A 56938-nucleotide genomic window follows, 5' to 3' on the forward strand; every position below is an offset into this window, starting at 1 on the left:
ACGGGCGGCCGATGCCGGCACCGAGGTAGTAGTCGCGCTCGTCGTCACCCAGCCGCATCGGATGGGGCGGCTCCTCCATGCCGGGGAGCAGCGGAGCCAGCAGATCCTTCTTCTCGTAGATCAGGCTCTCGCGGGTGTGGTCGGCGAGCTCGTACTCGTTGGTCATGGTCAACGCCCGGGTGGGGCACGCCTCGATGCACAGCCCGCACAGGATGCAGCGCAGGTAGTTGATCTGGTACACGCGGCCGTACCGCTCGCCGGGCGAGAACCGGCCTCCGCCGCCGGGCTCGTCGGAGTTCGAGGCGCCCTCGACGTAGATGGCGTCGGCGGGGCAGGCCCAGGCGCACAGCTCGCAGCCGACGCACTTCTCCAGCCCGTCGGGGTGCCGGTTCAGCTGGTGGCGGCCGTGGAAGCGCGGCGCCACCGGGTGCGGCTGCTCCGGGTACTGCTCGGTGATGGGCTTGCGGAACACGTTGCGGAACGTGACTCCGAAGCCCGCGACCGGGTCGAGGAACTTAGGCACGACTGCTCTCCTCGTCGGGACTGTCGTCGCTGGTCCGGGACGCGGCGGTAGCCGCGGGGACGCGCGTGTGGGTGAACGTCTGGCCCGGCATCGGCGGAACCGGGTGCGGCCCGGACGCGTAGGCGTCGAACTCCGGCTCTGCGGCCGCCTCCGCGGGCTCCTCAGGTTCCTTCTTCTCCGGGATGAGCAGGCTGACCACCAGCATCACCGCGATGGCGATGCCGCCGTAGAGGAAGATCTCGGTGCGCTCGACGCCCTCGTTGAACGCCAGCCGCATGGCGGCCACCAGCACGATCCACACCAGCGACGCCGGCAGCAGCCACTTCCAGCAGAAGTGCATGAACTGGTCGTAGCGCAGCCGCGGCAACGTACCACGCAGCCAGATGAAGAGGAACATCAGCAGGATGATCTTCCCGAGGAACCACAGCAGCGGCCACCAGCCGGTGTTGAACATGCCGTCGTTGATGGCCGAGATGGGCCACGGAGCCATCCAGCCGCCCAGGAACAGGGTCGTGGCGATGGCCGAGACGTTCACCATGTTCATGTACTCGGCCTGGAAGAACATCGCGTACTTGAACGACGAGTACTCGGTTCCCCAGCCGGCCACCAGCTCACCCTCGGCCTCGGGCAGGTCGAACGGCGCCCGGTTGGTCTCGCCCACCATCGAGATCAGGTAGATGATGAACGACGGCAGCAGGATGATGCCGTACCACATCCGTTCCTGCTCCGCCACGATGCCCGACGTGGACATGGTGCCGGCGAACAGGAAGACACCGACGAACGACAGCCCCATGACCAGCTCGTACGAGATGACCTGGGCGGTCGAGCGCAGGCCTCCGAGCAGCGGGTAGGTCGAGCCGCTGGACCAGCCGGCCAGCATCAGGCCGTACACGCCCACCGAGGCGATGGCGAGGGTGAACAGCACCGCCACCGGCAGGTCGGTCAACTGCAGTCGGGTGGTCTCACCGAAGATCGACACCTCCGGGCCCATCGGGATGACCGCCAGGACGAGGAACGCCGGGATCAGCGCCACGATCGGCGCGAGCACGTAGACGACCTTGTCGGCCGCCTTCGGGATGATGTCCTCCTTGAACATCAGCTTCGTGCCGTCGGCGAGGCTCTGCAGCCAGCCCATCGGCCCGGTACGGTTCGGGCCGACCCGGTGCTGCATCCGGGCCACGACCTTGCGCTCGAAGACGATGTTGAACAGCGTAAGCAGGAGCAGCAGCACGAAGATCGCCACACACTTGATGGCGATGATCCACCACGGATCGCCGCCGAAGCCGGCAATCTGGTCGTAGTTCTCCGCGGCAATCGAGATCATGAGTGAGCGCCTCCGCCTGCGAGCGTGACCACGGCGCCGGCGTCGACGCCGAGCGAGGTGTGCACCGTCGAACCGGGTGAGTTCTCCGGCACCCAGACGACACGGTCGGGCATCTCGGTGACCCGCACCGGCAGCGAGATGGAGCCGGCACGGGTGCGCACGGTGAGCCATTCGCCGTCGGCGACACCCACCTCGGCGGCGGTGCCGCCGGAGACGCGGGCCTCCGGACGGTGTGCCGTCTCGGCCAGGTGCGGCTCGCCGTCCTGTCCCCGGCCGTTGTCGAGCATGAGCTTCCAGGTGGCCAGGACCGCCTCGCGCTCACCAGGCCGCGGCGGCCCGGCGGGCGGGGTGTCCGTGGGCTCGGTACGGGTGCCGTCCCAGAAACCCAGCTCGGCGATCTCGGCCCGGACGGCGTCGACGTCGCGCAGTCCGAGGCGGATGTCCAGTTTACCGGCGACGGCGTCGAGGACGGCCGCGTCGGGCAGGGACGCCGTCTCGTCCAGGACCACCGGGAACGGCCGGGCCCGGCCCTCCCAGTTGACGAACGTGCCTGCCTTCTCGACCGGAGGAGCCACCGGCAGCACGATGTCGGCCAGCTGCGTGACCTCGCTGTGGCGGACCTCGAGGCTGACGACGAAGCCGGCGGCCTCCAGTGCGCGGCGAGCCGCGGCCGGGTCCGGCAGGTCGGCCAGTTCGACACCGCCGACGACGACGGCGCCGAGCGCGCCGCTGGTGAGGGCGGCGAGGATGCTCGCGGTGTCGCGGCCGGGCAGCGAGGGCAGGCTGTCGACGGACCACGCGGCAGCGACGTCGACGCGGGCCTCGGGGTCCGACACCGGCCGGCCGCCGGGCAGCAGCGTCGGCAGCGCCCCGGCCTCCACCGCGCCGCGCTCACCGGCGCGCCGCGGTACCCAGGCCACCCGGGCACCGGTGACGGTGGCGACCCGGGCGGCCGCGGAGAGCGCGCCCGGGATGCCGGCCAGCCGGGAGCCGACCAGGATGACCGCACCCTTCTGCCGCAGCGCTTCGCCGAGGTAGGCGACCCGGTCGTCGCCGAGGGTGATGGCGTTGAGGATCTCCGGCTCGGTTCCCGGCGCGGCCGGCAGCAGCGTGCCGTTCAGCTTGCTCAGGCCGCGGGTGGCGAACGGCGCGATGGAATGAACCGCGGTGCCGTTCTTGCGGTTGGCCTTGCGCAGCCGCAGGAACAGCGCGCCGGCCTCCTCCTCGGGCTCGAGACCCACCAGCAGCACCGTCGGCGCGGCTTCGACGTCGGTGAACGTGACGCCCAAGCCGGTGCCGGCGAGCGAGCCGAGAAACCCGGCTTCCTCGCTGGAGTGCACCCGCGCGCGGAAGTCGATGTCGTTCGTGTCGAGCACCGTGCGAGCGAACTTCGAGTAGGCGTAGGCGTCCTCGAGGGTCACCCGGCCGCCGGTCAGCACGCCGACACCGGCGGCGTCGCGGGCCCGCGCCAGGCCCTCGGCGGCCAGCGTCAGTGCCTCCGGCCAGGACGCGGTGACCAGCTCGCCGGACTCCTCGTCCCGCACCAGCGGGTGGGTGATGCGGTCGTCGAGCGTGGACCAGCGGAACGCGAAGCGGTCCTTGTCGGTGATCCACTCCTCGTTGACCTCGGGGTCGTCACCGGCCAGTCGGCGCATGACGGTGCCGCGGCGGTAGTCGACGCGGATGGCGCTGCCGCAGGCGTCGTGCTCGGCCACCGACGGCACCGAAACCAGGTCGAACGGCCGCGACCGGAACCGGTACGCCGCGCTGGTCAACGCGCCGACCGGGCAGATCTGGATGGTGTTGCCGGAGAAGTAGCTCTCGAACGGCTCCTTCTCGTAGATGCCGACCTGCTGCAGCGCGCCGCGTTCGAGCAGTTCGATGAACGGGTCGCCGGCGATCTCCTTGGAGAAGCGGGTACAGCGGGCGCAGAGCACGCAGCGCTCGCGGTCCAGCAGCACCTGGGCGGAGATGTTGATCGGCTTCGGGTACGTGCGCTTCTTGCCCTCGTAGCGCGAGTCGCCGCGGCCGTTGCTCATGGCCTGGTTCTGCAGCGGGCACTCGCCGCCCTTGTCGCAGACCGGGCAGTCGAGTGGGTGGTTGATCAGCAGGAACTCCATGATCCCCTGCTGCGCCTTGTCGGCGACCGGCGAGGAGAACTGGGTGTTGATCACCATGCCCGGCATCACGGTGAGCGTGCACGACGCCTGCGGCTTCGGCATGCCGCGGCCGTTGCCCATGTCGGGCACCTCGACCATGCACTGCCGGCAGGCGCCGACCGGTTCCAGCAGCGGGTGGTCGCAGAACCGCGGGATCTGGATGCCGATCAGCTCGGCCGCACGGATGACCAGCGTGCCCTCGGGGACGCTGACCTCGAAGCCGTCGATGGTGACGTCCACCATCTTCGGCTGCGGCTCCACGGCATCGGTCGTGGAGTTGCTGGTCACGGTCATCTGGTGGCACTCACCTTCTGCTCCTGAGCGAACAGCGTCGAGGCGGCCGGGTCGAACGGGCAGCCCCCGTGCTCGAAGTGGGCGATGTACTCGTCACGGAAATGCTGGATGGACGAGACCACCGGGGCGACACCGCCGTCGGCCAACGCACAGAACGAGCGGCCAGCGATGTTATCGCTGAGGTCCAGCAGCTTGTCCAGGTCGGCCTCGGTGCCCTGGCCCTTCTCGAGCCGGTCGAGGATCTGGACCATCCACCAGAAGCCCTCACGGCAGGGCGTGCACTTGCCGCAGGACTCGTGCTTGTAGAACTCGACCCAGCGGGCGGTGGCCCGCACCACGCAGGTGGTGTCGTCGAAGATCTGCAGGGCTCGCGTGCCCAGCATGCTGCCCACGCCGGCCATGCCCTCGAAGTCCATCGGGATGTCGAGGTGCTCGGCAGTGAGCATCGGCGTGGACGAACCACCCGGTGTCCAGAACTTCAGCTCGTGGCCGGCCCGGATCCCGCCGGCCATGTCCAGCAGCTCGCGCAGCGTGATGCCCAGCGGAGCCTCGTACTGGCCCGGCCGGGTGACGTGGCCGGACAGCGAGAAGATGCCGTAGCCCGGCGACTTCTCACTGCCCATGGCGCGGAACCAGTCGGCACCGCCGGCGACGATGGACGGCACCGACGCGATGGTCTCGACGTTGTTGATGACCGTCGGCGACGCGTACAGCCCGGCGACCGCCGGGAACGGCGGCTTGAGGCGCGGCTGGCCGCGCCGGCCCTCCAGGGAGTCCAGCAGCGCCGTCTCCTCGCCGCAGATATAGGCACCCGCACCGGCGTGCACGACGATGTCGAGGTCGAACCCGGAACCCAGGATGTTCCTGCCCAGGTAGCCGGCCTCGTAGGCCTCGGCGACGGCGTTCATGACCCGGCGGAACACGTGCAGCACCTCACCGCGCACGTAGATGAACGCGTGCTTGGCACCGATGGCGAACGACGTGATGATGACGCCCTCGACCAGCACGTGCGGGTCGGCCATCATCAGCGGGATGTCCTTGCAGGTGCCCGGCTCGGACTCGTCGGCGTTCACGACCAGGTAGGTGGGCTTCGGAGAATCCTTCGGGATGAAGCTCCACTTCATGCCGGTCGGGAAGCCCGCACCGCCGCGGCCGCGCAGGCCGGAGTCCTTGACCATCTCCACGATGTCACCCGGGGTGCGCTGCAGCGCCCGGCGCAGCGGCTTGTAGCCACCGGCGTTCTCGTAGTTGCGCAGGGTGAAGGAGTCGGCCTGGTCCCAGCGGGCGGTCAGGACGGGGGTGAGGGTGACCGGGGCACGCTTCTCAGCCGAGGCTCCGGACTGGCCTGTGGTGGCTTCCGTCATTTGCCGCTGCCTCCGATCTCGCGCTGGCCGCCCTCGGGAGCGGTCCAGCCGTGCTCGTGCGCCAGCTCCAGACCCGTCAGCGACGCCGGCCCGGCGGCGACGCCGTCGGTGGCCAGGCCGTCGGGGAAGCCGGCGAGCACCCGCTCGGCCTGCTTCCACGAGCAGATGCGCGGGCCACGGGTCGACTCCACGACCTCACCGGCACGCAGCCTGTCGACCAGCTCACGCGCGGACTGCGGGGTCTGGTTGTCGACGAACTCCCAGTTGACCATCACGACCGGCGCGTAGTCGCAGGCCGCGTTGCACTCGACGCGCTCCAGTGACACCTGGCCGTCGTCGGTGGTCTCGTCGTGCCCGACGCCGAGGTGCTCGGACACCTCGTCCCAGATGGCGTCGCCGCCCATGACCGCACACAGCGTGTTGGTGCACACGCCCACGTGGTACTCGCCGACCGGGCGGCGCTTGTACATCGTGTAGAAGGTGGCGACCGCGGCGACCTCGGCTTCAGTGATGCCGAGGACCTCGGCACACAGCTCGATGCCCGCCGGCGTCACGTAGCCCTCGTACGACTGCACCAGGTGCAGCATCGGCAGCAGCGCCGAGCGGGCCTCCGGGTAGCGCGCGACGATCTCGAGCATCTCCGCCCGGGCCTTGTCGTCGAGCTTCGTCTCCACGTTGGTCATCTCTGCTGGTCGCACTCCAGTCCTCGTTCGCTGCGCGGACGGCCCTCTTTCGTCGGGCCGGCCACTGCGCTCACTCGTCCTTTCGCCGCTCATCTGTCACATCCACCCATCACCGGGTCGATGCTCGCGACGGCGACGATGACATCGGCGACCATCGACCCCTCGCACATGGCGGGCACGGCCTGCAGGTTGTTGAACGACGGGTCGCGGAAGTGCGTGCGCCACGGCCGGGTGCCTCCGTCGGACACGACGTGGGCACCGAGCTCGCCGCGCGGCGACTCGATGGGCATGTACACCTCGCCGGCCGGGACCCGGAAGCCCTCGGTGACCAGCTTGAAGTGGTGGATCAGCGCCTCCATCGACTCGCCCATGATGTGCCGGATGTGGTCGAGGGAGTTGCCCATGCCGTCGCTGCCGATGGCCAGCTGAGCCGGCCACGCGATCTTCTTGTCGCCGACCATCACCGGTCCCGGTTCCAGCCGGTCCAGGCACTGCTCGACGATCTTCAGCGACTCCTTCATCTCCTCGACCCGGATGCGGAAGCGGCCGTAGGAGTCGCAGGTGTCCCACGTGGGCACCTCGAACTCGTAGTTCTCGTAGCCGCAGTAGGGCTGCGACTTGCGCAGGTCCCACGGCAGGCCGGTGGAACGCAGCACCGGGCCGCTGATGCCCAGCGCCATGCAGCCGGCCAGGTCGAGGTACCCGTTGCCGACAGTGCGGCCCTTGAAGATCGGGTTCTCGTTGCAGAACGCCTCGTACTCGCCGATGTGGTCCCACATCCAGCGCAGGTACTCGCGCACGCTCTCGACGGCGCCCGGTGGAAGGTCCTGCGCGACGCCTCCGGGACGGATGTAGGCGGAGTTCATGCGCAGGCCGCTGATCAGCTCGAACAGGTCCAGCGTGCGCTCGCGCTCACGGAAGCCGTTGGTCATGACCGTCAGCGCGCCCATCTCCATACCACCGGTGGCGATGCACACCAGGTGCGAGGAGATGCGGTTGAGCTCCATCATCATGACCCGGATGACGTTGGCCCGCTCCGGGATGTCGTCGGTGATGCCGAGCAGCTTCTCGACACCCAGCACGTAGGCGGCCTCGTTGAAGAACGGGGACAGGTAGTCCATGCGGGTCACGAACGTGACCCCCTGGGTCCACGTCCGGTACTCCATGTTCTTCTCGATGCCGGTGTGCAGGTAGCCGATGCCGCACCGGGCCTCGGTGACGGTCTCGCCGTCGAGCTCGAGGATCAGCCGGAGCACGCCGTGCGTGGACGGGTGCTGCGGGCCCATGTTGACGACGATGCGTTCCTCGCCGGCCGCCGCGGCGCCGACGACGTCGTCCCAGTCCTGCCCGGTGACGGTGTAGACCGGGCCCTCGGTGGTCTCGCGGACCCCGGCATAAGGATCAGCAGCGTCGTCCGCAGCAGGGGTGAAGGTCACGTCCTGGAAGTTGCTCATCAGTTGTACGCCCTCCGCTCGTCCGGCGGTGCGATGGTCGCGCCCTTGTACTCGACCGGGATCCCGCCGAGCGGGTAGTCCTTGCGCTGCGGGTGACCGGGCCAGTCGTCCGGCATCTCGATACGGGTCAGCGCCGGGTGGCCGTCGAAGATGACCCCGAAGAAGTCGTACGTCTCCCGCTCGTGCCAGTTTGCCGACGGGTACGTGGAGACGACCGAGGGGATGTGCGGGTCGGCGTCGGGGCAGACCACCTCGAGGTTGACCCGCCGGTTGTGGGTGATGGAGAGCAGTTGGTAGACGACGTGCAGCTCGCGGTCGGTCTCCTCCGGGTAGTGCACCCCGTTGAGGCCGACGCACATCTCGAACCGCAGCCCGGGGTCGTCGCGGAACATCCGGGCCACCTCCGCGAGCTTCTCGCGCCGCACGAAGAACGTGAGCTGGCCGCGGTCGGCCACGACCTTCTCGAACGCCTCGTCGTCGCTGCTGTCCACCGCGGCCAGGGCCGCGCTGACGTCGTCGCCGATCTGCTCGAGGTGGTCGGCCCACGGCCGCGGGGTCGACTCACCGCGGATCGGGTTGGTGTCGCGGACCACCAGCCGGCCGTAGCCGGAGGTGTCGCCGGAACCGCCGTAGGCGCCGAACATGCCGCGCCGGGACGGGTGTTCCGGGGGCAGCACCGGGCCTTCCGGCTCAGCGGGCAGCGCCTCGTCGGCCTCTGCCTCGCCGCCCTCACGTTCGGCGTGGTCCTCCGTCGACTGCGTCTCCTCCCCGGCGACGGCGTCGCCGCCAGTGGTGACCTCTTCCTTGGACGGCTGGTCGGGACCGCCGCCGGGCTCGGCCGCCTCGCCCGGCTGGTCGACGGGGCTGGTCTCGGCCCGGGTCCGGGAGGCCTTCTCGACCTCCTCCGGGTTCTGGGCGCCGCCGGTCATGCCCTGAGCGTCGCCGGCGCTGTCGGCCGCGTCGTCGCGCTTCTCGCTGTCACTCACCGCAGCAGGCCCTTCATCTCGTGCGTGGCCGGAGCGGCGAGCGCCTGCTGCTCGGCCTCGGCGTCGGCCGCGACCCGGTGCGCACCGAGCTTGGTGTGCTGGATCTGCTCGTGCAGCTTGAGGATGGCGTCGATGAGCATCTCCGGCCGCGGCGGGCAGCCGGGCAGGTAAACGTCGACGGGGACGACGTGGTCGACGCCCTGCACGATGGCGTAGTTGTTGAACATGCCGCCGGAGCTGGCGCACACGCCCATCGACAGCACCCACTTCGGGTTGGCCATCTGGTCGTAGATCTGGCGCAGCACCGGTGCCATCTTCTGGCTGACCCGGCCGGCCACGATCATCAGGTCGGCCTGCCGCGGCGAGGCACGGAACACCTCCATGCCGAACCGGGCGGAGTCGTGCCGGGGACCGCCGAACGCCATCATCTCGATGGCGCAGCAGGCCAGCCCGAACGTCGCCGGCCAGACCGAGCCCTTGCGCAGGTACCCGATCAGGTTCTCCATCGTGCTCAGCAGCACGCCGGACGGAAGCTTCTCTTCAACACCCATGATTCGCCTCTGCTAGTCCCAGTCCAGCCCGCCGCGCCGCCACTCGTAGATGAACGGCACGGTGATCAGGAAGATGAAGGTGAGCATCGTGAAGAAGCCCCAGACACCGAGGTAGTCGAACCGCACCGCCCACGGGTACAGGAAGATGATCTCGATGTCGAAGATGATGAAAGTCATCGCGGTCAGGTAGTACTTGACCGGGAACCGGCCGCCGCCGACGGGCTGCGGCGTGGGCTGGATGCCGCACTCGTAGGAGTCCAGCCGGGCCCGGTTGAACCGCTTCGGGCCGGCGACCACCGAGAAGGCGACCGAACCGACCGCGAAGACCGCCGCGATCGCGATCAGGCCGAGGACCGGGACGTAGGAGTTCATGCGTCACCCCTTCCTCGCGCTGCGCCGTGCTCGGTCACGCTCGCCTCCCTCGTCGTCGTGCAGGTCATCGTGCGGCTCGGCGTCATGCGGCCGGGGCCAGTCGGGTCAGGGCGTTGATGACGCGGTCGTAGGCGTCACCATCGCGGTGGTCGGTCAGGTTGGCCAGCAGCTTCAGCGTGAACTTCATCAGCCGCGGCCGGGGCAGGCCGTGGTTCCGGGCGATTCTCATGATCCGCGGATCACCGATCAATCTGACGAAGATGCGGCCGAGGGTGAAGTAGCCACCGTGTTCATGCTTCAGCGCGGCAGGATAGCTCTGCAGCGCCCGCTCCCGCCCGGCGGCATCCCGGGACAGCGCATCGGCGATGACGGTGGCAGCCAGGTTGGCGGCCTCCATCGCGTAGTCGATGCCTTCGCCGTTGAAGGGATTGACCATCCCGCCGGCGTCGCCGACCAGGAGCAGGCCCCGACTGTAGTGGGGCTGCCGGTTGAATCCCATCGGCAACGCCGCGCTGCGGATGTCACCGACCTGGTTCTCCTCGGTGAAGCCCCACTCCGGCGGCGTCTGCGCCGCCCAGCGGCGCAGCATGTCCTTGTAGTCGACGCGCCCGAACGCCTTGGAGGTGTTGGTGATGCCGAGGCCGACGTTGCTGGTGCCGTTGCCGGCGCCGAAGATCCAGCCGTAGCCGGGGAGCAGATCCCGGCCACCGTTCGGGTTGTCGGCCCACAGCTCCAGCCACGACTCCATCCAGTCGTCGTCGTGCCGCGGCGTCTTGTAGTAGGTGCGGACGGCGACGGCCATCGGCCGGTCGTCGCGCTTGTGAATGCCCATGGCGGTGGAGATCCGCGACGACGTTCCGTCCGCGGCCACCACCAGCGGCGCGCGGTACGTGACGGCCTCGCCGGCCGCGCGGCCGCGCTCGTCCAGCGGCTTCGCGACGACACCGATGATGTCGCCGGTGCGCTCGTCGAGCACCGGGCCGGTGACGTTGGTGCGCTCGTGCAGGCGGGCCCCGGCGCCGGCGGCATGCCGGGCCAGCAGTTCGTCGAAGTCGGTGCGGGTGCGCACCAGCCCGTAGTCCGGGTAGCTGGCCAGCTCCGGCCACGGCAGGTGCAGGCGCATGCCGCCGCCGATGATGCGCAGGCCCCTGTTGCGGATCCAGCCAGGCGCACTGGTGTCGATGCCCATGCGGACCAGCTGCCGAACCGCCCGGGGGGTCAGGCCGTCGCCACACACCTTGTCGCGCGGGAAGGACGCCTTCTCCAGCAACAGGACGTCGAGACCGGCGCGGGCGAGGTAGTAAGCCGTGGTGGAACCGGCCGGCCCGGCGCCGACGACGATGACGTCGGCCTCGCCGGCGGTCCGGCTCGGGGCGCCCGGTCGCACGCGACCACTGCGCTGGCTCATCGAAGGATCCTCGGTTACGTCGTGCGTCCTGTCCGATTCACGGTGCGCGGCTCGTGAATTCGTTCACGAGCGCACACTCGACCCAAGTGTAGGGGTTGTCCCCTACGGGTTTCGACCGGGGTCACCCGGCCTGACCTGCAGATTTATGCATCACTAGCGTTGCGTAATTCGACAGCTCATCTCTCGCGCGAAACGGCCTGCGCACCGGGTGCCGCTACACCCCGCCAGGTCAGAGCGCCCACCCCGTTCCCATTCGCCGGCGCGGCGTCGGCGGTACTCATCGCGGCGCCGCAGGGTGTCGCGGATGTCCACCTGATCGTCGATGTGTCACCTGATCGGTTGCGTGCCGACGATCAGGTGACGACCGCACCTGGCGGCCGCGGTATTCGTCGCCTGATCGTCGCCAGCATGTGGACACGAAACGATCAAGTGACCTCGGCACGGCAGTTCGGCGCGATCGGTCAGCTGATCGTTCCGCCCGCGGCCCGGTCAGCCGTTCCCGCGGCCTCTCAGTGCAGGTCGAGGACGGTCTCGCCGGCCAGGTCCCAGGTGAGGTAGCTGGTGTCCGCGGTGTCGTCGAGGTACACGTCGAGGATGAAACCGGCGGTCTCCACGAGCTCGCCGTCGACCACGTCGAACGTGCTCCGGTGCCGGAGCACCACGAAGTCCACGTCGGCGCCCGGCGCCTCGGCCGCGGCAGGTGAGCCCTCGATGACGCGCCACAGCGCGTCCGCGGTCAGCGCCGGCAACGGCAGGAAGACGTCCTCGTCCACTTCGGTGTCGCCCAGGGCGCGTACCGGCTCCGGTGTCATCATCCGGCCAGCGACGTAGTCGAACTCGTCGATGGCGCGGACCTCGGTGGCCGCACGCACCTGGAACTCGGCGCTGTCGTTTCGGAGGTACATCTGGTGCAGATGCGTGACACCACCCGCGGCCAGGGTGTCAATCATCTGCTGGAGATTCTCGGCGTCGAACAGCTCTACCTGCTCGGTGGCGATCGGCGGTAGGTCGGCGGGGTCCACCGGCGCCGGCGCCTCCTCCACCACCGGCTGCGCGAGGTCGTCGGCTCCGGATCCGTCGCCGGCGTTCAGGATTCCGGCCAGGACGAAGCCGGCGATCGCCATGAGACCGACCAGCCCGCCGGCGACGACCCCAGACGTGCGCTGCGGCGAGCGCCGCGCACCAGCCGGCCCGGCATGTGCACCGGGCGGCGCGGCGGGTGGCGCCGGGGCGGGCATGTCCTCGACCAGGGCGTCCAGATCGGCGATGCTCGTCGCCTTGTACACCTGCGCGGTGCGCGACTCCATGTCGGTGGCGTCGATCCGGCCCTCGGCGAACGCCTGCGAGACGGCGGTGGCGTAGCGCTCGCGGTCGGCGTCGGACGGCCGCCACTTGCGGTCCGGGCGGCTCACTCGTCGCTCCCGTCGTCGAGCAGGTGCTGGCCGGTGCCGTCCCACACCAGCATCGGGCCGGAGCCGTACGCGTCGCCCTCGACGTACGCCCGGATGACGACGATGCCGTGCACGCTGTCTCGGTCGATGATCACGTGCGAGACGCCTCGCCCGGCGAGGCCGGCCACGTCGTCGGCCTGCTCCGCGATCGACGCCACCACGGCGGGGTCGAACTCCTCGATGGTGAAGAACGAACCGAGGTCGTCGCCGGACACCTCGCCGTACGGCTCACTCTCGCCGAGTCCGCCGCCGTCGTAGGTGTACCTGTCGTACTGCGGCGCGTTCGGCGCGACCTGGGTGTAGGCATCGGCGCGGTCGGCGAAGACGGTGATGCTCTCGTAGGCTGTCGCGCCCTGCTTCTGGAGCCGGCCCATCAGCGATTCCAGCGCGCCGGGGGCGAACATGTTCACCGTCGCGTCATCGGCCGGGACCGCGGCGTCGTCCGAGGCGCTCCGCCCGCTGTCGCCACCCGCCAGCAGCACGGCGGCGCCGAGCAGACCGACAACCAGGACGACGACGCCCACGACGATCAGTGCCGCCGGCGACCGCCCGTTGCGGCCGCTCGGCGCGCCTGGAAGGTCGTCGACGACGGCGTCCAGCTCGCCCATGGACTGCGCGTAGCGGACCGTGAAGAAGCGCCGGGAGAGCTCGGCGTCGTCGATGCGGCCCTCGGCCCGGGCGGCTTCGAGCACCCGGGTGAAGCGCTCCCGGTCGGCGTCGCCGGGTCGCCGGCCCTGGTGTCCCCCCATGGCGTCGGATCGTAGCGAGCCGTCAGGGCCGCACCGCGTGGTGCAGTGCCACGACGCCGCCGCTGAGGTCGCGCCAGCGCACCTGGGACCAGCCGGCGCGGTGCATCCGGGCGGCCAGGCCGCGCTGGTCGGGCCAGTCCCGGATGGACTCGGCGAGGTAGACATAGGCGTCCGGGCTGCTCGACACCCGCCGGGCCACCGCCGGCAGCGCCCGCATCAGGTATTCGACGTAGACGGTGCGGAACGGCGCCCACGTCGGGTGGCTGAACTCGCAGACGACGACGCGGCCCCCGGGCCGGGTGACCCGCAGCATCTCGCCCAGCGCCGTCTCGGTGTCGTGGACGTTGCGCAGCCCGAACGACATGGTGACGGCGTCGAAGGCATCGTCGGCGAACGGAAGCCGGGTTGCGTCGCCGGCCACGAACGGCAGCGCCGGATGGGTGCGCTTACCGGTCCGCAGCATGCCCAGCGAGAAGTCGCACGGGACGACGTGGGCGCCACGGTCGCGGAACGGAGCGCTGGAGGTGCCCGTGCCGGCGGCGAGATCGAGCACCCGTTCGCCCGGCTTCGCGCCGATGGCACGGACCACCTCCCGGCGCCAGGCGCGGTCCTGCCCCAGCGAGAGGACGTCGTTGGTCAGGTCGTAGCGCTCGGCGACGTCGTCGAACATCGCCGCGACCTCGTGCGGCTGCTTGTCCAGGGAGGCGCGGGTCACAACCGACAACTGTAGACCGCGCGGCGACGGGTTGGCGCGTGCGGCCGTACGCTTGGTGTTCGTGACGACACTCCCCGCCGCCGCACCGATGGTCGTGCGCACCATCGAGGTCGGCGATCCCGGGCCGTTGCTGAAGCTGCTGCCTGAAGACGGCGCACCCATGGCCTGGATCCGGCGCGGCGAGGGCGTCGTCGGCTGGGGCGAGGCGGCCCGCTTCGACACCGTCGGGGCCAACCGGTTCGGTGCCGCCGACCGCTGGTGGCGGCGCATGGTCGCCACCGCGGTGGTCCGCGACGAGGTACGGCTTCCCGGCACCGGCCCGGTGGCGTTCGGCTCGTTCGCCTTCGAGGACGTGCCGGGTGAGTCGTCGCTGGTGCTGCCGGAGATGGTCGTCGGGCACCGCGCCGGGCGCTGGTGGGTGACCACCGTGAGCGTGTCGGGCAACCTGCCCGGCCTGCCCGACCTGCCCGCGGTGAGCGCGCCCCGGCGCCCCCACGACATCACCTACTCCGACGGCACACGCAGCGGTGCGGAGTGGGAGACCATCGTCGCCGAGGCGGTGCGGCGCATCACCGCCGGGGACCTGGAGAAGGTCGTGCTGGCCCGCGACCTGATCGCCGAAGGCGCGGATCCGATCGACCGGCGCTGGCCGGTCCAGCGGCTGGCCGAGCGCTACCCGCGCTGCTGGACGTTCAGCGTCGACGGCCTCATCGGCGCCACGCCGGAGTTGCTGGTGCGGCGCGAACGCGGCCTGGTCACGTCGCGCATCCTGGCCGGCACCATCCGCCGGACCGGCGACGACGCCCGCGACCTCGCCCTGGCGGCGTCGCTGGCCCGCTCCAGCAAGGACCTCGAGGAGCACGAATACGCCGTCCGCTCCGTCGCCGAGGCGCTGACGCCGTTCTGTTCCAGCATGAACGTGCCGGAGACGCCGTTCGTGCTGCACCTGCCCAATGTCATGCACCTGGCCACCGACCTGGCCGGCGTCACCGACGACGCCGCCTCGTCGCTGGCACTGGCGGCCGCACTGCACCCGTCGGCCGCCGTCGGCGGCACCCCCACCGACGCCGCCCGGGAACTCATCCGCGAGATCGAAGGGCTGGACCGGGCGCGTTACGCGGGCCCGGTCGGCTGGATGGACGGCGAGGGCGACGGCGAGTGGGGCATCGCCCTGCGCTGCGCGGAGCTCGACCCCCACAACCCCGCCCGGCTGCGGCTGTTCGCCGGCTGCGGCATCGTCGCCGGCTCGGACCCCGCCGCCGAGCTGGCCGAGAGCGCCGCGAAACTCGTCCCCATGCGCGACGCCCTGTCCGTCTGAACCCGGCAGCCGCGGGCGGGAGGTGCTACTTGCGCTACGCTTGGAGCAGGGCGGCCTGGAGGTGCTCATGACGCGAACGATCAGCCACCGCGAACTCCGAAACCTGAGCGGCGAGGTGCTCCGGGAGGTCAAAGCGGGCGAAGTGATCGAGGTGACCAATCGGGGTGAGCCCGTGGCCGTGCTGATGCCGGTGTCTGGATCCGCTTACGAGCGTCTTGTCGCGGCCGGAAAGGTCAGGCTCGCGGAGCAGGGTCGTTCCGTGGACCTCACGCAGCTGCCGCGGCGGCGCAGCAGCGAATCGACCGCGGACATCATCGCCGACCTGCGCGGCGATCGGTGATCATCTACGTCGACACGTCGGCGGCGATGAAGCTGGTCGTGGAGGAAGACGAATCCGCGGCTGCGGCGCGCCACCTCGAAACTCAACGACACGACAACACGCTGGTGTCGTCCCTGCTCCTGCACGTCGAGCTCCATCGGGCCGCATCGCGCCGGCCCGAGCAGGTCCCTCGTGACGTTGTCGCGGACGTGCTGTCCACGATCGACCTGGTCGACATCGAACGCAGCGATCTGCTGACAGCGGCTGCCCTTCCCGGTGGGCTGCGATCAGGCGATGCGATTCATCTCGCTGCCGCGCTCCGCCTCGGAGCCGACCGCGTCGTCGCCTACGACAAGGAACTCCTCTCCGCCGCGTCAGCGGCCGGTTTGTCCGTCACCAGTCCGGTCTGAACCCCCGGCGGGCGGCCACGGACCGGGTCAGGACAGCGCGGCGTCGACGGCGGCTCGGATGCGTGCGTGCAGGTCGCGCAGGGCGGCCCGGTCGACCGGCACTTCGACGACGCTGCGTCCGGCCGGCGGCGAGGCCAGCGCGGCGCGCAGCGAGTCCAGGTCGCTCGCCCGGCGGTGCGGCACGCCGTAGCCGGCACACAACGCCGCCAGGTCGGCGCCGTGCGGGGTGCCGAAGACGCGCTCGAAGCGGGCCGCGTGGGCGGGTTCGCCGTGTTCGAGCAGGGCGAAGATGCCGCCGCCGTCGTCGTTGACGACGACGACCTGCAGGTCGGGCTGTTCCTCCAGCGGGCCGAGGAGGAGGCCGCCGGCGTCGTGCAGGAAGGTGAGGTCGCCGACGAGCGCGCGGGTGGGGCGCCCGGTGGCCAGGGCGACTCCGGTGGCTGTCGAGAGCGTGCCGTCGATGCCGGCGAGCCCCCGGTTGGCCAGCACGGACCCGTCGTCGGCGCCGGCCGGGGACGGCGCGGCGGCGAGGTCGAGGTCGCGGACCGGGTTGGACGAGCCCGTCATCAGGTACTCCCCCGGCTGCCGTGCCGCCCAGACCGCTGCCGCCACGGCCGGGCCGGTGAGCGGACCGGCGGCGGCGACGTCGTCGACGGCCTGTTGGGCGGCCTTGCCGGCCTGCTGCCAGGCGGACAGCCAGTCGCCGTGCCGGCTGGGGCCGCCGGCGTGCACGGACGATACGACGCGGGCGGCGCGGCGGCCGGCGTCGGGCCATTCGGGGCCGCGGCCGGCCACCACCACGATCTCGACGTCGCTTCGTGCCAGCAGCGCGCTGACCGGCCGGGACAGGGTCGGGTGGCCGAACACCACAGCCCGTTCGATGCGGCCGCCGAGGTCCGGGCGCGGCACCAGCAGCCGGTACGGGCCGATGGCGCAGGCACCGGCCCGGGCACCCGACGACGGTTCGGCCAGCATGGGGTGGCCGGCGGCCTCGGCGAACTCGCGGGCCGCGGCTCCGGCGCGATCGCCGGCGACGACGACGGTGCGGGGCCCGTCGTCCAGCAGCACCGGCTCCACGGCGGCCAGCGGGTCGACGCGGACCGCTCCCGTGACCTCGACCGGGGACTCGCTGCCGCTGTCGGCGCCGGAGTCCAGGTCGGGGACGAGCGGCTCGCGGAAGGCGAGGTTCAGGTGCGCCGGCCCGGGGTCGCCGGAGCGGACGCCGTCGGCGGCGGCCAGCGCGCGGGCTACCAGGTTGCGCAGGTCGGCTGCCTCGCCGGGCCGCCCGAACGGCGCCGGGACATCGGCGAAGAACCGCACCGCGGTCCCGAAGATCCGCACCTGGTCGGTGGTCTGGTTGGCGCCGGTGCCGCGGACCTCGTGCGGACGGTCGGCGGTGAGCAGCAGCAGGGGAACCCCGCCGTGCGCGGCTTCGAGGACCGCCGGGTGCAGGCTGGCCACCGCGGTGCCGGACGTGGTGACCACCGCGACCGGGCCGCTCCCCCGGGCCAGTCCGAGCGCTGTGAAGGCGGCTACCCGCTCATCGATGCGCACGTGCAGCCGCAGTTCGCCGCGGCCGGCGGCGTCGGCGAGAGCATGCGCCAGCGGTGCGCTGCGGGAGCCGGGCGCCAGCACCGAATGGCGGACGCCCCGGCGGACCAACTCGGCCACCAGTGCCCGGGCCGCCGCGGTCGAAGGGTTCACGCCGTCGATTCTGCCCTGTGCACCCGGCGGACTCGTCGTCTGGCCGCGGCCGTCACGTGGCCGGCGTCTCCTCGTCGGCCACTCGGCGCAGCCAGGTGAAACCGGTGTTGCTGCCCTGGCACGTCTGCAGGATGACGTCGCAGGAGTCGCCGCAGGTCCAGTCGGACGCCGGGCCGAGCGCGGCGCCGCGGCCCTGGCCGATGACGCGGTCGACCACCTCGTACAGCCCGGCGAACTCGCCCTCCAGCTCGACGTAGGTGTTCACCGGCAGGGAGTTCCACCACGCGTTGCCCAGGTAGTCGTGTGCGACGACGAAGTTGCCGGACGACACCGGCGTGTAGTGGCAGCCGACGCCGTTGGCGAGGTTGTCGATGTCGACGGAGTCGTCGCACTGCTCGACCGGGATGGTGCGGACATCGTCGCCGAGTGCCAGGGCCTCGTCGCTGATCACCGCGCCGAAGCGGCTGCCGCCGGCGTAGCTGAAGCGGAACCGTGCGGTCTCCTCCGCGTCGGCCTGGGCGACCGCGGTGCCCTCGGCGCCGGTGACGGCGTTGGTCAGCGACGCCCAGTCGTCGCCGTCAGCCTGCTGCAACTCCAGCCCGCCCACGATCGGCACACCGCCCTCAGTGGTCCATGCCGCCGTGACGGAGACCTCGCCGTCTTCGCCGGCCTCGGCGGTGGCGGTGATGCGCGAAGGCATCGGCGCACCCGCGGTGACGACGACCTCGCCGGACGTCACCGCGTCGAGCTCCGGGCCCCCGCCGTATGCGAGGCGGTAGACACCCGACGCCGGGACCTGCACGTCGACGTTGCCGGCGCCGCTGTCGACCGGCACGGACGTCACAGTCGCCCAGGAGTTGCCCTCGATGCGCTGTAGGTCGACCTCGCCGCTGACCGGGTCGCCGTCGGAGGTGGTCCACGTGACACCGAAGCGCACCGAGCTGTTCGGGCGGACCTCGGCCGGAGCGGTCAGGGTCAACGGGCCGGCCGGCGGGTCGGCATCGGGCTCGGCGGCGATGGGGCCGGCCACCTGTTCCTCGGCAGGCGAGGCGGCGACCTGGACGACCGCGTCCTCGGCACCGCCGGAGCCGTCCGTCGACGCGTCGTCGCCACCATTGGTGGCTCCGACGATGGCGAACACGGCGGCACCGGCAAGTGCCACCACGCCGGCTCCGGCAGTCACGCGGTACTTCATGCCTCTATCTTCCATGATCACAGACGTTCGCCGGCGACGGCCCCGCGGACTCATGTCCGATCAGACGGCTGACGCCTGCTGTTCGTTCCACCCTTGTGGCGGATGCGGGTAGCCCATGGACGACGAGATCTCCCGGGCGGCCTCCATCAGCGGCCCGGTGGCGGCCTCCATGAGGTTCTCGTTGAACCGCGTGGACGGCCCGGAGACGCTGAGCACCGCCATCTCCGACAGCGACACCCGGATCGGTGCGGCGACGGTGTGAACGCCGCGCATGGTCTCTTCGAACGCCCACTCGTAGCCCTGCTCGTGGATCCGCTCCAGCCGCGCCAGCAGGCCGTTCAGCGTCGGCGGGTCGACGTGGGTGAACGCCGCCTCACCCACGTCCGCCGCGAACCTGATGACCTCGTCGCGGGTCAGGCCGGCCAGCAGGATACGGCCGGACGCGCCCGCCCAGAGCGGATACGGCCGGCCGAGCTCGGCTTTCACCTTGAGCCCGGACCGGGCCTCGAGCTGTTCGACGTAGATGCGGGCTGACCCCGCGCGTACCGCCAGCGCGATGGTCTCGTCGAGTTCATCGCGCAGCCGGGCCATGTACGGCATGGCCTGCGCCCGCACGTCGATGCGCTCGCGGTAGGCCATGCCGAGGGTCAGCGTGCGCGGGCCGAGGCCGTAGCGGCGGGTGGCCTGGTCCTGCCGCACCAGGCCGCTGTCCTCGAGGGACTGCAGCAGGCGCTGCGCGGTGCTCTTCGGCACGTCGGTGAGCACGCTGATCTCGCGGGCGCTCATGTCGCGGCCGGCGTCCGCGAGGGCGGACAGGACGTCCGCCGCCTTACGGACCGACTCGTTCACGCGACCCCCTCCCCACCAGGTGTGTCGAGTATCCCATCGCGTCCGCGGGTGCGGCCGTCGCCGGTCACTTCCCCGCTCCGAGGGTGATGCCCTCGACGATCCGGCGGCCCAGCCACACGTAGAGCGCGAGCATGGGCAGCACGAGGATGCACACCCCGGCGAACAGGCCGCCGTAGTCGGCACCGGAGAACTGCATGCTCGACAGGAAGTTCAGCACCGCCAGCGACAGCGTGTAGTTGTCCACGCTCTGCAGGAAGACGATGCCCAGCAGGGTCTCGTTCCACATCGAGATGGCGTTCAGGATCAGCACCGTCACCATGCCCGAACGCGCCAGCGGAAGCATCACCTGGACGAAGGACCGCAGCGCGGACGCGCCGTCGATGGCCGCAGCTTCCTCGATCTCACCCGGCAGCGACCGCATGAAGCCGGTCAGCAGGAAGACCGTGAACGGCACGTGGGTGGCGGTGTACAGGATGAACAACCCGAACAGGCTGTTGACGAGGCCGACCCTGGACAGCATCTCGAACAGCGGGATGACGGTGACCTGCGCGGGGATGCCCAGCCCGAGCGCGAAGAACAGGCTCAGCGGACCCGCCGAGCGGTGCCGGACCCGGCTGAGGACGTAGGCGGCCGGCGCCGACACGACCAGCGTGCTGATCGACCCCGCCACCGCCAGCACGACGGTGTTCACGGTCGCCCGGGCGAACCCGCTCTCGTTCCAGGCGTTGGACCAGTTCTCCAGGTGCAGCGCGGTCGGGATCCCCCAGGGGGCGGAGAAGATGTCCGGCGTCGTCTTGACCGACGACACGATCAGGAACAGGAAGATCAGGATGTTGAACGCGACGAAGCCCCACACCAGAACCCTGCCGGCGGCGCGGCCGGGCTCGGGCCGCGCGGTCCGGCGGCGCGGAGCCGGCTCGGGGGCGGCGCCGCGATCCCTCGTGAGCACGCTGGTCTCAGAACTCAATGGGATCCCTCCGCATCATGCGCCGGAGGCCGACGACGAGGAACGCGAACAGCACCAGCATGAGAATCGCGGACGCCGAGGCGTAGCCGAACAGGTATGACGGGCTGCGGCCGCCGAACGACTCGCCGTACACGAACAGCGCGGAGTTCCAGACGCCGGGCGGCGGCAGGTCATTGGTGGTCCCGCCGAAGGCGTAGATGAACTCGAAGATCTTGAGCGAGCTGATGGTCCAGTAGATGGCCGCCACCGAGATGACGTCCCAGGACAGCGGCAGCGTGACGTAGCGCAGCCGCTGCACGGCACTCGCCCCGGCCAGGAGGGCGTCGTCGTAGAAGTACGGCGGGATGCGGTCGACGCCGGCCATGATGATGGTGACGTACAGGCCGGTCGAGAGCCAGACCGTGCCGACGAGAATCATGATGAAGAGGTTGTCGGCGTTCAGCCACGGGATCGGCTCGGTGCCGAAGAGCCGGTCCAGGATCGTGTTGACGGCGCCGTTGTGCTGGAAGATGAAGCCCCACACGATCGACAGCACGATGGCCGACACGATGTGCGGGAAGAACAGCACGGACCGGACGAAGGACTTCCACCGCATCTCCCGCACCACCATGGTGAGCGCGAAGCTGATGACGAAGATCGCCAGCCCGGCCACGACCAGGATCACCAGCGTGTTCACCAGGGCGGTGCGGAATGTCGAGTCCTTCAGCAGCGCCGTGTAGTTGTCCAGGCCCGTCCACTCCATCGGGGACACGCCGTCCCAGCGGTGGAAGCTGATCCACAGCGCCGCCACCGTCGGCCCGATGACGAACGCCAGGTGCAGCAGCAGTGCGGGGATGACGAACGGGAGGTACAGCCGCCGGCGGGCGCGCTCGAAGGCGGACATCCCGCCGGCGCCGTCATGCCGGCGGGTGTCCGTCCCGTTCCGGAATGCCAGGGCCATCAGCCCTGGTTCTCCCAGTAGTCGCGCTGCTGGGCGGCGATCTGCTCGATGAACTCGTCCACCGACACCCGGCCGGTCATGAGCTCGAGGTTCAGCGGCTGAAAGATCTTGGTGTCGAAGTCGGAGTGGTCGCCGAGCACACCGTCGGTGATCTTGCTGAGGCTCTTGCTCTGCAGCAGCTCGTTGACGTCGGCCAGCTGCGGCGGTACGTCGATGTCCGCCCGCGGGGTGAGGTTCGCGGCATCGGTGGAGATCGGGGAGAGCCGGTCCTTGTTGAGGAAGTAGGCGATGAACTCGGAGGCGGCGTCGGCGCCGTCTGCCGGGCCGGGGATCGCGAATCCGATGACACTGGCCGGCAGGGAGTCGTCGCTGCCCAGCGTCGGGAAGTTGAACGACCGGTACTCGAACTCCGGCGCCGCGAACTCGCCGGTCTCCGTGGGTGCCCAGCTGCCCATGTAGAGGAAGTCGGCGTCACCCTGGGCCCACTGCGTCTGGACGGCGGGGAACTTGCTGCTGTCGTAGCCGGGGATGAAGTGCGCCCCCGCGGCCAGCTGCTCGATGGCTGTGAGCGCCTCACGTACCTCGGGGGTGTCCCAGCCGGCGGCCTCCTCGTCCGACACCAGTTCGTTGAATCCGCCCGGGCCGAGCGCGCGGACCAGGGCCGTGGACGTCCAGTACTCCGCGTATCCGGCGATGTCGGCGTCCAGGGCGATGCCGCTGCGTCCGGCGGCCTTGGCGTCGGCCAGCAACGCCGTGAAGTCGTCCCAGGTGGCCGGCGGGTTCGCCGCGACGTCCGGCAGCGCCGTCGCGTCGTACCAGACCGTGTAGCCGATCACCTCGTACGGCACCAGGAAGCGTTCGCCGTCGTCGGCGGTGGTGAACATGTCGTACTTGTCGGTGAGCGCGTCGGCGACGGTGAGGTCCTCGCCGGGGATCTCCATGTCGTAGACGTCGCCGAGCGGCGTGAACTGGTCGTTGCCGACGATGGCGTTGCTGATCGTGAAGTACTGCTGGTCGATGAGGTCGGGCACGTCGCCGCCGCGCAGGGCCGCCAGCAGCTTGGTGATGTTGTCGCGGCCCTGCCACTCGACGTTCACGGTGATGCCGGTGTCCTGCTCGAACGCCTCGATGGCCTGTGCGATCACCTGGGCCTGCGGCTCCTTCTCCTGCCACATCGACCAGTAGGTCAGCTCGTCCGAGGAACCGGCCGCCGAATCATCGGAGCCGCAGGCAGCCGTGGCCGTGACCAACATCAGCGCGAACGCGAGCGCAACCCGGCCCTCGCGGCGGACTCGGTATCGCATCGGCACGAGATTCCCTTCGTCGTGTCCTGAAGAGCGGGACAGTAGACCATTTTGTTGTCTGATCGGCACGCTAGGGGCTGCGGCAGAACACTGTCAACAGCGTCTTTCTGGAGTTTTCGGCCTGTTCACCCCGATGCCACAACGTTGACGACAGCTGTCGTAACGCTAAAGTGGTTCGCTGTCCTGACAAGTGGGACGGCCAGGGATCAGAACGGATCGAGGTCGCTCGTGAACCACACCGCACCACCCGCGCCACCCGCTCCAGCGCCCGGCGACCTCGCCGGCCACACGGTGCTCGTCACCGGCGGGACCGGTCCGGCCATCGCCTCCGGCCTGTGCCAGGCCCTGCACGCGGCCGGCGCCCAGCTCGTCGTCAACGGCCTGACCGACGACGACGTGCGCGCCACCGTCGCGCGGTATCCCGGAGCCGTCGGGGTGGTCGGCGACGTCTCCCGGCCCGACGACGCCGATCGGCTGATCGCCGAGGCCACCGAGCGATGCGGTCCGCTGACCGGCCTGGTCAACAACGCCGGCATCGGCCTGGCCGAGCCCATGACCGAGGTCACAGACGAGCAGTTCGACCGAGTGGTCGACACCGACTTCCGCGGGGTCTGGCTGACCAGCCGAGCCTTCGCCCGCACGGTCGTGGCCCGCGGCGGCACCGGCGCCATCGTCAACATCTCGTCGGTCCACGCGGCCAAGACCATCGGCCGGTTCGGCGTCTACGCAGCCGCCAAGGCCGGGGTCGAGGGGCTGACCCGCGGCCTGGCCGTCGACCTCGGCCCGGCTGGGGTGCGCTGCAACGCCATCGCCCCCGGCTACGTCCCCGCCGACCGTTCACTCGCACCGCCGGAGCATCCGGTGCACACGACGTCCTGGCGCGACGCCCACACCCGTGGCGAGCAGGCCCTGCACCGGGTCATCGAGCCGATCGACTGCGGGTGGGCGGCCGCGTTCCTGCTCTCCGAACGCAGCCGGTGCATCACCGGCCAGGTGCTCACCGTCGACGCCGGGCTCACCGCGCTGCTCTACAACGGCGACATGACCGCCCGCATCCACGCCGACGGGCAACGGTTCGCCCGAGCCGCCCGGGAGCAGTCCACGGGCGGCACTCCATGACGACGCCCACGCGCATCGAACGCATCCGCGCCACCGAGGTGGTCGTGCCGGCCCGGCCGGGCGCCGTGGACTCGCCGTCCATCGACCGGCCACTGCACAACCTGCCGTGGAAGGGCGCGGCCAGCTGGTCCGTGCAGTTCGACCGGATGCCCAAGGTGATCCTCGAACTGGAGCTACACGACGGAACTGTCGGGCTGGGTGAGCTCTACCGGGGACACGATTGGGACGTCGTCGACGCCGTCGCCGCCGGCCTCGTCGGGCGGGACGTCCGGACGATCAGCCTGCAGGAACCACCGGTCGCACGCACGCACGAGTTCGACGGCTTCGAGATGGCGCTGTGGGACGTCTATGCGCGCTCGGCCGGGCTGCGGGTCGTCGACCTCCTCGGTGGTCCGCTGCGCGACCGGGTAGCGGTCAGCGCCTGGTCGAGCCACCGCGAGGTGGCCGAGATCGGTGACGTGGTCCGCCCGTTCGCCGCGGCCGGCTTCACGAACGTGAAACTGAAGTGCTCGCTCGACGACGACGTCGTGGCGTGGTGCGCGGCCATCGCCGAGCACGCGCCGGGAATGTCCGTGGTGCTCGACCCCAACGGCCGGTTCGAGCGGCTCGCCGACGCCCGTGCCATCGGACTGGCGCTGGCCGAGATCGGCAACGTCGCCTGCCTGGAGGACCCGATCCCGCACTGGGCCGTGGACGACTGGGTCGAGCTGCGCCGTGCGCTGCCGATCCCGCTGGCCCGGCACCTCTCTCTGGCGCACCCGCAGTTCGCCCACCGCGGCAGCGAACTGGTCGCCGTCCTACGCCGGGGCAGCGCGGACATGCTGAACCTCACCGCGGGCCTGAACGACTTCCGCCGTCTCGACCACGTGGCGGACGTGTTCAACCTGACGACCTGGCACGGGTCACAGGTGGATCTCGGCATCGCGGAAGCGGCCTACCTGCACTCCTGCGCCGCGGCCCGCACCTGCGTGGAGCCCAGCGACGTCTTCGGCCGGCTGATCCGCTCGCACGACCTGCTGCGCGAACCGCTGCGCATCGAACCGCCGTACGCGTACCTGCCCGAAGGACCCGGCCTGGGCGTCAGCCTCGACGAGGCGGCGCGGCTGGAGTTCCGCACCGTCGACAAGGAGTACCTGGCCCGATGAGCAGATCCGACCCCCGCCCGCGCAAGGAGCTACCGGCCGGTGCCGGTCAGCACGCCACGGCCGGGCCCTATTCGCCGGTGCTGGTGATCCACACGGACCGGCTCGTGGTCATCTCCGGGCAGGCCGCTATCGCCCCCGACGGGTCGGTGACCGGCCGGGACATCGAGGAGCAGACCCACGCGACCCTGGAGAACTGCCGCCGGCAGCTGGCCACCGCGGGCTGCACGTTCGCCGACGTCGTCAAGGTCACCGGCTACCTGACCGACCTCTCACAATGGCAGCGGTTCAACGCCGTCTACGAGACCTACCTGCCCGAACCGCGTCCAGTACGCACCGTCGTGGGCGCGGCGCTGCTGGACGGACTGCTCGTCGAGGTGGAGATGTGGGCCGTCGCTCCGTGAGGCGCCGATGACGTACTGGGAACACCTGACCTCCGCGCGGCTCGGTGCCGTCGAGCAGGCGGTGCCGGTCGTGCTGCCGCTGGGCGCCGTCGAGCAGCACGGGCCGCACCTGCCGCTGGCCACCGACCGCATGATCGTCGACCACTTCTGCCGGGAGCTCGACCGCCGGCTGGGCGACGAGGTGCTGATCCTGCCGACCATCTCGGTGGGCTACTCGCGCCACCACGACGACTTCCCGGGCACGCTGTCGCTGAGCCACGAGACCCTGCTGCGCCAGATCGTCGAGACCGCCGGTTCCGCGCTGGAGCTGGGCATGTCGAACCTGCTCCTCCTCAACGCGCACGGCGGCAACGAGGGCATCGGCCAAGTGGCGCTGGAACACCTCGGTCACCGCTGGCCCGACCGCACCATCGTGCGGACCACCTGGTGGCAGGTGGCCGCGGATGCCCTGTTGGAGCTGAGCACCACCGGCCCGGGCGGCGTCGGACACGCCTGCGAGCTGGAGACGTCGCTGCTGCTGTCGTTCGCCGCGCCGCTGGTCGACACGTCGGCCATCCCGGCCCGGGCGAACACCAGCGCCTACAGCTGGGACGTCGCGGACATGCTGCGCGGTGCGCCCGCCATCGCGTACCGGCGGTTCGCGGACGTGTCACCGACCGGCGTGTTCGGCGACCCCCGCGCGGCCACGGCCGAGAAGGGCGCCCGGATCAGCGAGGTCGTGTCGGACCGGCTGGTCGGCCTGGTCCGCTCCCTGCGGGCGGGACCGCGATGACGCCCGGCCGCATCGGCGGCGTCGCCCCGGTGCTCGAGGTTCCGTTCACCATCGCTGGTGAGGTGGACGAGGCCGGCTTCGCCCGCGTGGTCGACCACGTCCTCGGCACCGGGGTCACGGCGGTGATGTTCCCCGGATTCGCGTCGGAGTTCCACAAGCTCGACGACGCCGAACGCGACCGGCTCACCGGCATCCTGCTGGAACGCACGGCCGGGCGCGAGGCCGCCGCGATCGTGTCGGTGCCCGACCACGCCACCGCGATCGCGGTCCGCCGCGCCCGAGCCGCCGTCGGCGCCGGCGCGGACGCGATCAACCTGCTGCCGCCGCACTTCCTGTCGCCGCCAGGCGCGCAGGTGCTCGCACACGTCGAGGCGGTCCTCGACGCCGTGCCGTCGACACCCGTCGTCCTGCAGTACGCCCCGGCCCAGACCGGCACCGTCCTGAGCCCGCGGAGCATCCGCGACCTCGCCGGCCGGCACCCGAACCTGCGCTTCGTCAAGGTGGAAGCGGTACCGCCGGGTCCGGTCATCACCGCGCTGGGCGACGGCGACCCGCCGATTCCCTGCCTCGTCGGCTACGCGGGAGTCCAGTTGCCCGACGCGCTGCGGCGCGGGACCGCCGGCGTCCAACCCGGCTGCTCGTTCGTGGAGCTGTACGTGCGGATCTGGGACCTCTGGTCGGCCGGCGACACCGACGCGGCGCTCGCCTTGCACACCCGGATGCTCCCGTACCTCGCCTCGTGGATGCAGGACGTGGAGCTGGTCATCCAGGCGGAAAAGACGATCTCGCAACGCCGCGGGCTGATCGACCACGACGTGTGCCGTGCGCCGTACCGCCCGCTCGACGCGTACGAGTCCGCCCTGGTGGAACGCTTCCTCGACGAGTTCGGCGACCTGCTGCCGCCGGTGACCCGCTGACGGTCCCGGCGACGCCACCCGGTGCTGCCGGCCGCAGCGCCGCGGCATTAGCGTGATCCACGTGACGACCCAACCGTTCGACCCCGCTCACTGGCGCCCGGTAGAGGGCTTCGACTTCACCGACATCACGTACCACCGGCAGGTCGCCGCGGGCCACGACCAGGGCACCGTCCGGATCGCCTTCGACCGGCCGGAGGTACGCAACGCGTTCCGCCCGCACACCGTCGACGAGCTGTACCGGGCCCTGGACCACGCCCGCATGACCCCGGACGTCGGCTGCGTCCTGCTCACCGGCAACGGGCCGTCACCGAAGGACGGCGGATGGGCGTTCTGCTCCGGCGGCGACCAGCGCATCAGAGGCCGGACCGGTTACCAATACGCCAGCGGCGACTCCGTCGAGACCGTCGATCCCGCCCGCGCCGGACGGCTGCACATCCTCGAGGTCCAGCGGCTGATCCGGTTCATGCCGAAGGTCGTCATCGCGGTCGTCCCGGGCTGGGCCGCCGGCGGCGGGCACAGCCTGCACGTCGTCTGCGACCTCACCCTCGCCAGCGCCGAACACGCCCGCTTCAAGCAGACCGACGCCGACGTCGGCTCGTTCGACGGCGGGTACGGCTCGGCCTACCTCGCCCGGCAGGTGGGTCAGAAGTTCGCCCGCGAGGTCTTCTTCCTCGGTGACGAGTACAGCGCCGCCGACGCGCATCGCATGGGCATGGTCAACGCCGTGGTCCCGCACGCGGACCTGGAGACCGTCGCGCTCGCCTGGGCGGCGAAGATCAACGGCAAGAGCCCGACTGCCCAGCGGATGCTGAAGTACGCCTTCAACGCCATCGACGACGGCATGGTCGGCCAACAGGTCTTCGCCGGCGAGGCGACCCGGCTCGCCTACATGACCGACGAGGCGGTCGAGGGCCGCGACGCGTTCCTGGAGAAGCGCGAGGCGGACTGGTCGCGCTTCCCGTGGTACTACTGAGCACCAATGATCTCACCTCGAGTAGTAGACCCGTTCCTACTCACGGCAGGATCCCGGGGCGACGTCTACTGGGTGCGGCTGGAACCGGTCACCGGCTCGGAGCCGGACAAGACCCGCCCCGCGGTCATCGTCAGCAACGACGCGCTGAACCGCACAACCGAACGGTTGCGTCACGGGGTCGTCACCGTCGCGCCCGTCACCGGCAGCGTCCACCAGGTCCACACGTTCCAGGTCTGCCTCCCGGCCGGCACCGCTGCTGGCCCAACTCGATGCGGCCCTCCGAATCCACCTGAGGCTCTGAATCTCCGCTCCTCTAGGCTGAACGTGCGATGCAGACGACCCCTTCGACCAACCGGCCCCCCACCCGCGCCCTGGCCACGGTCGAGGTCCCGCTCCGGCCGGCCGTGGTGCCCCGGTTGCTGCCCGCGGTCGCCGCGGCCCTGACCGACGGCCCACCGCTGCTCCCGCTCCCGACGGCACCCCCGGCGGTCCGGGACGCGCTGCTGGCGGAACTGCGCCCGGCCCGCCCGGCCGAGGACGACGTCGCGCTGGTCGTGCCGACATCCGGGTCCACCGGCCGGCCCAAGGGCGCCCTGCTCACCGCCGCCGCAGTCCGGGCATCCGCCGAGGCCACCCACGAGCGGCTGGGCGGCCCCGGCCGGTGGCTGCTGGCTTTGCCGGCCACTCACATCGCCGGGCTCATGGTGCTGGCCCGGTCGGTGGTGGCCGGCACCGAACCGGTAGCGGTCGATCTCACCGGCGGCTTCGACCCGGAGCTGTTCGCCGCCGCCAGTATCCAGCTGTTCGCCGGCACCTCGCGGCGCTACACCGCGCTGGTGCCGCGCCAGCTGGCCGCGCTGCTCGACGCCGGCGGCGCACCCACGCAGGCGCTGGCGGGTTACGACGCCGTCCTCGTGGGCGGCGCCCGGGCCGGCGACGACGTCCTCGCACGTGCCCGCGCCGCCGGGGTCCAGGTCGTCACCACCTACGGCATGACCGAGACCTGCGGCGGCTGCGTGTACGACGGCGTCCCCCTCGAGGACGTCAAGGTGGCCGTCGCCGACGACGGCCGCATCCGGCTCGCCGGCCCCATACTGGCCAGTGGCTACCGGCTGCGGCCGGACCTCGCGGAGGCGTTCGCCGACGGCTGGTTCACCACCTCCGACCTCGGGTCGCTGCGGCCGGACGGCAGCCTCGAGGTCATCGGCCGGGCCGACGACGTCGCCGTGTCCGGCGGGGTCAACGTCCCCCTGGCAGCCGTCGACGCCCTGGTCGCCTCGCACCCGCAGGTGGCCGAGGCGCTCACCGTCGCCGCCGACGACGAGCAGTGGGGCGAGCGCATCGTCGTCGCTGTCGTGCCGGTGTCCGCGGATCAGCCGCCGGACCTCGACTCCATCCGGGCGCACGTGCGCCGGAGCTCTCCCGTCGCCTACGCACCCAAGGAGCTGGTCGTGCTCGACGCGTTGCCCACCCTCCCCGGCGGCAAGACCGACCGCCGTGGCCTGGCCTCGCAGCTGGGCCTCACCGAGCCGGGGACGAGCCGCTGATGGCGACGGTGGGCCAGTGGGTCGAGGGCGCCCGCCCGCGCACCCTGCCGGCCGCGGTGGCGCCGGTGCTCGTCGGGACGGGCGCGGCCGCGGCCGCGGAGTCCGCACACCTCGGACGCGCCCTGCTGGCGCTGGCCGTCGCCCTGGCACTGCAGGTCGGCGTGAACTACGCCAACGACTACTCCGACGGGGTCCGCGGCACCGACGACAACCGCGTCGGGCCGTTCCGGCTGGTCGGGTCCGGGTCGGCCACGCCCGCACGCGTCAAGACCGCGGCCCTGGGCAGCTTCCTCGCGGCAGGTGTGTTCGGAGCGGTCCTGATCGCCTGGTCCGGACACTGGTGGCTGTTCGCCGTCGGCGCCCTGGCCATCGGCGCCGCCTGGTACTACACCGGAGGCCGCAGCCCGTACGGCTACCGCGGGTTCGGTGAGATCTCGGTGTTCCTCTTCTTCGGGCTGGTGGCCGTCGCGGGCACCACCTATGTGCAGGCCGATCGGATCACCGCGACAGCGCTGGTCTCCGCGGTGGCCGTCGGCTGCCTGGCCTGCGCGCTGCTGCTGGTCAACAACATCCGCGACGTGCACACCGACGTCGTCAGCGGCAAGCGGACCCTCGCGGTCATTCTCGGCGAGCAGCGCAGCCGGATGTTGTACGCCCTGCTGATGGCGGTTCCGTTCGCCATTGTGGCGGGCCTGGCCGCGGCCGGGCAGCCGTGGAGCGCACTGGCCCTGCTGTGCGCCCCACTGGCCGCCGCGACCGCTCGCCCCGTCCTCGGCAAGGCCACGGGTACCGCGCTGATTCCGGCACTACGCCGGACCGGCATGACCGAGCTGGTCTTCGCGATCCTCCTGACGGTGGGTCTGACCGTCAGCTGACTCACGCGTGCCGGCGCGCCCGGCGGGGGCCGGTGTAGCCGCGGTCCTCGCTGGGGATCCGGGCGACAATGGCCGCGCGCAGGTCCTGGAACAGCGACATCGACTCGCCGCGGTGACGGCCGCGCTTCGTCCGGGTGTCGTTCGTCGCGTGCCGCTCGTATTCGTCGTTCACCATGAGAACCTCCTGTGTTGAGGACGGCGCCTTTCGGCCCCGTCTGCCCCTCAAGACAGGAAGCGGCCGGGATCATGACGCGGCCCACGCAAGATTTTCCTGGAGTCAGTTCTCGTGTCGCGCAGACGGCACGTCGGGTGCGTCATCGAGATCGTTCAGGTCCCGGCCAGGTGCGTCCGAGCTGATTCCCAGACCGCCGGACGGCCGCTGTGGGTGCACCATGCCGTCCTGAGCGCCGATTTCGTCGAGGGCGGCGTCGGTGGTGCGTTCCCGATCGATCTCACGAGGGTCCTCGCCCGGCGTCGGACCCGGCTTGGTGCGTCGATCTTCCTCGGTCATGGCCGGTATCTACCCACTCATGCCGGTTGTACGCGCCTCAGCGCTCCTGGCGGTGATCGGTGTCCGCGCGGTCATGCTGCTCGGTCGCGTCCGGACTGTCGGCGGACCGAGTCCGTCGCTCGTCGTCCCACGCGTCCTCGGCGGCGGTGCGCTCACGGATGGTGCTCAACCGCCGGTCCCAGGCGACCGACACCTGATCGCGGCTGCGGCGCAGGGCGAACAGGCTGACCAGGCCGGAGACGAAGAGCGCCCCGGCCACGAGCACGAAGCCACGCAAACCCACCAGCCACAGCAGCGCGCCGACGACCACCAGGACGAGCGCCCGCAGCAGGGTGTACCGGAGAAGTGCCATAACGGCTTCAGTCTACGGGCTGGTCCGCCGCCGGCCGTTCCGCCGGTGCGCTGGCTTCCTGGCTGTGGGTGACGTCCTGGCCCTCCGTACCGCAAAACGCCGGAAAGCGGACCTCGAACGTCACCCAGAGCCAGGACGTGACGTAGACCCAGGACGCTGGTACGCCCGCGCCGTATCCAGCCAATTCCACCAAATCGGTACCGCCACGGCCGCCGGTGTCGTAGGGTCGGTCCAGCGGGTCCGGGAAGTGACTTTCCGAAGAGCTGGCATCCGGGGTTCACAGCCAGCCGCGCTGGATTTCGAGTCGCCCCCGTTCTGTCCATCCCGGGCCCGCGCCACTCCTCGAGGCCGTCATGGAGATCGACGAGGGCGCCGTCGGCGGGAACGATCAGGTGACTGTTCGGGCCGCATCCTCGTCCTGATGTCACCTGATCACTTTGTGTCCACATGCTGGGCACGATCAGGTGCCCGACCCGCCCCCTGGTGCGGCCGTCACCTGATCGTCGTCACGGCTCCGATCATGCGACAGATCGACGATCAGGTGACACCCCGCCGATCACGATGCCGCCGCGCCGGACACGCACACCCGGGCGGCCGGTCCCGATCGGCACGGGAGGCGACGCCCAGGTCGTCACCCTCGGCGGCGCACACCCCTAAGTTGGGTACATGACTTCTTCTCCCATGCGTTTCGGGCTCTTCGTGCCGCAGGGCTGGCGGCTCGACCTCGTCGACATCGCCCCGGAGGACCAGTGGGCGACGATGTCGCGGGTAGCCGGGCACGCCGACCGCGGCGAGACCTTCGAGTCGCTCTGGGTCTACGACCACTTCCACACCACGCCGGAACCGACCGAGGAGGCAACCCACGAAGCGTGGTCGCTGATGGCCGCGCTCGGCGCCGCCACCCAGCGCATCCGCCTCGGTCAGATGTGCACCTGCATGGCGTACCGGAACCCCGCGTACCTGGCGAAGGTCGCCGCGACCGTCGACATCGTGTCCGGTGGCCGGGTCGAGATGGGCATCGGCGCCGGCTGGTACGAGCACGAGTGGCGGGCGTACGGGTACGGCTTCCCGTCCGCCGGCGACCGGCTGGCCATGCTCGACGAGGGCGTGCAGATCATGCGGCAGGCATGGACCCACGGCGTCGCGACGCTCGACGGCGAGCACTACCAGGTGGACGGCGCCATCTGCCGGCCGCTGCCGTTGCAGGACGACGGGATTCCGCTGTGGATCGCCGGCGGTGGCGAGAAGGTCACGCTGCGCATCGCGGCGAAGAACGCCCGCGGAGCACGGGACGCCGGCCTACGCAGTCACACGTCGTACACGAACTTCGGCGGGCTGCCGGACCTGTTCCGGCACAAGTCGGAGGTGTTGCGGCAACACTGCGTCGACCTCGGGACCGATTTCGACTCCATCACCCGTTCGGCGAACTACAACGTGGTCGTCGGGCAGACGCAGTCCGAGGTCGACGACCAGTTGGCCCAGTTGGCCGACCGGAACGCCCGGTTCCTCAGCAAGGAGAAGGCCGAGTCGTCCATGAAGGCCGTCGTCAACAGCCCGGCGGTCGGCACGACCGAGCAGGTCGCCGAGGCGCTGCGGGAACTGCGCGCTCTCGGCATGACGTACGCCATCTGCTACTTCCCGTTCGCCGCGTACGACCTCGGCACGGTCGAGCTGTTCGAGAAGGAGGTCGCGGCCGCGCTGCGCTAGCCAGCCGGACGGCGGGCGGGTGTGCCGCCCGCCGTCGACCCGCGAGATACCGGTCAACCGGTTGTCCGCTTGCGGCCAAGGATGGTCCGAAACGTTGCTCACCACCCGATTCGGCCACTTACGTTGTGACACGCCACTGCACGCGCAGTCTCGCCCGACCGGCAGCAGCCAGGAAGGCGCCGCGAAGGTGTTCCGTGCATCGTCATGACTGGAGGAGTTCCGGTGACCGAAACGCCCCCGCCCAAGCCGGCCAACGGGATCGGCCGGCGCAGTTTCCTCGTCGGCGCGGCCCTCACGCCTCCGGCCATCATGGCCGTCCAGCAGGTGCGGGCACCCGCGGCTCGAGCCGAACCCGGTGCTGCCCCCGCCGCCGCTCAGACACCGGCGGGAGGCGGGGCGCCCGACGTCCCGGCTCCTGGAAAGCTCGAGAAGCGCACGCCGCCTGCCCAGCAGCAGGCCGTTGTCGGCAACACGGTGCCGGCGTTCCCCGGCGCCGAGGGTGCCGGCAAGCTGACCACCGGCGGCCGCGGGCACGCGGTCTACGAGGTGACGACGCTCGCCGACTCCGGCCCCGGGTCGCTGCGGGACGCGGTGTCACAGAGCAACCGCATGATCGTCTTCCGCGTGGGCGGCACGATCGAACTCGAGGGCGGGCTCGACGTCGTCGGGTCGAATCTCACGATCGCAGGACAGACAGCGCCGGGCGACGGCATCGCGGTGGTCAACAACGAGTTCAGCATCAAGGGCGACAACATCATCGTCCGCTACCTGCGGGTCCGCGCCGGGGACCGGATGCAGGCGGCCATCGACACCTTCAACGGACGGGGACGGCGCAACCTCGTGATCGACCACTGCTCGATCGCGTGGGGCATTGACGAGTGCTTCTCCCTCTACGGCAACTACGACGTCACCGTGTCGCACTGCATCATCGCCGAGGGGCTGACGATGTCGGCACACGAGAAGGGCCGGCACGGGTACGGCGGCCTGTGGGGCGGCGAGAACGTCACCTACCACCACAACCTGCTGATCCACCAGGGCGGGCGGAACCCGCGGTTCAGCTTCACCGAAGACATGGAGCAGCTGGTCGATCACCGCAACAACGTCATCTACGACTACGGGTTCACCTCGTGCTTCGGCGGCGAGTGGTGCGAGGGCGTGAACCTCGTCGCCAACTACTACAAGCCCGGGCCGGCCACACTCGCCGAGATCGCGCCCGAGATCCTCGCGGCCGGACGGGGCGGCGCGTGGCACGTGTCCGGGAACGTCATCGAAGGGCATCCGGAGGTCACCGAGGACAACCGGGCCGGCATCGACGTCCCCGTCGGCGGCATCACGCTCCTGCCGGACCCGGTCCCGTTTCCCCATGAGGTCAGCACGCAGCCGGCGGCGGAGGCCTTCGAGACGGTGCTGGCGGGAGTCGGCGCGAGCCTGCCCCGCTACGACGCGGCCGACGCCCGGTTGCTCGCCGATGTCCGCAACGGCACCGGCCGGCTGATCAACTCCCAGAGTGAGGTCGGCGGTCATCCGCCGCTGGAGTCGGCCGTGCCGCCCGTCGACTCCGACCACGACGGGATCCCGGACGAGTGGGAGCTCGCGCACGGCCTGGATCCGAACGACCCGTCCGACGGTCAGGCGATCGGCAAGGACGGCTACAGCAACCTGGAGCGGTACCTGAACTCCCTCCAGCCCGACGCGGCAGCCAACCCACAGGTGGCGATCACCTCGCCGACGCTCAACCAGGTCTTCTCCGCGACCGCGGCCGAGCAGGAGATCGTGATCGTCGCCGAGGCGACGCCCGACGGGGACGCCGAGATCACCGCGGTCGACTTCTTCGCCGGCGAGACGCATCTCGGCACGGTGGAGAAGGCGCCGTACCGGTTCGTCTGGAGCGGGGTCACCGACGGCACCTGGTTCCTCACCGCCCGGGCCACCGACAGCCGTGGCTTGAAGACCCAGTCCACGGGAACCCCCGTGCACGTGAACCGCACCACCAAGCTCACCGGCTGGACCTCGACCGACGTCGGTGACGTACCGATCGCCGGGTCCGCTGCGATGACAGCTGCCGACGCGTTCACGATCAAGGGCTCGGGCAAGATCTGGGCCGGCAACGACGCCTTCCAGTTCGTTCACCAGCGGATCGATGCGGGGCCGTCACGCGTCGTCGAGATCATCGCCCGGATCGACCGGATCGGGCGGCCGTACGAGGGCGTCTACGCCGGACTAATGATCAGGGAATCCCTCGAACCGGACTCGTCTTACTTCACCGGGGGCATCGGCCGGGCCCTGGCCGAGGGGCGGCGGGGCCCGATCGGCCCCCAGGGCGGAGTGCTGGGGAAGGCGTCCCGGTTCGCCGTCGACGGCGACGAGCCCAGCATCAGCCTGCACCCGGCCGGCGACAATGACGGCATGGAGGAACGGCCGTACTGGATCCGCGTGATCAAACGTGGCCTCGAGTTCGAGGCGCACCTGAGCCCCGACTCGCTGCAGTGGACCCGGATCGGCTACGAACGCATCCCGATGGCCGACCGGGTGTACATCGGCCTGGTGGTCGACGCCAACAAGGAGGCGAACGCGATCGACAACTATGTCTCGGCCGACTTCTCCGAGGTGCGGGTGCTCTCCTGACGTGGTGATCACGTTCCCTCGCGGCGCATATGAAACCGCGAGGGAACATGATCATGGGGAACGGGGTCAGCCGTCCAGCCAGGGGTCCTCGGGGCGCTCGCGGTCGAACGTGGGACGCGGGTCCTTCCAGTGGCCCCGGGTGAAGTCGGGCACCTTGACCGACTGCATGCGACCGCGCTTCATCGACTCGTGGCTCAGCGGGATGACCGAGCACCAGGCCGCGGAGTCGTAGACGTCGATGTCGGGCGTCATGCCCAGGCGCATCAGCTGGACCAGCCGGAAGATGGCGATGAAGTCACCGCCGCCGTGGCCGCCGTACTGGTCGGCCAGGTCCTCGAGGGCCGGCCACAGCCAGTGGTCGTGCTCGGCCATGATGGAGTTGAAGGTGCTGCCGGTCCGCCAGGCGTGGTTGGTGTGCCCCAGCGACTCCAGGTAGATGCGGGCGTTGTCGAGCTGGACGGTGCCGCGGGTGCCGGTGAGGCTGGTCTCGCGGGAGTACGGGTGCGGCGAGTTTACGTCATGCTCGACCCGGATCATCAGGCCGTTCGCGGTCTTGATGAGAGCGGTGTGGCGGTCGCCGGAGATGTACTCGTCGTCGTCCCAGGAGGAATGGTCCGGCCCGACGCGGGGGTCCTCCTCGCGGAACAGGGCGAGGTTCATGGGCGGTGAGGCCACCGCGACGAGTTCGTCGAAACGGTCGCCGCGATTGATGTCCATGGCCGCGGAGACCGGGCCGAGGCCGTGCATCGGGTAGTGCAGGGCGTTCATGCGGGTCTGCCACCGCCGCCGCCAGTGCTCCGGGTGGTAGGCGCCGCCGAAGAGGTACGGCCAGCGCAGGTCGTGCACGTAGCCGCCGGAGGCGTGCTGCAGGTCGCCGAAGAGGCCGGCCTTGGCCATGTTGAACATCCGCAGCTCGGGCCGGAAGTAATTCACGTTCTCCAGCAGCATGCAGTGCTTGCCGGTGCGCTCGGAGGTGCGCACCAGGTCCCAGATCTCGTCCAGGTACGGCGAGATGGGCAGCTCGATGGCGACGTGCTTGCCGTTCTCCATGGCCGCCTTGGCCTGCGGGTAGTGCCATTCCCACGGGGTGGCGATGTAGACGAGGTCGATGTCGTCCCGCCGGAGCAGGTTGAGGTAGTCCTCCTCACCGTTCGAGTAGCCCACCGGCTCGACGTCCTGGAAGCCCTGGGCCATGATCCGCCCGATGGTGCGGTTGACCCGCTCCGGCACGATGTCCGCGACGGCGGTGACCTTGGAGACAGCGCCCCAGCGCACGTCCTGGCCGCCGCCACGCTGGCCGACCCCGATCAGGCCGACTCTGACCTCCTCGAAGCCTTCGAACGGCACCTCGGCCATGGACTTCTCGCGGCCGGGGACGCGAGGCGGCTCGCGGCGAGTGTCCGCGGCTGCGGTTGTAGTGGCGGCCGCGCCGGCGACACCGGCTGCGCCCAGGGCCGCACCCGACCGGATGACGTCACGGCGGGACGGTCGGAACCTGTTCGGACGGGACACCCGAATCACTCCTCTGATCGAACCTGCAAATTTTGATCCGATAGCGAGCATTATTGAGCAGCCAGGCTCGGCCCACAAGGGGTGGAACGGGTGAAATCCCCCGAGCGTCACCGCCGCCCGGCGAACTACGCCCGCAGCACGCCCAGCAGCCGGGCCGCCTCGGCCGCCACGGCGTCCCGGCCGGCGCCCACGTAGCGGCGCGGATCGGTCAGCGCGGCATCGCCGTCCAGCCGGCGGCGCACCTCGGCGGTGAACACGCCGTTGAGGTGCGTGGCGATGTTGACCTTGGTGATGCCGCTCTCGACGGCCTTGGTCAGCTCAGCGTCCGGCACCCCGGACGAGCCGTGCAGGACCAGCGGGACCGCGACGGCCGCGCGCAGGTCGGCGATGAGGCCGTGGTCCACGACGGCGTCGCGGGTGCGCATGGCGTGGGACGTCCCGACCGCCACGGCCAGCGAGTCGACCCCGGTGGCACCGGCGAAGGCGGCCGCCTCGGCGGGGACGGTGCGCGCGCCGGGTGCGTGTACGCCGTCCTTGCCGCCCACCTCGCCCAGCTCCGCCTCCACCGCCACGCCACGGGCATGGCAGTGCTCGACGACGGACCGCGTGGCCGCGACGTTGTCGTCGTAGTCGAGCTTTGAGGCGTCGAACATGACGCTGGGGAAGCCGAGCTCCACCGCCTCGCGGACCAGGGCGGCGTCCTCGGCGTGGTCGAGGTGGACGCACACCGGCACGCTGGCCGCCCGTGCCACGGCGAGCGTCGCCAGCCCGATCGGTTCCAGCGTGCCGTGGTAGCGCACGCAGTTCTGGCTGATCTGCAGCACCACCGGGGTGCCGGCCAGCTCGGCGCCGGCCACCAGGGCCTCGGCGTGCTCGAGCAGGATGACGTTGAAGGCGCCGACGCCGCGGTCGCGGGCGACCGCCCGGTCGAACAGCTCGGTGATCGGGGTCAGGGTCATACGACTCGCTCCGCGGACAGGGTGGGCAGGAAACGGCGATAGGCGGCGAGGTCGACCTCGCCGGCGACGTCGGCGAGCACCGCCGCGGCACCCAGCGCGGCCGCGCCGGCCAGCGCGTCGGGCCAGGGCGTGCCGGACAGCTGGGCATGCACGAGAGCGGCGACGGCGGCGTCCCCGGCACCCGTCGGGTTGCCGGTCACGCCGGCCACCGCGGGGACCCGCCACACGCCGTCGGCGTCCGCGCCGAGCAGGCCGTCGGCACCGCGCGACACGACGACGTGCCGAGCCCCGAGCGTCACCAGCCGGCGCGCGGCCGCCAGGACGTCGTCGCCGGTGGCGATGCCGGCCAGCTCGTCGGCGTTCGGCTTGACGAGGTCGGGCCCGGCCTCGATGGCCGCCAGCAGCGGCGGCCCGGAGGTGTCGACGGCGACGGGCACACCGGCGTCGCGGGCCAGCCCGACCAGCCGGGCCGGCAGGTCCGGTGGCGCCGCGGCCGGCAGGCTGCCGGAGACCACCAGCGCCCCCGCACCGGACAGCGCGTCGGCCGTGGCGGCCAGGAAGGCGACCCATTCGGCCTCGGTCAGCGGGCGGCCGGGCTCGTTCAGGGCCGTGGCCTCCCCATGAGCGTCGACGACGGTGACCGTGCGGCGGGTCTCGGCCGCAACCGGCACCGCCTGCACCCGGAAGCCGTCGTGGGCGGCGGCGCGCAACGCGTCGACCAGCCAGGTACCGGTCGGCCCGCCGGCGGGCACCACGACCCGGACGGGCACATCGAGCGCGCGCAGGACCCGGGCCACGTTGACGCCCTTGCCTCCGGGCCGTTGCAGCACCCGGCCGACCCGGTGCGACGCGCCCGGCGTGAGCGCTCCGACTTCATACGTGACGTCGGCGGCCGGGTTCGGTGTCACGCAGACCACGTGGCTCACGAGATCAGCTCCCAGGCCAGCAGCCCGGCGCCGACGCACCCGGCGAGGTCGCCAAGTTCGGCCGGCACCACCCGCGGCACCCGGTGGAACGTCAGCCGCTGCGCCAACCGCTCCCCCAGCGGATCGACCACGAGGTCGGCGGCCTCGCCGAAGCCGCCCCCGACAGCGATGATCTCCGGCGCGACGATCCCGGTCAGCATCGCCAGCCCGCGAGCCAGTGCGTCCAGTGCCTCGTCCCACACGGCGACGGCCGCCGGCTCGCCCGCGCGCACCAGTGCGGCGACGTCACGGCTGCCGTCGACCGGCCGTCCCGTCGCGGCCGTGTACCGGCGGGCCACCGCTGCGGCCGAGGCGACGGTCTCGAGGCAGCCGCGCCCGCCGCACGCGCACGGCAGACCGGTGCCGACGTCCACGTGCCCGATCTCGCCGGCATACCCCGCACCGGCGAACAGCCGCCCGTCCAGGACGAGCGCGGCCGCGATCCCCGTACCGACCGGCAGGAAGACGCTGTCTCGGGCGCCGCGGCAGGCGCCCACACGGTGCTCGGCCAGGCCACCGGCACGCACGTCGTGCCCCAGCACCACCGGGCAGTCCAGCCGCCGGGCCACGAGGTCGCGCAACGGCACGTCGCGCCACCCGAGGTTCTCCGCGGCGACCGCCAAGCCGGCCTGCTCGTCGACGATGCCGGGCACCACCAGGCCCAATGCGGCCGGCCCACCCGAGTCGGCGGCGGTCAGCTTCTCGACCACCGCAACGACGGCGTCGACGACCGGCTGTGCGTCGAGCCCGGGCGGTGGCGTGGCGACGCGGGTCAGGCGGCTCACGGTGCCGTCGGCGGCGACCACGCCGGCCTTGACGGAGGTGCCGCCGACATCGACGGCGACGACCGGCGGAGCGCTCTCGATGGGCCGCATCTCAGCCGGCCGGGAGGACGACCGACCGGGTCAGGTGCCGCGGCTGGTCCGCATCCAGCCCGCGGGACTGCGCGACGGCGACCGCCAGCCGCTGCGCCACGACGAGATGGGCCATCGGGTCCAGGTCGCTGGTGACGAAGCCGGCACCGGTGGCGGCGACGTCCGCGGCCAGCCCGGACGGCGGCGGGCCGAAGGACCACACCAGCCGTCCCTGCTCGGCGATCGAGATGGGCCCGTGCCGGTAGTCCATTGCCGGGTACGCCTCGGCCCAGAACTGCGCCGACTCGCGCAGCTTCAGCGCCGCCTCGTGGGCCAGGCCGACGGTCCAGCCACGCCCGACGAAACTGATCTGCTCCGCGCCGGTCCACGCGTCCAGCGGCTCCGCGAGCGCCTTCTCCGCGTCGTCGATGACCGGGCCGAGATCGTGCCCGAGGTGGGCACGCAGCAGGGCGAGTGTCGTCGTCGCGCACCGGGTCTGCACCACCGACCGCTCGTCGGCGAAGTCCAGCACGACCGACTCGGCGGCCGCGCCCACGACCGGCGAGTCCGCCACCGCGGTGATGGCGACCGTCCGGGTGCCGGACCCGGCCGCGTCGACGGCTGCCAGCAGGTCGAGGATCTCGGTGGTCGTGCCCGAACGGGTGATGGCCACGATGGTGTCGTAGCGGCGACCCCGGGGCACCTCGGACGCGGCGAACGCGTCGGTCTCGCCGGCTCCGGCCGCCTCGCGTAGGGCGGCGTAAGCCATGGCCATGAACCACGACGTGCCACAGCCGACCACCGCTACCCGTTCACCGGCGGCCGGTAACACCCGCATGGCCGGATCCAGGATGTCGGCGACGCGGCCCCAGCAGGCCGGCTGGCTGGCGATCTCCGCCCGGACGTGTTCGCTCATCGAGTGATCGTCTCCTCGTCCCCTGTCGAGCCCACGTCGGGCTCTGTCGCGGCTTGCATCATATCGAGCGAACAACGGATGAAACGAGCAGAGTCGGTCAGCGTCGGTCACCGCGATCATGATTGCGGTCGGGTCACGAACCATTGACACGGCTCGGCGACTCCACAAACATGGGTACCCACATTCGACAGATTGTGCGCGAAACGCGCATGAAACGCGTATAAACAATCATCGATCATCGGACCCTTGTTGGAGGCGGACGTGAGACGACTGGTGTCTTTGGCGGCGGCTGGCGTGGCGGCGGGCCTGACGCTCACCGCCTGCGGGTTCGGCGGCGACGACAGCGGTAGCGGCGGTGACGGCGACGGCGACGGCGGTTCGACCAGCCTGGACCTGCTGGTGCCGCAGTACAGCGACGGCACCACGGCGCTGTGGGAAGAGATCATCGCCTCTTTCGAGGAGGAGAACGACGGCATCACGGTCAACCTCGAGGTGCAGTCGTGGGACAACATCAACGACGTCATCCGCACCAAGGTGCAGGCCGGTCAGGCGCCGGACATCCTGAACATCGACGCGTTCAGCGGCTTCGCCAAGGACGACCTGCTGTACCCGGCCGAGGACGTGGTGTCCGCGGAGACTCTGGACGACTTCCAGGAGTCCTTCGTGGAGAACGCGTCGTTGGACGGCACGGTGTACGGGCTGCCGATGATCGCCTCGGCGCGAGCGCTGTTCTACAACCAGGATGTGCTGACCCAGGCCGGCATCACCGAGCCGCCGGCCACCTGGGACGACCTCCTCGCCGCGGCCACGGCCGTCACCGATCTGGGTACGGGCGTGTACGGCTACGGTATGCCGCTGGGCAGTGAGGAGGCTCAGGCCGAGACGTCCATCTGGACCTTCGGCGGCGGCGGTTCGTGGAGCGACGGCGACACGATCACCGTCGACACCCCGGAGAACCTGGCCGCGCTCGAGTTCATGAAGACCATGATCGACGCCGGCGCCACCCAGCCGGACCCTGGCGCCACCGACCGCACCCCGATGCTGGACGTGTTCGTGCAGGGCCAGATCGCCATGGCGGTCGGGTTGCCGCCCACGATCGGGCAGATCGAGGAGCGCAACCCCGAGCTCAACTACGGCATCGCGCCGGTACCCACCCAGGACGGCTCCCCGGTCACCCTCGGTGTCGCCGACCACCTGATGGCGTTCCGCAACGACGACGACAAGCAGGACGCGATCCGCGCCTTCCTCGACCACTTCTTCAGCCCCGAGGTCTACCTGAGCTTCGTCGACACCGAGGGCTTCCTGCCCACGACGATGTCCGGCGCCGAGGGAACGGCCAACGCCGAGCGGTTCGCCGACTTCCTCGCCGTGCTGCCGGACGCGCGGTTCTACCCGAGCACCAATGAGGCCTGGGCCGCCACCCAGGGTGCGCTGCAGACCCTCGTCGGGCAGATCCAGACCCAGGACGCCGCGTCCGTCCTGCAGCAGATCCAGGCCAGCGCCGACGACGCATGACCGCCCAGACCCAGACCCGCCCCGGCGGCCGGCCCACCCGCCGGCCGCGGGGCGGGCCCTCCCGCTGGGGCGCGTTGGCCCGGGCGCTGCCCTGGCTGGGTCCCACGCTGGTGCTCATGGCCGGGATCGTGTTCTTCCCGGCCGGCTACATGCTCTGGACGTCGTTTCGCGACCTGAGCCAGTTCGGCGTCGACAACGGACCGGCCGGCTTCGACAACTACGCCCGGCTGCTGGATTTCACCGCGCTGCCGCGGGTGCTGGGCAACACGGTGCTGTGGGTGGTCGGCGTGGTGGTCGTCACCGTGGTGATCTCGCTCGGGCTGGCCCAGTTCCTCGACAAGGCGTTCCCCGGCCGCCGGCTGGTGCGGCTCACCATCATCATCCCGTGGGCGGCCAGCGTCGTCATGACCACCACGGTCGTCTACTACGGGCTCGACCCGTTCTACGGCATCATCAACACCTTCCTGGTGGACGTCGGACTCCTGGACCGGCCGTACGGCTTCACCCGCAACGCCGTCCCCGCGTTCTTCACCGCGATGGGCATCGCCGTGTTCGTGTCGCTCCCGTTCACGACGTACACCCTGCTGGCCGGGCTGCAGACCATTCCGCCGGACATCCGCGAGGCCGCGCAGATGGACGGTGCCGGCCCCTGGGCGACCTATCGGCGCATCATCCTGCCGCTGCTGCGCCCGGCGCTGGCCGTGGCCACGATCATCAACATCATCAACGTGTTCAATTCGCTGCCGATCCTGCAGGTCATCACCGGCTCGATCCCCGGCTACAACGCCGACACGACCACCACGCTGATCTTCAAGTTCATCCGGGCGGACCGGCAGATCGACACCGCCAGCGCGCTGAGCGTCGTCAACTTCCTGATCGTGCTCGCCGTCATCCTCGTCTACCTGCGGGTCGTGCGGCCCATGAGGGAGGACTGACCCCTCCATGACCACTGCCGCCACCACCACGCCACCACCGGCCGACCCGGCCGCGGGCGCCGCCGCGCTGCAGCTCGACGCCCGGCGCCGCCCCCGCCGGCCCGGTGGAGCCCGCCGTCCGCTCATGGCCGCCGGCGGCGCCGTCATCGCCCTGGTGTTCGTGCTGCCGTACCTGATCATGCTGATCGGCTCGTTCAAGTCGCGGGCGGAGATCCTGCAGGTGCCGCCGACGTACCTGCCGCAGGAGTGGCTGCCGTCGAACTACGTGAACATGTGGTCGACGCCGGAGACGCCGCTGCCGTACAACCTGGTGTCCACCATCGTCATCGCCGTGAGCGCGACGCTGCTGGTGCTCTGCGTCGCGGCGCCCGCGGCCTACTACACCGCGCGGTTCCGGTTCCCCGGCCGCCTGGTCTTCCTGCTGCTGGTGTTGTGCACGCAGATGCTGCAGCCGACGGTGCTCGCGGCCGGGCTGTTCCGGCAGTTCGTCACCCTCGGCATCAACGACACCTGGCTGGCGATGATCCTGGTCAACGGCGCGTTCAACCTCTCCTTCGCGGTATGGATCATGCACAGCTTCTTCGCCGCGATCCCGCGTGAACTGGACGAGGCGGCCGCTCTGGACGGCGCGTCGCGGCTGCAGATCCTGCGCCGCGTGACCCTGCCGCTGGTCTGGCCAGGCGTCGTCACCGCCATCATCTTCACGTTCGTGGCGTGCTGGAACGAGTTCGCCGCCAGCCTCGTCATCCTGACCACAGCTGAGAACCAGCCACTCTCGGTCGCGCTGACCAAGTTCGTCGGCCAGTACGAATCGGCCTGGCAGTATGTGTTCGGGGTGTCGATCGTCGGCATCGTCCCGGTCGTGATCCTGTTCGCGCTCATCGAGAAGCGCCTCGTGGCAGGACTCACCGCAGGAGCCGTCAAGTAGGAAAGGGGACGCCCACGTGACGGACCAGCCGCTCGCGGAGCCCGGCGACGAGGGCACCAGCGAGGACGCCGAGGGGCAGACGCCCGATCGGGCCCGCCGCTGGCGGCAGATGCTCGACCTGCTGGCCGAGCGCGGGCGCCTCAGCGTCACCGACACCGCCGCCGCGCTGGCGGTGTCCGAGGCCACGGTGCGGCGCGACTTCACCGAGCTCGCCCGCCAGCAGCTGGTCACCCGCACCCATGGCGGTGTCCTGGCCACCTCGGTCGCCTACGATCTGCCTGCCCGCTATCGCTCGTCGTCCGGGCACGACCCGAAGGAACGCATCGCCGCCGCGGCCGCGGACATGGTGGAGCCCGGCATGGTGGTCGGCTTCAACGGCGGCACGACGACGTCGGCGACGGCGCGCCGCCTGGCCGCTCGCATCGAGCACGGGCCGCATTCCGGCGACCCGGCGTTGACCGTGGTCACCAACGCACTGAACATCGCCACCGAGATGGTGCTCCGGCCACACATCCGCACGGTGTCCCTCGGCGGCGTGGCCCGGCCGCAGTCGTACGAGATGACGGGGCCGTTGGCGACACTGGTCCTCAACGAGCTCTGGCTGGACATGCTGATCCTGGGCATCGACGGCCTCACCGCCAGCGGCGGTGCCTCGTGCCGGCACGTCGGCGAAGCCGGCATCAACGCTCTGATGGTGCAACGCGCCAGCAAGGTCGTCGTGGTGGGCACCGGCGACAAGATCGGGCACCGCGCGTTCGCCCGCATCTGCGACATCGACCAGGTCAACGTCCTGGTCACCGAGCCCAGCGCTGCCGAGGACGACCTCGCGGCGCTGCGATCCGCCGGCGTCGACGTCCGCGTCGTCTGACTCCGGCGGGGCCGGCGCGCCAGCGCTGACGGCGAGCACCTTGCGGCGTCGTCGATCGCGCCCAGCGCGGCACGCTGGGGGTGCTCGGCCGCTGTCAGCAGACCTCGTCGATGGACTGGGCGCCCCCGGGCTCGTCCGCACCCGGCGACTCCTCGCCCTCGGGCGCCGGGGACTCACCGCCGTCCTCTCCCTCGGCTGTCGGGTCGGTCGGCTCATCCTCGCCCGACGGCGTCTCGTCCGACCCGCCTGTCGGGTCACCGGTCGGGTCGCCGGTCGGGTCGCCCGTCGGCTCCTCAACCGGCGCCTCGGTCTCGGCCGGCGGCTCCAGCGACTCCGCGACGAACTCGCGGATGAGGTCGTAGTCGGCGTCGTCGTAGGCGATGATGTCGTTGGTGAACGGGAGGCTGCGCAAGCCGGCCTCCTGCACCTTGAGCGCCAGTTCGGCGAAGGCGGAGAGCCTGCTGGCCGGGATGTCCGTGGACATCGTCTCCTCGGCCGCGCTCGCCAGTTGCTGGTACCGGGTCAGCAGGTTGAACGGGTCCGCCTGGGACGCGATGGCACCGATGACACAACGTTGCCGGCGCATCCGCTCGTAGTCGTCGGACACCGGGCCGGGGCCGCAGCGTGCGCGGGCGAACCACAGCGAGTGGTAGCCGTCGAGGTGCTGGTTCTCCCCCGGCTCGATCCAGCCCTTGGCCTCGGTGCAACCGCCGTTGCGCTCCCTGGTGCCGATCGGAATGCGGTACGGGACGTCCAACTCGATGCCGCCCAACGCGTCGACGAGGTACTGGAAGCCGCGCAGGTTCACCATGACGTAGTAGGAGATGTCGAGCCCGAGCGCCTCACCGACCACCAGCTTCATCGCCTCGGCGCCCGGGTCGGCGATGCCTTCGAAGAACTCCGGGAACTCATAGGGCACGAACCGGTACATCGACGACAGCCAGTAGTACGCGTCCTCCTCGGGGCCGCGGAAGCCGTCGGGATACGCCTCGTGCAGCGGTGTGCCCTCGGGCATCGGGACGTCCAGCAGGTTGCGCGGCAGCGAGAACAGCGCGGCGTCGCCGGTGTCCGTGTCGATGCTGGCGACCATGACGGTGTCGGTCCGGGTCTCGTCGCGGCCCGGCCCCGCGTCGGAACCGAGAATGAGCACGTTGACGCGGTCCTGCCCCGCCCACGGGTCGGTGTCGGAGGCATCCTCCGGAATGGTGTGACTGGGCTGGTCGTCGTCGGCGAAGACGTTGCCGATGAACTCCACCTGCCGGAACGCGTACCGGCTGCCGAAGCTGATGGGCACGACCACGAGCGACACCAGGGTGATGACCAGCGCCGCCGAGACGAGACGCTGCGGCGCCCGCAACCCGCGTGGCTGCAGCAGGTAGAGGCCGAGGACGGCGATGAGGAGCCAGACGACCGCCAGCGCCAGCAGGCCCCGGGCCAGCCAGGTCAGGGTGTCCGGGTCAGTGCCCATGCGCGCGGCTTCGGTGATGTCGGTGCGCAGCAGTGCGACGATGGCGGCACCTACCGCCAGGACGAACAGGGTGAAGACGGTCCAGCCGAGCTTCTTCCGGCCGGCCGCGATGAGGCCGAGGCCCGGGACGAGCGCGCCGACGCCGACCTGACGCAGGAACCGGCGATACTCGGCCGGGCGCACGGCGGCGGATCGCTGCCCAGCGTCGGGCGCGGATGCCGCGGACGATTCCGGCGACGCCGGGCGCCCGGCCCCGCGTCTCCTGCGGCCCGTCGAGCCGCCCGTCTCGTCGCCGATCATCACTGCTGCCCGCGCTCAAAGGGCGTGGTCACCCGCGCGTGCGCGCCTCCTTCGTCGCGTATCCGCCCGGCGGGTGGTGCTGCCGGCCGTCATCCATGATTGTCAAGCCGATCCGTCGCCGGGTCATTGTGCCCGACCAGGACAAAAGTAACCCAGCCGCCCTGGTCCGGACGTGTATGACGGTCCCCGTGACACCGCACCGTGATGATGCGTCGCTACAGCTTGCGGACCATGAGCACCGAGTCCCGGTCGTCGCCCGGCGCGACCCGGATCATACCGGGCAGCCGGCCAACCTCGACGTAGCCGGCGGCCTCGTAGAACTGCCCCAGCCCTAGCCCGTCACGGTACGTGAGATGCAGGAACTCGAGTCCGTCGGCGCGCGCGATGTCGGCCAGACCGTCCAGCAGCACCCGGCCAGCGCCACGTCCCTGGAACCGCGGATGGATCTGCAGCCGCAACACGGTGGCCCAGTGCCGGAACAGCGGGTTGCCGGTGCCGACGATGAACGCGAAGCCGGCCCGCTCGCCGTCGACCCGCAGCAGGCCGACCGTCGTCGTGCCGGCGGCGACTCCGGCGAGCCCGTCCTCGAGTGCCGGGCGGACGTCGTCGGGACCCACCGGCGGGACGAAGCCCACCGCACCGCCGGCATTGGTGACGTCGACCCAGCAGCTCAGCATCCACGCCCGAAGGTCGTCGTCGACCTGGACGACGCGTTCGACCATTTCGCTCACGCCCCGACGGTACGGGACAATGGTGCACGTGAACGATGGCCCGTTGATCGTGCAGAGCGACAAGACCCTCCTCCTCGAGGTCGAGCATCCGCAGGCCGCCGAGTGCCGGCGGGCCATCGCGCCCTTCGCCGAGCTCGAACGTGCGCCCGAGCATGTCCACACCTACCGGCTCACGCCGCTCGGGCTGTGGAACGCACGCGCGGCCGGCCACGACGCCGAGCAGGTGGTCGACACCCTGCTCACCCACTCCCGCTACCCGGTCCCGCACGCGCTGCTGGTCGACGTCGCCGAGACGATGGCGCGTTACGGCCGGCTGCGGCTGGAGGGCCACCCGGTGCACGGGCTGGTGCTGATCTCCAGTGACCGCGCGGTACTCGAGGAAGTGCTGCGTTCCAAGCGCGTCACGCCTCTGGTGGGTGCCCGCGTCAGCGACGACACCGTCGTCGTCCACCCGTCGGAGCGTGGCAACCTCAAGCAGGCACTGGTCAAGCTGGGCTGGCCCGCCGAGGACCTGGCCGGCTACGTCGACGGCGAGGCCCACGCGATCGCGTTGGACGAGAGCGGCTGGCAGTTGCGCCCGTACCAGCGCGACGCCGCGGAGGGCTTCTGGCACGGCGGCTCCGGCGTCGTGGTGCTGCCGTGCGGGGCCGGCAAGACACTCGTCGGTGCCGCCGCGATGGCGCAGGCCCAGGCCACCACGTTGATCCTGGTCACGAACACCGTGGCGGCGCGGCAGTGGCGCGACGAGTTGCTGCGCCGCACCAGCCTCACCGAGGACGAGATCGGCGAGTACTCCGGGGCCAAGAAGGAGGTCCGTCCGGTCACCATCGCGACCTATCAGGTGCTGACCACCCGCCGGAAGGGCGTGTACACCCACCTGGAACTGCTCGACGCCCGCGACTGGGGGCTCGTCGTCTACGACGAGGTCCACCTGCTGCCGGCGCCCATCTTCCGCATGACGGCCAACCTGCAGGCCCGTCGCCGGCTCGGGCTCACCGCGACCCTCGTCCGCGAGGATGGCCGCGAGGACGACGTCTTCACCCTGATCGGGCCGAAGCGCTACGACGCGCCCTGGAAGGAGATCGAGAACCAGGGCTACATCGCGCCTGCCGACTGCGTCGAAGTGCGGGTGACGCTCTCGGACGGCGAGCGGCTCGCCTACGCCACCGCCGAGCCGGACGAGCGCTACCGCCTCGCCTCCTCCACCGATGCGAAGACGCGGGTCGTCGAGGGTCTGGTCAAACGGCACGCGGGCGAACCGACCCTGATCATCGGGCAGTACATCGACCAGCTCGACGAACTCGGCGAACGCCTCGACGCCCCGGTCGTCAAGGGCGAGACGACGGTCCGGGAGCGGCAGCGCCTCTTCGACGCGTTCCGGACCGGCGAGATCACCACGCTGGTCGTCAGCAAGGTCGCCAACTTCTCCATCGACCTGCCCGAAGCCAGCATCGCCATCCAGGTCTCCGGGACGTTCGGGTCGCGGCAGGAGGAGGCGCAGCGGCTGGGCCGCATCCTGCGCCCCAAGGCCGACGGCCGGACCGCGCGCTTCTACTCCGTCATCGTCCGCGACACCGTCGACCAGGACTTCGCCCAGCACCGGCAGCGCTTCCTCGCCGAGCAGGGCTACGCCTACCAGATCGCCGACGCCGAGGACGTCCTGCGCGGCGAGGGCTGAGCGCCGCCCTCGCGCGTGCGTCCGGCGGGGCGCCGCATTCGCGACAGACCGTTGCAGGTCTGAGCGCAGCGCTGCGCTCAGAGTCGCGGGCCAGTACGGGCCAGCCGGCTGTGCTAGGATCCCATGCCCTTCGCGACCGGACCGGTTCCCGGGCCGTCGGAAATGCCCCATCTTCCGCCGAGCCCCAGGAGGCCGTGACCGTGTCCGGGACCGATCCCACTCTCGAAGCCGAGCGCGAACACCTGCGCCGCGCCCGTGCTGACCTGCGCGCCATGCGCGAGCACACGCTCTCGCTCGACGCGCAGGGTGGCGACCACGTCTCCACCGAATATCTCAAGGCGGCGCTGTACCGGCGGGCCAAGGCGTTGGAGGACGACCCGTCCCTGCCGCTGTTCTTCGGCCGCATCGACCGGGTGGAGGCAGGCGCACCCGATGCTCCCGCAGAGGGGCAGGAGACCTTTCACATCGGCCGCCGGCACGTCATGGACGGCAACGGTGACCCGATGGTCGTCGACTGGCGAGCCGACGTGTCGCGGGCCTTCTACCGGGCCACCCGGGCCGACCCGATGGGCGTCGTGCTGCGTCGCCGGTACGGGTTCGCCGACGGCGACCTGACCTCGTTCGAGGACGAGCACCTGCTGGACACCAGCGAGGCCGACATCACCAGCCGCATCCTCACCGAGGAGATCGAGCGGCCGCGCGTCGGCCCGATGCGCGACATCGTCGCCACCATCCAGCCGGAACAGGACGAGGTGGTCCGCTCCGGCCTGGACCGTACGGTGTGCGTCCAGGGCGCTCCGGGCACCGGGAAGACCGCGGTCGGGCTGCACCGGGCCGCATACCTGCTGCACACCTACCGCAACCGGCTGGCTCGCAGCGGCGTCCTGGTCATCGGGCCGAACCAGGCGTTCCTCCACTACATCGCCCAGGTGCTGCCCACGCTCGGCGAGGTGGACGTCCGGCAGGTCACGGTCGCGGAGCTGGTCGGCTCGGTCCCGGTGCGCGCCGCCGACGTGCCGGCGGCCGCCGCACTCAAGGGCGACGCGCGGATGGCCGAGGTGATCCGGCGGGCGATCTGGTCGCACGTCGCCGAGCCGGCCGAGACGCTCTACGTCAGCCGCGGCACCCGGCGCTGGCGGGTGCCCGTGCACGAGGTCGCCGAAGCGATCGCCGTGCTGCGCGAGCGCGGCGACGGGTACGCGACGGCACGGTCGCTGCTCGGGCAGCGGCTCGCGCACCGCATCCTGCTGCGGATGGAGGCCGCCGGTGAGATCACCGACGACCGCGTGCAGAACGCCGTCGCCCGGTCGCGGCCGGTGAAGCAGTACGTCGACCAGCTGTGGCCGCCGCTGGACCCGGTGAAGCTGGTGATGCGGCTGCTCGGCGATCCGGACCTGCTGGCCACCGCCGCCGACGGGGTCCTGAGCGGCGACGAACGGGACCTGCTGCTCTGGGCCAAGCCGGCCAGAGGCCCGAAGACCGCGCCGTGGTCGCAGGCCGACGCCGTCCTCGTCGACGAAGCCACCGCCCTGCTGGAACGGGTACCCGGCGTCGGCCACGTGGTGCTGGACGAGGCCCAGGACCTGTCCCCGATGGAACTGCGCGCCGTCGCCCGCCGCGCCGGCAGCGGTTCCCTGACGGTCCTCGGCGACATCGCCCAGGGCACCACGCCATGGGCGACGCCGTCGTGGCCGGACGCGCTGCGGCACCTGGGCCGCGACGACGCCCACCTCGAGGTCCTGCGCAAGGGTTACCGCGTGCCGGCCGCCGTCGTCGGCTTCGCGGCCCGGCTGCTGCCGCTCATCGCGCCCGGCATCGCGCCGCCCGAAGCGGTCCGGTCCAACCCTGGCCGGCTGGACATCATGGCGGCCGACGGCGATCTGCCGGCCGCGCTCGCCTGGGTGGCGGCCGACGTGGCCGGGCGGATCGGTTCGGTCGGGGTCGTCGCCGCGGACGACACGGTCGACGACGCGGCCGCGGCGCTCACCGCCGCCGGGGTGGAGCACGGCCGGCTCGCCGACGACCTGCGCGTCACGCTGGTGCCCGCGACCCTCGCCAAAGGCCTGGAGTACGACCACGTGATCGTCGTGGAGCCGGCCCGCATCGTCGCCGCCGAGCCGAGCGGGCTCCGCCGGCTCTACGTGGTGCTGACCCGAGCCGTGTCGTCGCTCACCGTGGTGCACGACGCCGCCCTGCCGGAACCGCTGTCCGGGCCTGTGTCCAGGCCGGAACCGGTGGCCCACCAGGACGTATAGGGTCCCGATGCCCGCGAAGAGCTACATTCTGTGTATTCTCTGCACCGCGTAAGGGGTCATCGGCACCCCCCGAGATTCGCTCGGCTGCCGAGCGACGGCACGGCCTGGGGAGGGCGCATGGCATCTGACTTCGAGCTGACTGCGGCCATACGCGGTACCCGTCCGGGAACCCAGCGGTGAGCGCGGGCACCAACGGCGCTCGCTCCGTGCTCGGTGACGGCGCGCATGTCCTGCTCACCGGCGCCACCGGCTTCGTCGGCCAGGCCGTCCTGGAGAAGCTGCTGTCCAGCTATCCCGGGACCCGCGTCAGCGTGCTGGTCCGGCGGCGTGGCGCGCTCAGCGGCCAGCAGCGGATGGAGCGGCTGTTCCGCAAACCCGTCTTCAGCACCTGGCGCGGCGCTGTCGGCGAGGAGACCGCGCTGCGCGAGTTCCGGGAGCGGGTCGGCGTCATCGAGGGCGACCTCGGCGATCTCCCCGAGCTGCCCGACGACGTCGACGTCGTCATCCACTCCGCGTCCACGGTCTCCTTCGACCTGCCCATCGACGAGGCGTTCGCGTCCAACGTCGGCGGTCCGGAGTCGCTGTACCGGGCCCTGCTCGCCAGCGGGTCGCGTCCGCACGTCGTGCACGTCTCCACCAGCTACGTCGCCGGCCTGCGCAAGGGGATCGCCGAAGAGGGGTCGCTCGATCACGAGGTCGACCGGCACGTCGAGCTGACGCATGCGCTGGCCGCACGCACCGACGTCGAGCAGCTGTCCCGCAGCCCGAGGCTGCTCGGCAAGCTGCTCGCCCAGGCGCGCGACAAGCACGGCAGGGCGGGCTCGCGAGTGGTCACCGACGCCGCCGAGCAGGCGCGACAGGACTGGGTGCGCGACCAGCTGGTCGAGGCCGGCCGGACCCGGGCGCAGAGCCTCGGCTGGCCGGATGTGTACACCTACACCAAGGCCCTGGGCGAGCGAGTGGCCGAGGACCTGTGGGCAGGCGCCGGCCACCGGCTGTCCGTCGTCCGCCCCACCATCATCGAGTCCTCGCTCAAGCACCCGTATCCCGGGTGGATCGACGGCTTCAAGGTCGCCGACCCGCTCATCGCCGCCTACGGGCGGGGCCTGCTGCCGCAGTTCCCGGCGCTGGCCGACACCGTGCTCGACGTCATCCCGGTCGACTTCGTCGTCAACGCCGTCCTGGCTGCCGCCGACGCCCCGCTGCCCGGCGGCGATGTCCGGTACCTGCAGGTCAGTTCCGGCATCACCAACCCGCTGCCGTTCGGCCGGCTGTTGCGGCTGGTCCGCGAGTACTTCGAGGCCAACCCGCTGAAGGACGCCAAGGGCGGCTATCTCTCCGTCCCGTCGTGGTCGTTCCCGCACCGGGGCGCCGTGGAGCGCGCGCTGCGCCGCCGCGAGAAGGCCATCGACATCGCCGACCGCGCCGTCGACCGGCTGCCACCGGGTCAGCGCACCCGCAGCTGGATCTCGGCCATCTACCGCACGCGGCGCGACCTGGAGACGCTGCGGAAGTTCACCTCGTTGTATCAGCCGTACACCGAGACCGAGGTCATCTTCGACGACGCCCAGCTGCGGGCCCTGCACGCCTCGTTGCCCGACGACCGCAAGGCCGAGCACGGCTTCGACGTCACCGAGATCGACTGGGCGCACTACCTGCAGAAGATCCACATCCCCGGCGTGCCCGGCCTCAGCCGCGGCGGTTCCGGCGACACCGCCAGCACGGCGAACCTCCCGGTGGACCTGCCGGCACGCAGCGACGTCATGGCGGTCTTCGACCTGCAGCGCACTGTCGCCGCTGCCACCCTGGTCGAGCACTACATGTGGATTGAACTGGCCGCGAAGCCGCTGTCGCGGTGGCCGGTCGTCATGAGCAACCTCGTCGCGCTCGGCCCGCGGTACCTGCAGGCCGAGCGGCGCGACCGCGGCGATTTCATCCGCACCTTCATGCGCCGCTACGAAGGCGTCCACGAGGACGAGCTGCGCAAGGTCATCGCCGACGAGGTCACGGTGTCGCTGCACCGGGGGCTGTTCGAGCAGGCGCTGGAGCGCATTCGCGCGCACCACGACGCCGGACACCGCACGGTCCTGCTGACCGGCGAGATCGACGTGTTCGTCGAGCCGCTCGCGCCGCTGTTCGACGTCATGGTCGCCGGCCGCATGGAGTCCGACGCCACCGGCCGATGGACCGGCCACCTGGCCACGCCGCCGCTGGTCGGCGAGGCCCGGGCGGCCTGGCTGCGTCGCTACGCCCGCACCGAAGGGCTCGACCTCGCCGGGTCGTACGCGTACGGCGACAGCTACGGCGACCGGTCCTGGCTCGAGGTGGTCGGCAACCCCAACGCAGTCAACCCGGACGCCAGCCTCTACCGCTACGCCAAGTCCAAGCGCTGGCCCGTGCACAGCTGGACCACCACCGCCGAGGGCCGGCTCTCGCCGGTGTTCCGCAGCATCAAGGGAGCGCGACGGGGATGACCGGCGGGCCGAAGCTCACCGGCCGGGCACTGGTCACGGGCGGCACGTCGGGCATCGGGCTGGCCTTCGCCGAGGCGCTGGCCGCGCGCGGCTGCGATCTCGTGCTGGTGGCCCGTGACACCGAACGGCTCAAGCAGACCGCCGATGCCCTACGCGGCCGCCACGGGGTCCAGGTCGAGATCCTCCCGGCCGACCTCGCCGTCCGCGAGCAGGCCGGTGAGGTCGCGGCCCGGCTGGCCGACGCCGAAGCCCCCGTCGACATCCTGATCAACAACGCCGGCAAGGGAGTGCACTCCCCGCTCGCGACCGAGGACACCTCCGAGCACGAACAGGCCATCGATCTGATGATCACCGCCGTGGTGGTGCTCGGCGCCGCCGCGGCCCGCGCCATGCGCGAGCGCGGACACGGCGTCATCGTCAACGTCTCGTCGGTGGCCGGGCTCATCACCATGGGCGGGTACTCGGCGGTGAAGTCGTTCGTGCGCACCTACTCCGAGAGCCTGTCGATGGAGCTGGCCGGCACCGGCGTGCAGGTCACGGCCCTGCTGCCGGGCTGGGTGCGCACCGAGTTCCACGAACGTGCGGGCATCCGCACCGGCTCGATCCCGTCGTCGCTGTGGCTACGCGCCGACCGCGTCGTCGCCGACTGCCTGGCCGATGTCGAGAAGGGGCGGGCCCGTTCGGTACCGTCGGCTCGGTTCAAGGTCCTGGCGTGGCTGGCCGAGCACGCACCCCGAGCGGCGGTGCGGCGCGTCACGGCCAGGCTGGTGAGCGGGCGGCGGTGAGCGGCATGGCGAGTACGAGGAGGTACCACGCGGCCTGGCACCGCTGGGCGAGGTTCGTCGCCCAGCGGATGGTGCTGCGGCCGGTGGTGTACGCCGTCACGAAGGTGTCGGTGCTGGGCACGGACAACCTCGACGGACTGTCCGGGCCGTTCGTCGTCGTCGCCAATCACAGCAGCCATCTCGACGCGCCACTCCTGGTCACCGCGCTGCCGCGGCGCTACACCCGCAGCCTCGCCGTCAACGCCGCGGCCGACTACTTCTACCGGCAGTGGTGGATGAAGGCGGCCACCTCGTTGTTCTTCAACACCTACCCCGTCAGCCGCACCAACGCCGACATGGGCAAGGGCAAGGGACTGGCCAACCAGCTGCTCAGCGAGAAGGTCCCGGTGGTGATCTTCCCCGAGGGCACCCGGCGCAACACCGAGAACGGCGTCAAGCGGTTCAAGCCCGGTGCCGCGGCCCTGAGCATCACCCAGGACGTGCCGTGTGTCCCGGTCGCCATCGTCGGCACCGACGAGGCCATGCCGGTGGGCCGTTCCTGGCCCGTCCCCGGGCGCCCGCCGGTCACTCTCATCGTCGGCGCCCCGATCAACCCGGAACCGGGTGAGCGGGTGCGCGACCTCAACGACCGGCTCGAGGCCCAGGTGGCGGCGATGGTCGCCACCCGCGACCCGAACGCGAAGCCGGACCTGACCCGCCACAAGGCGCGGCCGGATGACCATCCCAGCGAGCGTGCGCAGAAGGAGGAGGCGTCGTGACCGGTGTGCAGCACCAGAAGTGGTGGGGCTGGGGGGTCGAAGGCATCACCTTCACCCACGAGGACAAGCCGAAGCTCGCGCCGTTCGTCATGGAGAAGGTCGGCATCGACCTGAACGCGCCGGGCACCCCGCCGCCGGACTTCGAGGACCTCAAGGTCCCGGCGTCGCTGCTGGACGGTGAGCTCGCCACCGCGCTGCGCAGCGCCGTCGGCGACGCGTACGTCGCCACCGACGACATGGACCGGGTGGTGCACACCTACGGCAAGGGCCTGGTCGATCTCGTCCGGGTCCGCGCCGGCGATCTGCCGCGGGTTCCCGACGCCGTCGTCTACCCCGCCGACGAGGACGAGGTGCGGCAGGTGGTCGACGCCGTCGTGGCGGCCGAGGGCGTGCTGATCCCGTTCGGCGGCGGGTCGAACATCTCCGGGTCGCTGACCCCGCCGCCGGACGAGAAGCGGGTCGTCGTCTCACTCGACCTCGGCCGGCTCAACCGGGTCCTCGAGGTCGACGAGCACGCCGGGCTGGCCCGGGTCCAGGCGGGGGTGCTCGGCCCGGACCTCGAGGATCAGCTGAACGCCCGTGGCTGGACCACCGGCCACCAGCCCGACAGCTTCCGCCACTCCACCCTTGGCGGGTGGGTGGCGACGCGCAGCTCGGGAATGCAGTCGGACAAATATGGAGACATCAGTGACATCGTTCGGGGCATGCGGGTGGTGCTGCCCGGCAAGGTGATCGTTCTCCGGCCGCTGCCCAGCACGTCGTCGGGGCCGAGCGTGCGCGAGATGATCCTGGGCTCGGAGGGCCGCCTCGGCGTCATCACCGAGGTCTGGGTCCATGTCCACCGGGTGCCGAAGAACCGTGAAATCGTCGCCTACCTGTTCCCGACGTGGGCGGCCGGGCTGGCGGCGATGCACGACATCTCGGAGTCCGATGCTTCGCCCACCGTGACCCGCGTGTCCGACGCGAACGAGACCGCGTTCTCGCTGTCCATGCAGAAGCCGTCGACGGGTCTGGCCGCCAAGGCGGGACCGATCCTGTTCAACGTCCTGGAGCG

Annotated in this window: 53 protein-coding genes (2 of these 53 running past the window's edge); 24 read left to right on the plus strand and 29 right to left on the minus strand. The window is 70.9% G+C overall.

Going from position 1 to position 56938, the window contains the following annotated elements; genetic code table 11:
• From nuoI to JIAGA_RS0123515, 13 genes are all read right to left on the minus strand, one after another.
• Positions 1–523 carry the 5' portion of an NADH-quinone oxidoreductase subunit NuoI gene (gene nuoI, locus JIAGA_RS0123455; RefSeq protein ID WP_026877540.1) on the minus strand. Its footprint begins 17 nt before the window's first position, so the window shows 523 of its 540 coding nt (coding positions 1–523); it begins with the start codon at positions 521–523; its stop codon lies off the left edge, out of view.
• The gene (nuoH, locus tag JIAGA_RS31925) at positions 516–1847 is read right to left on the minus strand and encodes an NADH-quinone oxidoreductase subunit NuoH (protein WP_084470007.1); all 1332 of its coding nucleotides are present in this window, start codon (positions 1845–1847) and stop codon (positions 516–518) included. The genes nuoI and nuoH overlap by 8 nt, the downstream gene beginning before the upstream one ends.
• Entirely contained in the window at positions 1844–4300 is a 2457-nt protein-coding gene (locus JIAGA_RS0123465; protein ID WP_026877541.1) for an NADH-quinone oxidoreductase subunit G, read from the minus strand. The genes nuoH and JIAGA_RS0123465 overlap by 4 nt, the downstream gene beginning before the upstream one ends.
• A complete protein-coding gene (gene nuoF, locus JIAGA_RS0123470; RefSeq protein ID WP_051426437.1) occupies positions 4297–5664 on the minus strand; it encodes an NADH-quinone oxidoreductase subunit NuoF in 1368 nt (455 codons plus the stop codon). The genes JIAGA_RS0123465 and nuoF overlap by 4 nt, the downstream gene beginning before the upstream one ends.
• Entirely contained in the window at positions 5661–6347 is a 687-nt protein-coding gene (gene nuoE, locus JIAGA_RS31930; RefSeq protein WP_035812901.1) for an NADH-quinone oxidoreductase subunit NuoE, read from the minus strand. The genes nuoF and nuoE overlap by 4 nt, the downstream gene beginning before the upstream one ends.
• Positions 6348–6436: 89 nt before the next feature.
• Positions 6437–7801, minus strand: a complete 1365-nt coding sequence (locus JIAGA_RS0123480; RefSeq protein ID WP_084470009.1) for an NADH-quinone oxidoreductase subunit D — start codon at positions 7799–7801, stop codon at positions 6437–6439.
• Positions 7801–8502, minus strand: coding sequence for an NADH-quinone oxidoreductase subunit C (locus tag JIAGA_RS31935; RefSeq protein WP_051426728.1), 702 nt, complete (start codon positions 8500–8502; stop codon positions 7801–7803). The genes JIAGA_RS0123480 and JIAGA_RS31935 overlap by 1 nt, the downstream gene beginning before the upstream one ends.
• A gap of 281 nt (positions 8503–8783) precedes the next feature.
• On the minus strand, positions 8784–9338 hold the full coding sequence (locus JIAGA_RS0123490) for a NuoB/complex I 20 kDa subunit family protein (protein ID WP_026877544.1): 555 nt from the start codon (positions 9336–9338) through the stop codon (positions 8784–8786).
• Between the two features lie 12 nt (positions 9339–9350).
• Complete coding sequence (locus JIAGA_RS0123495) at positions 9351–9710, minus strand: NADH-quinone oxidoreductase subunit A (RefSeq protein WP_026877545.1); 360 nt, start codon at positions 9708–9710, stop codon at positions 9351–9353.
• Between the two features lie 82 nt (positions 9711–9792).
• The gene (locus JIAGA_RS0123500) at positions 9793–11118 is read right to left on the minus strand and encodes a geranylgeranyl reductase family protein (protein WP_035812902.1); all 1326 of its coding nucleotides are present in this window, start codon (positions 11116–11118) and stop codon (positions 9793–9795) included.
• A gap of 509 nt (positions 11119–11627) precedes the next feature.
• Positions 11628–12530: a DUF1707 SHOCT-like domain-containing protein gene (locus JIAGA_RS33460; protein ID WP_051426438.1), complete on the minus strand. Its 903-nt coding sequence runs from the start codon at positions 12528–12530 to the stop codon at positions 11628–11630.
• Positions 12527–13318: a DUF1707 SHOCT-like domain-containing protein gene (locus tag JIAGA_RS0123510; protein ID WP_026877547.1), complete on the minus strand. Its 792-nt coding sequence runs from the start codon at positions 13316–13318 to the stop codon at positions 12527–12529. The genes JIAGA_RS33460 and JIAGA_RS0123510 overlap by 4 nt, the downstream gene beginning before the upstream one ends.
• A 22-nt stretch (positions 13319–13340) precedes the next feature.
• Entirely contained in the window at positions 13341–14033 is a 693-nt protein-coding gene (locus JIAGA_RS0123515; RefSeq protein ID WP_026877548.1) for a demethylmenaquinone methyltransferase, read from the minus strand.
• Positions 14034–14121: 88 nt separating this feature from the next.
• Here JIAGA_RS0123515 and JIAGA_RS0123520 point away from each other — a divergent pair, with 88 nt between their 5' ends.
• The 3 genes from JIAGA_RS0123520 (at position 14122) to JIAGA_RS0123530 (ending at position 16080) form a co-directional block, all read left to right on the plus strand.
• Positions 14122–15351: an isochorismate synthase gene (locus JIAGA_RS0123520; protein WP_051426439.1), complete on the plus strand. Its 1230-nt coding sequence runs from the start codon at positions 14122–14124 to the stop codon at positions 15349–15351.
• A gap of 67 nt (positions 15352–15418) precedes the next feature.
• Entirely contained in the window at positions 15419–15691 is a 273-nt protein-coding gene (locus JIAGA_RS0123525; protein WP_026877550.1) for a type II toxin-antitoxin system Phd/YefM family antitoxin, read from the plus strand.
• A complete protein-coding gene (locus JIAGA_RS0123530; protein WP_026877551.1) occupies positions 15688–16080 on the plus strand; it encodes a type II toxin-antitoxin system VapC family toxin in 393 nt (130 codons plus the stop codon). Before JIAGA_RS0123525 ends, JIAGA_RS0123530 begins: the two co-directional genes overlap by 4 nt.
• A 27-nt stretch (positions 16081–16107) precedes the next feature.
• Here the strand turns inward: JIAGA_RS0123530 and menD are convergent, their stop codons facing one another.
• The 6 genes from menD to JIAGA_RS31945 all read right to left on the minus strand — a co-directional run bounded on the left by menD (position 16108) and on the right by JIAGA_RS31945 (position 23039).
• Positions 16108–17784 carry a 2-succinyl-5-enolpyruvyl-6-hydroxy-3-cyclohexene-1-carboxylic-acid synthase gene (menD, locus tag JIAGA_RS0123535; RefSeq protein ID WP_026877552.1) on the minus strand — a complete coding sequence of 559 codons (1677 nt, stop codon included), beginning with the start codon at positions 17782–17784 and terminating at the stop codon, positions 16108–16110.
• Positions 17785–17836: 52 nt separating this feature from the next.
• Entirely contained in the window at positions 17837–18979 is a 1143-nt protein-coding gene (locus JIAGA_RS0123540; RefSeq protein WP_026877553.1) for a hypothetical protein, read from the minus strand.
• Between the two features lie 60 nt (positions 18980–19039).
• Positions 19040–19828 (minus strand): IclR family transcriptional regulator, encoded by a 789-nt coding sequence (locus tag JIAGA_RS0123545; RefSeq protein ID WP_026877554.1) that lies wholly within the window; start codon positions 19826–19828, stop codon positions 19040–19042.
• Positions 19829–19892: 64 nt separating this feature from the next.
• Positions 19893–20795, minus strand: a complete 903-nt coding sequence (locus JIAGA_RS0123550) for a carbohydrate ABC transporter permease (protein ID WP_026877555.1) — start codon at positions 20793–20795, stop codon at positions 19893–19895.
• On the minus strand, positions 20785–21735 hold the full coding sequence (locus tag JIAGA_RS0123555; protein WP_035812904.1) for a carbohydrate ABC transporter permease: 951 nt from the start codon (positions 21733–21735) through the stop codon (positions 20785–20787). Before JIAGA_RS0123555 ends, JIAGA_RS0123550 begins: the two co-directional genes overlap by 11 nt.
• Positions 21735–23039, minus strand: coding sequence for an ABC transporter substrate-binding protein (locus JIAGA_RS31945; RefSeq protein WP_051426440.1), 1305 nt, complete (start codon positions 23037–23039; stop codon positions 21735–21737). The genes JIAGA_RS0123555 and JIAGA_RS31945 overlap by 1 nt, the downstream gene beginning before the upstream one ends.
• 228 nt (positions 23040–23267) lie before the next feature.
• Here JIAGA_RS31945 and JIAGA_RS31950 point away from each other — a divergent pair, with 228 nt between their 5' ends.
• The 9 genes from JIAGA_RS31950 to JIAGA_RS0123605 are packed head-to-tail and all read left to right on the plus strand — an operon-like array spanning position 23268 to position 30788.
• Complete coding sequence (locus tag JIAGA_RS31950; protein ID WP_051426441.1) at positions 23268–24158, plus strand: SDR family NAD(P)-dependent oxidoreductase; 891 nt, start codon at positions 23268–23270, stop codon at positions 24156–24158.
• A complete protein-coding gene (locus tag JIAGA_RS0123570) occupies positions 24155–25303 on the plus strand; it encodes a mandelate racemase/muconate lactonizing enzyme family protein (protein ID WP_051426442.1) in 1149 nt (382 codons plus the stop codon). Before JIAGA_RS31950 ends, JIAGA_RS0123570 begins: the two co-directional genes overlap by 4 nt.
• On the plus strand, positions 25300–25704 hold the full coding sequence (locus JIAGA_RS0123575) for a RidA family protein (RefSeq protein ID WP_026877558.1): 405 nt from the start codon (positions 25300–25302) through the stop codon (positions 25702–25704). Before JIAGA_RS0123570 ends, JIAGA_RS0123575 begins: the two co-directional genes overlap by 4 nt.
• A gap of 7 nt (positions 25705–25711) precedes the next feature.
• Positions 25712–26476, plus strand: a complete 765-nt coding sequence (locus JIAGA_RS0123580; protein ID WP_026877559.1) for a creatininase family protein — start codon at positions 25712–25714, stop codon at positions 26474–26476.
• Positions 26473–27393, plus strand: coding sequence for a dihydrodipicolinate synthase family protein (locus JIAGA_RS0123585; protein WP_026877560.1), 921 nt, complete (start codon positions 26473–26475; stop codon positions 27391–27393). Before JIAGA_RS0123580 ends, JIAGA_RS0123585 begins: the two co-directional genes overlap by 4 nt.
• Positions 27394–27448: 55 nt before the next feature.
• Positions 27449–28366 carry a 1,4-dihydroxy-2-naphthoyl-CoA synthase gene (locus JIAGA_RS0123590; protein ID WP_425402793.1) on the plus strand — a complete coding sequence of 306 codons (918 nt, stop codon included), beginning with the start codon at positions 27449–27451 and terminating at the stop codon, positions 28364–28366.
• Positions 28367–28372: 6 nt separating this feature from the next.
• Positions 28373–28810: a type II toxin-antitoxin system PemK/MazF family toxin gene (locus JIAGA_RS36270; RefSeq protein ID WP_157553456.1), complete on the plus strand. Its 438-nt coding sequence runs from the start codon at positions 28373–28375 to the stop codon at positions 28808–28810.
• The gene (gene menE, locus JIAGA_RS0123600) at positions 28696–29913 is read left to right on the plus strand and encodes an o-succinylbenzoate--CoA ligase (protein ID WP_084470017.1); all 1218 of its coding nucleotides are present in this window, start codon (positions 28696–28698) and stop codon (positions 29911–29913) included. Before JIAGA_RS36270 ends, menE begins: the two co-directional genes overlap by 115 nt.
• On the plus strand, positions 29913–30788 hold the full coding sequence (locus JIAGA_RS0123605; RefSeq protein WP_026877563.1) for a 1,4-dihydroxy-2-naphthoate polyprenyltransferase: 876 nt from the start codon (positions 29913–29915) through the stop codon (positions 30786–30788). Before menE ends, JIAGA_RS0123605 begins: the two co-directional genes overlap by 1 nt.
• Before the next feature lies 1 nt (position 30789).
• Here the strand turns inward: JIAGA_RS0123605 and JIAGA_RS34800 are convergent, their stop codons facing one another.
• The 3 genes from JIAGA_RS34800 to JIAGA_RS31955 all read right to left on the minus strand — a co-directional run bounded on the left by JIAGA_RS34800 (position 30790) and on the right by JIAGA_RS31955 (position 31651).
• Positions 30790–30963 (minus strand): hypothetical protein, encoded by a 174-nt coding sequence (locus tag JIAGA_RS34800; RefSeq protein WP_157553458.1) that lies wholly within the window; start codon positions 30961–30963, stop codon positions 30790–30792.
• A gap of 102 nt (positions 30964–31065) precedes the next feature.
• On the minus strand, positions 31066–31299 hold the full coding sequence (locus tag JIAGA_RS0123615) for a hypothetical protein (protein WP_026877564.1): 234 nt from the start codon (positions 31297–31299) through the stop codon (positions 31066–31068).
• A 37-nt stretch (positions 31300–31336) separates the two neighbouring features.
• Entirely contained in the window at positions 31337–31651 is a 315-nt protein-coding gene (locus tag JIAGA_RS31955; RefSeq protein WP_035812906.1) for a DUF4229 domain-containing protein, read from the minus strand.
• A gap of 681 nt (positions 31652–32332) precedes the next feature.
• Between JIAGA_RS31955 and JIAGA_RS0123630 the strand changes: the two genes are divergently transcribed.
• Positions 32333–33358: a TIGR03560 family F420-dependent LLM class oxidoreductase gene (locus tag JIAGA_RS0123630; protein ID WP_026877566.1), complete on the plus strand. Its 1026-nt coding sequence runs from the start codon at positions 32333–32335 to the stop codon at positions 33356–33358.
• Between the two features lie 222 nt (positions 33359–33580).
• A complete protein-coding gene (locus JIAGA_RS31960) occupies positions 33581–35983 on the plus strand; it encodes an Ig-like domain-containing protein (protein WP_051426443.1) in 2403 nt (800 codons plus the stop codon).
• 66 nt (positions 35984–36049) lie between these two features.
• Here JIAGA_RS31960 and JIAGA_RS0123640 read toward each other — a convergent pair whose 3' ends face one another.
• From JIAGA_RS0123640 to JIAGA_RS0123660, 5 genes are all read right to left on the minus strand, one after another.
• Complete coding sequence (locus tag JIAGA_RS0123640) at positions 36050–37495, minus strand: Gfo/Idh/MocA family protein (RefSeq protein ID WP_035812908.1); 1446 nt, start codon at positions 37493–37495, stop codon at positions 36050–36052.
• 125 nt (positions 37496–37620) lie between these two features.
• Positions 37621–38454, minus strand: a complete 834-nt coding sequence (locus tag JIAGA_RS0123645; RefSeq protein WP_026877568.1) for a class II fructose-bisphosphate aldolase — start codon at positions 38452–38454, stop codon at positions 37621–37623.
• Entirely contained in the window at positions 38451–39380 is a 930-nt protein-coding gene (locus tag JIAGA_RS0123650; protein WP_245597232.1) for a 1-phosphofructokinase family hexose kinase, read from the minus strand. The genes JIAGA_RS0123645 and JIAGA_RS0123650 overlap by 4 nt, the downstream gene beginning before the upstream one ends.
• A complete protein-coding gene (locus tag JIAGA_RS0123655) occupies positions 39377–40294 on the minus strand; it encodes an ROK family protein (RefSeq protein WP_026877570.1) in 918 nt (305 codons plus the stop codon). The genes JIAGA_RS0123650 and JIAGA_RS0123655 overlap by 4 nt, the downstream gene beginning before the upstream one ends.
• 1 nt (position 40295) lies before the next feature.
• Positions 40296–41189 (minus strand): SIS domain-containing protein, encoded by an 894-nt coding sequence (locus JIAGA_RS0123660; protein ID WP_026877571.1) that lies wholly within the window; start codon positions 41187–41189, stop codon positions 40296–40298.
• A gap of 261 nt (positions 41190–41450) precedes the next feature.
• On the opposite strand from JIAGA_RS0123660, the gene JIAGA_RS0123665 reads away from it, so the two are divergent.
• The 4 genes from JIAGA_RS0123665 (at position 41451) to JIAGA_RS0123680 (ending at position 45435) form a co-directional block, all read left to right on the plus strand.
• Positions 41451–42704, plus strand: coding sequence for an extracellular solute-binding protein (locus JIAGA_RS0123665; protein ID WP_035815094.1), 1254 nt, complete (start codon positions 41451–41453; stop codon positions 42702–42704).
• Positions 42701–43639, plus strand: a complete 939-nt coding sequence (locus JIAGA_RS0123670) for a carbohydrate ABC transporter permease (RefSeq protein ID WP_026877573.1) — start codon at positions 42701–42703, stop codon at positions 43637–43639. Before JIAGA_RS0123665 ends, JIAGA_RS0123670 begins: the two co-directional genes overlap by 4 nt.
• A gap of 124 nt (positions 43640–43763) precedes the next feature.
• Positions 43764–44567, plus strand: coding sequence for an ABC transporter permease subunit (locus tag JIAGA_RS0123675; RefSeq protein ID WP_035815099.1), 804 nt, complete (start codon positions 43764–43766; stop codon positions 44565–44567).
• Positions 44568–44676: 109 nt separating this feature from the next.
• Positions 44677–45435, plus strand: a complete 759-nt coding sequence (locus JIAGA_RS0123680; protein ID WP_026877575.1) for a DeoR family transcriptional regulator — start codon at positions 44677–44679, stop codon at positions 45433–45435.
• Between the two features lie 94 nt (positions 45436–45529).
• Here JIAGA_RS0123680 and JIAGA_RS31965 read toward each other — a convergent pair whose 3' ends face one another.
• Both JIAGA_RS31965 and JIAGA_RS0123690 read right to left on the minus strand, forming a co-directional pair.
• Positions 45530–47086 (minus strand): LCP family protein, encoded by a 1557-nt coding sequence (locus tag JIAGA_RS31965; RefSeq protein ID WP_051426444.1) that lies wholly within the window; start codon positions 47084–47086, stop codon positions 45530–45532.
• A 332-nt stretch (positions 47087–47418) separates the two neighbouring features.
• Positions 47419–47925 carry a GNAT family N-acetyltransferase gene (locus JIAGA_RS0123690; protein ID WP_026877576.1) on the minus strand — a complete coding sequence of 169 codons (507 nt, stop codon included), beginning with the start codon at positions 47923–47925 and terminating at the stop codon, positions 47419–47421.
• 28 nt (positions 47926–47953) lie between these two features.
• Here JIAGA_RS0123690 and JIAGA_RS0123695 point away from each other — a divergent pair, with 28 nt between their 5' ends.
• The 6 genes from JIAGA_RS0123695 to JIAGA_RS0123720 form a co-directional block, all read left to right on the plus strand.
• A complete protein-coding gene (locus tag JIAGA_RS0123695; protein ID WP_342673671.1) occupies positions 47954–49612 on the plus strand; it encodes a DNA repair helicase XPB in 1659 nt (552 codons plus the stop codon).
• Positions 49613–49806: 194 nt separating this feature from the next.
• Positions 49807–51867 carry a HelD family protein gene (locus JIAGA_RS31970; protein WP_051426445.1) on the plus strand — a complete coding sequence of 687 codons (2061 nt, stop codon included), beginning with the start codon at positions 49807–49809 and terminating at the stop codon, positions 51865–51867.
• A 176-nt stretch (positions 51868–52043) separates the two neighbouring features.
• Positions 52044–54341: an SDR family oxidoreductase gene (locus tag JIAGA_RS31975; protein ID WP_211239816.1), complete on the plus strand. Its 2298-nt coding sequence runs from the start codon at positions 52044–52046 to the stop codon at positions 54339–54341.
• On the plus strand, positions 54338–55126 hold the full coding sequence (locus JIAGA_RS0123710) for an SDR family NAD(P)-dependent oxidoreductase (RefSeq protein WP_026877578.1): 789 nt from the start codon (positions 54338–54340) through the stop codon (positions 55124–55126). The genes JIAGA_RS31975 and JIAGA_RS0123710 overlap by 4 nt, the downstream gene beginning before the upstream one ends.
• 5 nt (positions 55127–55131) lie before the next feature.
• On the plus strand, positions 55132–55884 hold the full coding sequence (locus JIAGA_RS31980) for a lysophospholipid acyltransferase family protein (protein WP_084470433.1): 753 nt from the start codon (positions 55132–55134) through the stop codon (positions 55882–55884).
• Positions 55881–56938: the 5' portion of an FAD-binding oxidoreductase gene (locus tag JIAGA_RS0123720; RefSeq protein WP_026877579.1), read on the plus strand. 631 nt of this gene lie beyond the right edge of the window; 1058 of the gene's 1689 nt are visible here — the first part of the coding sequence; the start codon lies at positions 55881–55883; the stop codon falls past the right edge of the window. Before JIAGA_RS31980 ends, JIAGA_RS0123720 begins: the two co-directional genes overlap by 4 nt.

Source organism: Jiangella gansuensis DSM 44835, assembly GCF_000515395.1.
Taxonomy (GTDB): domain Bacteria; phylum Actinomycetota; class Actinomycetes; order Jiangellales; family Jiangellaceae; genus Jiangella; species Jiangella gansuensis.

What these genes read in the sequence shown, in the direction of transcription:
- nuoH (WP_084470007.1), bottom strand. Translation starts at nt 1,847, where the DNA reads ATGATCTCGATTGCCGCGGAGAACTACGACCAGATTGCCGGCTTCGGC.
- JIAGA_RS0123465 (WP_026877541.1), bottom strand. Translation starts at nt 4,300, where the DNA reads ATGACCGTGACCAGCAACTCCACGACCGATGCCGTGGAGCCGCAGCCG.
- nuoF (WP_051426437.1), bottom strand. Translation starts at nt 5,664, where the DNA reads ATGACGGAAGCCACCACAGGCCAGTCCGGAGCCTCGGCTGAGAAGCGT.
- nuoE (WP_035812901.1), bottom strand. Translation starts at nt 6,347, where the DNA reads ATGACCAACGTGGAGACGAAGCTCGACGACAAGGCCCGGGCGGAGATG.
- JIAGA_RS0123480 (WP_084470009.1), bottom strand. Translation starts at nt 7,801, where the DNA reads ATGAGCAACTTCCAGGACGTGACCTTCACCCCTGCTGCGGACGACGCT.
- JIAGA_RS0123490 (WP_026877544.1), bottom strand. Translation starts at nt 9,338, where the DNA reads ATGGGTGTTGAAGAGAAGCTTCCGTCCGGCGTGCTGCTGAGCACGATG.
- JIAGA_RS0123495 (WP_026877545.1), bottom strand. Translation starts at nt 9,710, where the DNA reads ATGAACTCCTACGTCCCGGTCCTCGGCCTGATCGCGATCGCGGCGGTC.
- JIAGA_RS0123500 (WP_035812902.1), bottom strand. Translation starts at nt 11,118, where the DNA reads ATGAGCCAGCGCAGTGGTCGCGTGCGACCGGGCGCCCCGAGCCGGACC.
- JIAGA_RS0123510 (WP_026877547.1), bottom strand. Translation starts at nt 13,318, where the DNA reads ATGGGGGGACACCAGGGCCGGCGACCCGGCGACGCCGACCGGGAGCGC.
- JIAGA_RS0123520 (WP_051426439.1), top strand. Translation starts at nt 14,122, where the DNA reads ATGGTCGTGCGCACCATCGAGGTCGGCGATCCCGGGCCGTTGCTGAAG.
- JIAGA_RS0123525 (WP_026877550.1), top strand. Translation starts at nt 15,419, where the DNA reads ATGACGCGAACGATCAGCCACCGCGAACTCCGAAACCTGAGCGGCGAG.
- JIAGA_RS0123540 (WP_026877553.1), bottom strand. Translation starts at nt 18,979, where the DNA reads ATGAAGTACCGCGTGACTGCCGGAGCCGGCGTGGTGGCACTTGCCGGT.
- JIAGA_RS0123555 (WP_035812904.1), bottom strand. Translation starts at nt 21,735, where the DNA reads ATGGCCCTGGCATTCCGGAACGGGACGGACACCCGCCGGCATGACGGC.
- JIAGA_RS31945 (WP_051426440.1), bottom strand. Translation starts at nt 23,039, where the DNA reads ATGCGATACCGAGTCCGCCGCGAGGGCCGGGTTGCGCTCGCGTTCGCG.
- JIAGA_RS0123570 (WP_051426442.1), top strand. Translation starts at nt 24,155, where the DNA reads ATGACGACGCCCACGCGCATCGAACGCATCCGCGCCACCGAGGTGGTC.
- JIAGA_RS0123575 (WP_026877558.1), top strand. Translation starts at nt 25,300, where the DNA reads ATGAGCAGATCCGACCCCCGCCCGCGCAAGGAGCTACCGGCCGGTGCC.
- JIAGA_RS0123580 (WP_026877559.1), top strand. Translation starts at nt 25,712, where the DNA reads ATGACGTACTGGGAACACCTGACCTCCGCGCGGCTCGGTGCCGTCGAG.
- JIAGA_RS0123585 (WP_026877560.1), top strand. Translation starts at nt 26,473, where the DNA reads ATGACGCCCGGCCGCATCGGCGGCGTCGCCCCGGTGCTCGAGGTTCCG.
- JIAGA_RS36270 (WP_157553456.1), top strand. Translation starts at nt 28,373, where the DNA reads ATGATCTCACCTCGAGTAGTAGACCCGTTCCTACTCACGGCAGGATCC.
- menE (WP_084470017.1), top strand. Translation starts at nt 28,696, where the DNA reads ATGCAGACGACCCCTTCGACCAACCGGCCCCCCACCCGCGCCCTGGCC.
- JIAGA_RS0123605 (WP_026877563.1), top strand. Translation starts at nt 29,913, where the DNA reads ATGGCGACGGTGGGCCAGTGGGTCGAGGGCGCCCGCCCGCGCACCCTG.
- JIAGA_RS34800 (WP_157553458.1), bottom strand. Translation starts at nt 30,963, where the DNA reads ATGGTGAACGACGAATACGAGCGGCACGCGACGAACGACACCCGGACG.
- JIAGA_RS0123615 (WP_026877564.1), bottom strand. Translation starts at nt 31,299, where the DNA reads ATGACCGAGGAAGATCGACGCACCAAGCCGGGTCCGACGCCGGGCGAG.
- JIAGA_RS31955 (WP_035812906.1), bottom strand. Translation starts at nt 31,651, where the DNA reads ATGGCACTTCTCCGGTACACCCTGCTGCGGGCGCTCGTCCTGGTGGTC.
- JIAGA_RS0123630 (WP_026877566.1), top strand. Translation starts at nt 32,333, where the DNA reads ATGCGTTTCGGGCTCTTCGTGCCGCAGGGCTGGCGGCTCGACCTCGTC.
- JIAGA_RS0123645 (WP_026877568.1), bottom strand. Translation starts at nt 38,454, where the DNA reads ATGACCCTGACCCCGATCACCGAGCTGTTCGACCGGGCGGTCGCCCGC.
- JIAGA_RS0123655 (WP_026877570.1), bottom strand. Translation starts at nt 40,294, where the DNA reads ATGCGGCCCATCGAGAGCGCTCCGCCGGTCGTCGCCGTCGATGTCGGC.
- JIAGA_RS0123660 (WP_026877571.1), bottom strand. Translation starts at nt 41,189, where the DNA reads ATGAGCGAACACGTCCGGGCGGAGATCGCCAGCCAGCCGGCCTGCTGG.
- JIAGA_RS0123670 (WP_026877573.1), top strand. Translation starts at nt 42,701, where the DNA reads ATGACCGCCCAGACCCAGACCCGCCCCGGCGGCCGGCCCACCCGCCGG.
- JIAGA_RS0123675 (WP_035815099.1), top strand. Translation starts at nt 43,764, where the DNA reads ATGGCCGCCGGCGGCGCCGTCATCGCCCTGGTGTTCGTGCTGCCGTAC.
- JIAGA_RS0123680 (WP_026877575.1), top strand. Translation starts at nt 44,677, where the DNA reads ATGCTCGACCTGCTGGCCGAGCGCGGGCGCCTCAGCGTCACCGACACC.
- JIAGA_RS0123690 (WP_026877576.1), bottom strand. Translation starts at nt 47,925, where the DNA reads ATGGTCGAACGCGTCGTCCAGGTCGACGACGACCTTCGGGCGTGGATG.
- JIAGA_RS0123695 (WP_342673671.1), top strand. Translation starts at nt 47,954, where the DNA reads ATGGTGCACGTGAACGATGGCCCGTTGATCGTGCAGAGCGACAAGACC.
- JIAGA_RS0123710 (WP_026877578.1), top strand. Translation starts at nt 54,338, where the DNA reads ATGACCGGCGGGCCGAAGCTCACCGGCCGGGCACTGGTCACGGGCGGC.
- JIAGA_RS31980 (WP_084470433.1), top strand. Translation starts at nt 55,132, where the DNA reads ATGGCGAGTACGAGGAGGTACCACGCGGCCTGGCACCGCTGGGCGAGG.